The sequence below is a fragment of the Pseudomonas sp. EA_65y_Pfl2_P78 genome (assembly GCF_963970495.1).
GTDB lineage: Bacteria > Pseudomonadota > Gammaproteobacteria > Pseudomonadales > Pseudomonadaceae > Aquipseudomonas > Aquipseudomonas baetica_A.
The window spans coordinates 56,267-113,937 of the sequence record NZ_CAXAON010000011.1; the positions used below are offsets into that span (position 1 = coordinate 56,267).

A 57,671-nucleotide genomic window follows, 5' to 3' on the forward strand; every position below is an offset into this window, starting at 1 on the left:
GGTCCAGCGGCCGTTGAGCACTGTCGCGTCGGCGTTGGTGCTGAAACCGAAAAAGCTGCGCACTGACCACAGACCCAAGACCAGCAGAGTCACCAGGAACAGGGCGATGTAGAAAATGCGTAATGAGCGGGTCATGTCAGATCCCTCAGAACTGGAAGTAAAGGAACGGCGAGAAGCTTTGCGCCGAGAGTTTGAGAATCGAGGCGATGAACAGCAGCAGGATCAAGCCGCGCATCACGTAGCGTGACCAGTCCGCCGTCCAGTAGGCCGCTTGCACCTGGGCTTCAACGCCGACGGTGTAGCCAGGCTCGTGGATGCTCGCCGGGTTTTCGCCGGGGGCAGCCTTGATCATTCCTGGGGTCGCAGCGGCCGGGCCGTCGGTTTCGACGTTGACCGCTGGCTTGGTTTTGACCGGAGGCTGGTTGGTGTACAGATCACGCAGACCGAAGAACGCCAGCGTCACGTAAGCCACCACCAGCGTCGCCACTTGCAGGCCGGTGAGGCTGGCCTGATTGAGTTCCGACAGCGACCAGTCGCCGAAGCTGAACATCGCGCCGTACATGCGCCCGGCAACGTGCAGGTTCTCGGCACGGAAGATCACCCAGCCCATGACCACCAGCAGGAAGGTCAGCGCCCAGCGGATCGGGTTGAGGCTGCGCGGCGAGGTATTCAGGCCCAGCGCTTTTTCAATCGCCAGCCACATGCCGTGCCAGGCGCCCCAAACGATGTAAGTGATGTTCGCGCCGTGCCACAGACCGCCCAAAAGCATGGTCAGGAACAGGTTGCGATAGGTCATCAGCGTGCCTTTGCGGTTACCGCCGAGGGTGATGTAGAGGTAGTCACGCAACCAGGTCGACAGGCTGATGTGCCAGCGGCGCCAGAACTCGGTGATCGACTGGCTGATGTACGGCTGTTTGAAGTTTTCCATGAAGCGGAAACCCATCATCAAACCCAGGCCGATGGCCATGTCGCTGTAACCGGAGAAGTCGAAATACAGCTGCGCGGTGTAGGCCAGCGCGCCGAGCCAGGCATCGCCCGTGGTCGGGTTTTGCAGGGCGAAGCAATGGTCGGCCACCACCGCGAGGGTGTCGGCGATGAAGACCTTCTTGATGAAACCCTGCATGAACCGCGTGCAGCCTTCGGAGAATTTGTCGAGGGTGTGCGTGCGGTTGTTGAACTGGTCGGCCAGGTCACGAAAACGCAACACCGGGCCGGCAATCAGGTGCGGGAAGATCGCCACGAACGCGGCAAAGTCGATCAGGTTGCGCGTGGCCGGGGTGTCGCCGCGATACACGTCGATGATGTAGCTGATCGACTCGAAGATGTAGAACGAGATACCGATCGGCAGCAGTACGTGGGTCAGGATGAACGGCTCAAGACCGACCGAGGTCATCATCGCGTTGATGCTGTCGACGCCGAAGTTGGCGTATTTGAAGTAGCCCAGGATGCACAGATCCACCGCGACGCCGGCCAGCAGCCAGCGCTGGGCCGGTTTGGTACGCACGCCGGCGGCACCGACTTTGAGGCCGATCCAGTAGTTCCACAGCGTCACCGCTGCAAACAGGGCGAGGAAGTCCACGCGCCACCAGGCATAGAACACGTAGCTGGCGATCAGCAGCAGCAGGTTGCGATAGCGTTGCCCGCTCAGGTAGTACAAGCCGAGAAAGATCGGCAAGAACAGAAACAGGAACACGTTGGATGAAAATACCATCCCGATCTCTCCATGTTTGAACCAACAGTCAAGGGCCAAAGCCCCCCCAAACCCCCCGTGAAAATTCAGGGGGCGACATCACTTCACTGTGAGAGCGAGCAAGCCCGCTCCCACAGGGGATTGCATTCCTTCTTACGAACCCTTGTTGCCCTTCTCATGCGCCGGGTCGTAGACCTTGGTCAGGTCGCCACCCAGGCGGAAGGTCTTGAACGGTTGCATCCCGTGCTTCTTCTCCAGCACATCCGCCGAGCAGGTGTAGAGGGTGCAGAACGGTTCGAGCCAAGCGAATTTCATGTCCTCTTTCAGGTCGGTCATGTCCTGTTTTTTGCCGTTCTTCTTCTCGAATTCATCCGGGTTTTTCACCCCGGACAGCACGCGATCAGCCAAGCGTTTCAGTGCGCCATTGTTTTCCTGGCGCAGATCGACACCGTTGACCTGGGCGAAACTGGCGATCATCGCCAGCGGCGGCAGGGCGTAGTTGTGATAGGCGAGGGCGCGTTGCTGGCGCTTGAGTTCGTTCGGCAGGTAGCCGTCGGCGTCGATCTGATTGGCGCCGACCTTGTATTCCTTCACTGCCCAATCGAACAGGTCGCGGCGGTTGGTCGCGACCGACGTCGCCATCACCGACCACGCCGCCCAGTACGAATGGTTGTTGGTTTTTTCCAGCGGCAGATTGTCCCAGTCGCTGATCACCTGATCGGCCATTTTGCTGAACCAGGCTTCGATCACCTGCGCTTGCTGCTGATGCTCCGCCAGTGGATGCGAGTCGGAGAATTTCAGGCGAATGTACGAAGAGGCCATGCTGCCCAGCGCCCATTTGCGCATCGATTTGCCGGTGTGGTTGAAGTCTTTCGACATCAAGGCGTCGGACTTGGCCCACGCGGCCAGCCAGTCCAGCGTGCAATCGAGCTGCTCCGGGCGACCATCACGCATGAACTGCATGACGCGTTTGGCGGTGCCGCGTTCCAGCGTGGTGATGTCTTTGGTGGTGTCGCGGAAGGCTTTTTCCGATTGCACATTGAGCGTCGCGCGGGCCTTGTCCGAGCCTTCGTATTTGCTGCGAAATTGCAGCGGGCCGGTGTACGGCGTCGGCATTGCGTCGCAGCCTTCGCTTTTGTCGCTGGTCTTGAATTTATCCACAGGGGCGAAGTAGCCCTGAGGTGGACGCAGTGGCGCCGCGGCCTGAGTCGCCCCGGCGAACATCGCCAGGGTGAGCAGGGATGGCGCAAGCAGGTGTTTGATCGTTCGATTTCGCATAGCAGACCTCATTGCCCGACCTGAGCGGTGTGTTGCCCAGCGCCCGGGAATACGTTGCGTTTGCAGATTTTCGCTTCGACTTTCTGTGGCGCGGTGCCCGCTTCCGGGCCCTGAACTTCGACTGCCAGCAGGTTTTGCGAGCCCCAGTCTTCGTCGGTGCGCAACTCAAAGGCGAAACGACCGTCGGTGTCGGAGGTTTCCGGTTTCTCGATCTTGATGTCCTCGTGGCGACCGTTCATGTACCAGAGGGTGGCTTGCAGGGTTTTCACCGAGGTGTCGGCGAAACGGATGTCAACCTGATGACTGCTGTTTTGCAGGTTCATGTTCTTGCTGTTGACCAGCAGTTCCTGTTTGCTGCCCGGTTTCAGCGTGGTGCTGGCGCTCATCTGAGCGTCTTTGCCTTCGCAGCCGTTATCGAGCAGCGCCATCATCTGGCGGTAGATGGTTTCCTGATCGAGGCGATACAGCGGCGAGAACTCCCAGATGAGAATTTTCGGCGGGCTCTTCTGGAATTCGTCGCTGCCCAGGTACTGCAACATCGAACCTTCCAGACCACCGCCGGGGAAGGCAACGTTGAGAATGTCGGCACCGATGTCTTCTTGCAGGAAACCGGCGAAGTTGTAGTTCTTGCCGCTGTGGGACGTACCGACCAGGGTGATTTGCGGGTTGCCGGAATCGCCGAACAGATCGCCGTCAGCGGCCTCGCCTTTCGGCTCGGTGGTGAACTGATCCATGTACTGGATCGCGTAACTGGTGCCGCACAGTTGCCCGGCCATGTTATGCAAAGTGCCGGTTTTGCCCATGCGGCCGGACCGCTTGGTCTCGAACTCACGCTTGGGAATGTCGGCGAAGGCCGGGATCTGCTTGACCTTCTCGGCGACGATTTTTGCCGTGCGCTGCGCGCCGTATGGCGTCCAGTGCTGGTCGCCACGGAAATAGAAATCGTGGGCGGGCAGGGTGTCCGGCAGCGATTCGTTGGTCAGCGGCGACAGGTCCGGCACCACGTAGCCCATCTGCGCAAAACGGCCGAGCATGGTCTTGTAGTTGCCCAAAGCCTTCTCGTAATCGAACGCGGCTTTTTCCTGCGGGTTGAGTTTGTTGCGGTTCACCAGGCCCCGGGTCGGTTGATAGACGATCACCAGTTCCACGCCTTTGCTCTTGAACGCATCGTGCAACTGTTGCAGGCGTTTGTAGCCGGCCGGGGTGGTGTTGAATTCGGTGCGCAGGTCTTCCTGAGTCCGGAACAGCCAGTCGCCTTGCGCCTGCACCAGGGTGGTGAAGTTCTGCTGATAACGCGTGGTGTAGTTCTTCGCGTCATGGGCGGCCGGGCACAGGTTGCAGCACGGCTCGGCGGTGAACCTGGGCGGGGTGACACCGGCAGCCTCGTCGGCGCGAGCGCCATTGCTGGCGGCCAGAATGCCCACGGTCAGGGCCGACAGGCTGAGTAATCTGATCAAGTGTGGGTGCATAAAATTATCCTCAGTCCTGCAGTTCGGTCTGGCGTTCGACAGGGTCGATCAGCACGGCTTTCTGCTGGCGCACCAGCAGGTCGAGAATTTCATCCTGGCGCTCGCCGAGGATGCCGTTGAAGCTGATGCCGCTGGATTTGGTCGGCGCCAGCATCGACACGCGATACAGCTCGACACTCAAGGGCGAATCGATCGACAGCGGGCCGCTGCCGTTGGCCGCGAGTTCACCGCCCACCACGATCAGCGAGACCTGGGCGTCGAACGGGTCGAGCTTGATGTCACGGTCGGTGTCGGTCAGGTCTTTGATGTGGCCGTAGACGCCGGTCAGGCCGTTGGCCATGGCGATGTTCTCGTAGAGGCGGATGTTCACGCTGTTACGAATGCGGATGCCGTGGCGCTTGTTGCTGATGACCTTGTTGCCCCACAGCAGGTTGTCGGCGGACTCGTAGAGGGTGATGCCGTCGGTGTGGTTCTTGTAGATCTCGTTGTAGGCCACGATGTTGTTGACGCTGTTACGGTCGATCACCAGGCCCGAGAGGTGGTTGTCGTAGCTTTTGTTGTTGAAGATGAAGCTGTCGTTGACCTCACGGGAAATGATGATCCCGTGCTTCTTCTTCGTGCCGTGAACGGTGTTCTGGGCAATGATCAGGCCGTGCGAGCGGTCATGCGGGTCGATGCCGTAGACGATGTTGTCTTTGTAGGTGTTGCCCTTGACCACGAAGTCGCGGGTCTCGTAGCAGTAGAAGCCGTACCACATGTCCGAGAACTCGGAACCGACGATCCAGCCGGTGGGCTCGGGACGCTTGAGTACCTTGGCCATGTTCGGCGTGTACTGGGAAATGCTCACCCCGTACGACTTACTGTTGGCGTAGCCGAAACTGGCCATTTTGCTGTTGACGATGTAGGTCTCGGTGCCACCCCAGGCGAGCAGGAACGGCCGGAATTCCTTCGGCGAACGGAAGGTCGCCGGGCCGTTGTCCTTCTCGCGCCAGCCCGTGACTTTGGTGTCACGCACAAACAACTGGCCGTCGTTGACCAGGAACGAACCGGCCTCTTGTGACAGGCGCAGCTCCTGGGTCTGGCCGTCGATTTCGAGGATGCCTTTACGGCCAACCACGATCGGCAATTTGGCCAGGTACACGCCCGGTGAGGTTTCGCTGAAGTACTGCTTGGGCAGCTTCTGCGCCAACTCTTTGAGGTTCATGTAGCCGTCGTCGACGAAGATCGCCTGCGGGATGCCGTGCTGACGCACCACCCATTCAGCCATTTTGTTGTCGCCGCCGATGAAGTCCTTCAGGGCGTCTTCCTGCATCATCCGGCGCACGCTGATCTTGCCCGGTTGGCTACGGACGATTTTCGCGGCGGCGGCTTCGGCGGTGTAGCCGGAGAGGTCGGGCAGTGTCGGCCTGGCCAGTTCCAGTTCCTCGGTCGGCGCGCTGCTGACGGTATAGGTCTTGGCTTGCTGCAACTCTTTGGCAACGGTGACAGGCTTGACCGGCGCACCGGTGGCGAAGGCGCCAGCGGAGGCCAGCAGCAGGGCGCCGGCCAACAGGCTGAGCGAGCCTTTCCTTGCGTTATTCATGTCGGGCACTCCCTTCGCGGTTTGCATCAGAAGCGCCAGATCACGTCGATGAACGCGCGGTGCATGTACGAATCAACCTGTTTGCCGTAGGCGTCGCCCGGCTTGAACACGCCACCACGCAAACGCACCAGCGCCGAAGGTTCGTCGATCGACTGGCTCAACGCCGCCGGCAACAGGCCTTGCTTGAAGTACTTGGTGACCACCAGATCCATCTCCTGACCCAGATCCTTGTTGCCGTCTTCAAGTGGCAAAGAGGTGCTGGAAAGGATCGCGCCAGTGACGTCGTCGGTGTTGTTTTGCACGGCGTTGATGCCGTTGCTGCCGACCGGTTTGCTACCGTCGACACGCCAGAACTTGTGGTAGATCAGGCTGGCGTCGTACTCGTCGTTGAGCATCCACGAACCGAACAGGGTGGCGGTCTGCATGTTGTTCATTTCGCCACGGAAGGCTTCGCCGAAACGGTGAACGCGCGAACGCGTACCGGTGTAGTTCGAGCGGTTGCTTTCCAGGCCGTTCTGTTCGTAATCGGCGCTGGCGCGGGCATACGCGGCACCGACCTGCCATTGCTGATCGAGGCGCAGACGCACACCAATGTCTGTGGCCCAGCCATTGACGTCATCGCTGCGTTTGGCTTGCGCCGGGCGTGAGCCATCGGCGTTGAGGGCGTTGATCGTGTCGCGCTCGCCGCTCATGCCGGTGATGCTGCCCCAGTAGTTGACGGTGTTGGTGTTGCGCCAGTTGTAGGCGTCGCTGTCGGCGGTCAGGCCGAGCCAACTGATGTCGCCGTTCTCGGTCTTGTCCAGCGAGTCGCGGGGCACGCCCGGTTCGGCGTAATCGAGCTTGCCGTCGTCGTGGGTGTGGTGACCGCGAATGCCGACCCATTGCCCCGGTGTCCACTGGTAAGCGGCATCGGCGTAGGCGTGCAGGCGATCCTTGTCTTTGGGCGCCAGCTCTTTGAGGTCGGTGCGGTATTCGCTGAAGCGTTCGGCAACACCGGCGTTGGCGCGCAACAGGGTGGTGTCGAAGGTCCAGTTCAGCGCTTCGATGTTGGTGTCGCGCCATTGGCCGTCGTCATTGCGCAGGCGCTGGCGACCGAACTTGAGCATCTCGCCCGGGTAAGGGGTGAGGCCGCTGTAGCCGACCCAGAACTCGCGCATTGCCAAGTAGTTTTTCTTGGTCTTGCGGTCACCGTTGTCGGTGGTCTGCGTACCTTCGCTGTCGGACTGCTGCAGGGTGTCGGTCTCGATGATGTCGGTCGAGGTCACGGCCTGACCCATGGCGTAGGCGCTCCACGCGCCGCTTTCGCCGTAGACCCACGGACGCAGGTCGAGCCCGAGGCCGTTGACGTCGCCGCCACCGGCGGTGCCGAGGTCGCGGTCGTCTTCGGACTGGCCGGTGATTTTCACTTCCAGGCCGAAGTTTTTGCTTTCAGTCATCGCAGCCAGTGTCGGGCAAGACCAGATCAGCGCGAAAGTGAGGCCAATGCCGGCCTTCACGAATGGATTGAGCTTCATAGTTTTTCCTCGCCGTCTTCTTCTTGCAGGGCGTGCAGTTGCAGCGTGTTCGGGTTCAGGGCACCACGACTGGCCTGCTCTTGCTGCAGCAGGCGCTGGGCTTGGGCCAGACGCTCGGGCGGCAATTGCGCCTCGAGGGTGGCGGCCAGTTCATTGGCTTGCGGGGTGTTTTGCGCCTTGGCCAATTGGCTGAACACATAGGCGTTGACCGGGTCGGGCTGGGTGCCTTTGCCTTGGGAGAACAGTTGGGCGATGGCGAAGTCGGCGCTGTTCTGGCCGTTGCGCGCAGCGGTCAGCAAGTGGTCGAGAGCCTTCTGCGGATAGACCTTGCCCAGGTAACCACGGCGATAGATCTGGCCGAGGTAGTAATCGGCGGCGACTTCGCGGCCGACGGCTTTCTGGAAATGTTCCTCGGCGACTTTCGCATCGGGCGGGACCATTTTGCCTTCGTAGTAGAGCTTGCCCAGCAACAGTTCGGCACGCGGCTGGTCGGCGGCGCGGCCGTTATCCAGGTACTGCATCATCTGATCGATGTCGCCCAGTTCCGGGAAGTCGTAGAGCAATTGCGCAAGCGTCACCCACGATGCCGGGTAGCCCGGAGCAATCGGTTCGAGCAACGACTGCGCGGTTTTTTCGTCGGTCGTGCCCAGGGTCGGATCGGCCAGCACACGGGCGACCGAATCGACGCGTTGAGCGGTGACGGTGCCACGGCTGTAACCGGCCTGCATCTGCTTGATCAGCTCGGCCTGTTGTTCAGGCTGGGCACGTTTCTGATAGACCGTGGCCAGTTCGACGTAGCAGATGTCGGTGGTGTTGAGCGCGGCTTTGCATATTCTTTCCACGTCATCCAGATGCTGGTCGTAAGTGCCTTGGGTGCGATAGAGCAGCACTTGGGCCAGACCCGCCTCGGGGTAACCGGATTGGCGCCACTGATCGATCTGTTGCTGAGCGTTGATGTTCGGAAAACTGTGCGGGTATTGCAGGTACAGCATCGCCAGCGGGATCAACGTGTTGCCTTCGCCTTGGGCGGCCGCCTTTTTCAGCAGGCTTTCGGCCTCCTGACGCTCGGCTTCGGTGGAACCGGGTTTGGCTACCAGCAAGCGGCCGAGTCGCGCCTGGGCTCGCGATGAAACACTGGCCGCTGCGCGGTAAGTCGCTTCGGCCTGTTTCATTTGCTCGGGGTCGTGGCTGTCGACCTGAATATCTGCCAGGCCCACTTGCGCTTCGCTGTAACCCAGATCGGCCAGTTGCTGATAGTTCTGCGCAGCGGTGGCGGTGTCGCCACGCTTGAGTGCTTCGTTGGCCAGGCGCTGGTCGGGCAGGCCGGCGCAACCGGCCAGACTGACCGCCAATGCCACTGCACACAGCGGCCCCATGTGGGAGCGGGCTTGCTCGCGAAAGCGGTGTGCCAGCCCACATTGATTTTGAATGTTCAACCGCATTCGCGAGCAAGCCCGCTCCCACAAGGGCTGCGGCGTGTTCAACAAAACAGGAATCGTCACAGGCATGTCCTCGACTTAAAGACCGGCAGCCATGGCTTTGTCGATCAGCCAGTTCAGGTTCGGGCCCCGGTCGCTGTTCACTTCCACCGGGCGGCCGGCGAAGCGGCTGTCGAGCGGCTCGTCAGGCTGGATCTGCACGCGGATGTCGGAGGACAGGTCTGCGCTTTTCAGGCTGGTGCTGCTGACAATCTTGCCGGTGCGGGTCTGGTCTTCGCCGGCGATCTGGAAGCTCACAGGCGTACCCGGACGCACGTCGCCGAACTGGCGATAGGAGAACCGCGCATCAACGGTGGCCTGGGTGTTGCGCGGCACCAGTTGGAAGATCACGTCGCCCTTGCTCGCGTATTGACCGTCGGCCACCAGTTGCTGAGCCACGGTGCAGTCGCACGGCGAAGTCAGGGTGCCGGTCATTTGCTTGCCGAACAGTTCCTCGACCTTGGCCGGGGTCAACTGGTCTTCTTCCAGGTGGCCCTTGAGCACGTCAAGCATGCTGGTGCTGAACGTCGCCAGTGGTGCACCTTTGGCGGCGACGCCGTCGGACTTGACCAGGCTCTGCACGGTGCCGTCACGCGGCATGGTGATGTTCATCCCCGGCACGCTGACCAGGCCAGCCTGCGCGTGGCTGACGAAGTACATGCCGTACACCGATTTGAAAATGAAACCGGCGGCGACCAGGCCGACGACAAAAACACCGGCGCTGAACGTCACGGCCTTCAAACGGCCGAACGGCGTCATGCCGGAGCCGCTGTCCTTGACCTTGCGGGCCTTGGTGAAGTTGTCGCGCTGCAGGGTCGCCAGCACTTCACCCATGCTGACGATGTCGCCAGCCAGGTGCGAGGTGATCAAGTGGCGCAGGGTGGAGATATCCTGCGGCTCAAGGTTCTGAAACTGGCAGCCAACGCGACCGCTCGGGCGGTCGTAAGAGCGAACCTGCAGTTCAACGTCCATGGCCAGGCCGAGGTTGTCGATGACAAATTGCAGGCGGGCCTTGTACACCTCGCCGATAGTCAGCGGCAGTTGCCCGGCGTTGAACGCCAGGCCGCCGGCCGAGAGGTCCAGGACCCGCGTTTCAACGGGCGCCCGGTCAGGGCCGAAGAAACGCAGTTTGGCCGGGATTTTCACGCGGGCGTGCTGACGCTGGGCTTCGGATTCATGCACTACATTGGCGTTGACGGCGGTATTCATAGGGGCGATTTCCTTGTTAATTCAAGAGGGGCGGGTCAGACCATCATCAGCAGCACGGCGACGAAAATGCTGCCGGCGGAGAAGGTCATGGTCCGAGACGACCAGGTGTTGAACCAACGTTGAAAGCTGGCGAGATCACGGGTCAGGGACGTGGGCTGGCGAGTCCAGGACTGTTGGTCGAGGCGGAAGAACACGTAGATCTTCACCAGCGCACCGACGATCTGGTTGTAATAGAGAATCGCCGGATAAGCCGGGCCGATCCGGTGACCGGAGCAGGACAACAGCAAGGTCAGAATCAGGCGGGTGATGCCGATCCACAGCAGGTAAACCAGAATGAATGCGGTGCCGTACTTGAAGCTGGCGATGATCGCCACGGTCAGGCCGAGCAAGGACGTCCACATCGATACGCGCTGATCAAACAGCACCACCGAGGTGAAGGCGCCGAGGCGTTTCACACCCAGACCCAACGCGCGGGAGTTCTGCCGCAGGTTGTTGCCGTACCAGCGGAACATGAGTTTGCGGCTGGCCTTGATGAAGCTCTTTTCCGGCGGATGTTCAACGGTGTTGATCGCCGCGTCAGGCACGTAAAAGGTGTCGTAACCCAGACGCATCAGGCTGAACCAGCTCGACTTGTCGTCGCCGGTCAAAAACTTGAAACGACCCAGGCGCCAGTGCTGCAGCGAGTCGCTCTCCACGTCGGCGATGAATTCCGGGTTGGTCACCACGGTGGCGCGGAACACCGACATGCGCCCGGTCATGGTCAGTACGCGCTTGGACAGGGCCATCGAACACATGTTGATGTGACGCTGGGCGAAGCGCAGCTTGTGCCATTCGCTCATGATGTAGCCGCCGCGCACTTCGCAGAACTCGTTGGTGGTCAGGCCGCCGACGTTGCCGAACAACTGAAACCACGGCACGGTCTTGCGCACGGTGCCTTCGCCGAGCACGGTGTCGCCATCGATCACGGCGACCACGGCGCGGTCGTCCGGCAGGTGACGGGAGATCGCGCGGAAACCGTAGGCCAGGCCATCACGTTTGCCGGTGCCGGGAATGCGCACGAAGTCGAGCTTGACGCGTTCGGGCGGATTCATCCGCGCCCACAACGCTTTCACCAACAGCTCATCGGACATTTCGACGATCGAGCAGACCACAGTGGTCGGCAGTTCGCAGTCGATGGCTTCGCGGATCACCGAGCTGTAGACCTGCGCGGTGGTGAGCGCGTCGATACGGAAACTGGTGACCATCAGAAACACATGCGAGGGGTCCGCTGCTTTACCCAGCTTGCGCACTTTACGGCGCAGGTGCGGATAAACGATGTAGAGAAAAATCATGCCGCGCACAAAGTGCGTTGCACCCATCGAGTAGCGCCAGATACCCACGGCGCCAATCAGGAAAATGAAGTCCTTCGACTCGGAGTCGAATGTGGACGCGGGCAGCATCAAGGCCAGGCCCATCAGCAGACTCAAATAGAAAAGCCAGCCGGCGGATTGCAGAAAAAAATGTTTGAGCTTGGTCATCAACGTCATCCGAAGGTATTGGAGGCTTCGAGCTGCAAGCCTCGAGCTGTAAGCCGCAGCTCGAGGCTTTTCGCTTAGGGCTGCGTTACCAGCAAATGCCTTCGGTGCGCGTACCGGCGTCGGTGGCTTTGGCCATGAAGCCGACCAGATCGATGACCTGTTTGCCGTGCGGTGCTTGCTGGGCCAGCGAACGGAATTTCTCGTCGCGGTTGCCGAGGATGATCACGTCGGAGTTATCGATGACCGAGTCGAAGTCTGCGTTGAGCAGGGACGACACATGCGGAATCTTCGATTCGATGTAGTCCTTGTTCGCGCCGTGAACACGGGCGTACTCGACGTTGCTGTCGTAGATGCTCAGGTCGTAACCCTTGCCGATCAGCATTTCAGCCAGCTCAACCAGCGGGCTTTCGCGCAGGTCGTCGGTGCCGGCCTTGAAGCTCAAACCGAGGAGAGCGACTTTGCGTTTGTCATGGCTTTCAACGATGTCGAAGGCGTTCTGCACTTGCGATTCGTTGCTGCGCATCAGCGAGTTGAGCAGCGGCGCTTCGACGTCCAGGGAGCCGGCGCGGTAGGTCAGGGCACGCACGTCTTTGGGCAGGCACGAGCCGCCGAACGCGAAGCCCGGACGCATGTAGTACTGGGACAGGTTGAGGGTCTTGTCCTGGCAGACCACCTCCATCACTTCACGGCCATCGACGCCGACGGCTTTGGCGATGTTGCCGATCTCGTTGGCGAAGGTCACTTTGGTCGCGTGCCAGACGTTGCAGGTGTACTTGATCATCTCGGCGACGGCGATGTCCTTGCGGATGATTGGCGCGTCGAGTTCTTCATACAGCGCTTGCAGAACGTCGCCCGAAGCCTTGTCGAACTCGCCGATGACGGTCATCGGTGGCAGGTCGTAGTCGGCGATGGCGGTGGATTCACGCAGGAATTCCGGGTTGACCGCGACGCCGAAATCAACGCCGGCCTTCTTGCCGGAGCAGTCTTCCAGGATCGGGATCACCACGTTGGCAACGGTGCCCGGCAGTACGGTGCTGCGAACGACGATGGTGTGGCGGGTGGTTTTTTCTCGCAGGACAAAACCGATCTCGCGGCACACCGCTTCGATGTAGTTCAGTTCCAGATCGCCGTTCTTCTTGCTCGGCGTGCCGACGCAAATCATCGACAGATCGGTGTCACGAATCGCCTCGGCGAAGTTGGTCGTGCCACGCAGACGACCGGTCTGGACACCCTGTGCCAGAAGTTCGCCCAGGCCCGGTTCAACAATCGGCGATTTGCCGGCGTTGATCATGTCGATCTTGTCTTTGGCAACATCGACGCCAACCACGTCATGGCCCCGTGCAGACAGGCAACCGGCACACACTGCGCCAACGTAACCCAAACCAAATATGCTGATGCGCATCGCAATTACCTCTGTATATATCAGGCCGTTAGAGGGCCGGAGTTAATGGTGTTCAGCGTTCATTAGTGCACTCGAAAGTGCGGCATACAGGCGCCACAATGCCGTGTGCAGGCATACTAAGTTTCGAGTGTCTAAATAAGTGCACTCAAGATGTGCGCAACCAGGCCTTGTTGTTATGACGTGCCCTGTTTTGCAGCCAATCTTCATGTTTGAAGATCTTGGTACAGTCGTTTTTACGCGCTTGATCTCAGGTTTAAGCCTTGTGTATCAAGCGGTTGGGTGCTCAGACGAGCACGTTTACAGGGGCGCGGCCATGGCCTTGCAGGGGATGTTAATGGTGCTTATCTCCTGTCCATCAAGTTGCTTTCAGACTAGTTAGTCATCTAGGCAAGTTGCTGTGACAACTTGGTTACATGGCTATCTGCCTGGCGTAAGTTATCTCGTACAAACTCGGCGAGAATCGTTACCGGTGGTATGAGCTATGCATTTGGACATAGTTCCAGCCCGCTCATCGCGAAATCTGAAATTTCTTGAAATATTGTCAAAGATGGCACTAATCTCAATTTGATAGCACTTTCGTTTTCGACCTTTATTAACAGGCGAATAATCACGTTAGATAGTTTTGTGCCACTACCGTGAAAAAATTCAGGTGCCACTACTGAAAAAAATGAAGAGTGTCGAGTGAAACTAATATTAGAAAAGAGGGTGTTGATTTTATGGCGCCATTAAAATGGCGATATCGAGGGAGGGATTTTTGACATCGTGCTCAATGCACGACTCTTTATAGAAAGCGTCGTGCATTGAGCATGCTTTATTCGGGGGCGTGGTCGCGCAAGAACACCAGCGTGTCCGGTTTCGATTGCTCGGTACTGTAGCGATAACCCTGCACATCGAATTGCTTGAGCAGGGCTGGGTCGTTGATTTTTTCCTGGATCACGAAACGGCTCATCAGGCCTCGGGCCTTTTTCGCGTAGAAGCTGATGATCTTGTACTGGCCGTTCTTCTGGTCCTTGAACTCGGTGTTGATGATCCGCGCGTTCAGGGCGCTGCGTTTGACCGCCGAGAAGTACTCGTTGGAGGCCAGGTTGAGCAGCACGTCGTCGCCCTGATCTGCGAGCGCCTGGTTCAGCCATTCGCTGATGCGCGTGCCCCAAAAGGCGTACAGATCCTTGCCACGGGCGTTGGCCAGTTTGGTGCCCATTTCCAGGCGATACGGTTGCATCAGGTCCAGTGGACGCAGCAGGCCATAAAGGCCGGAGAGCATGCGCAGGTGCTTTTGCGCGTAGTCGAACTGGGCTTCGCTGAAGGACTGCGCGTCGAGACCGGTGTACACGTCACCCTTGAACGCGAGCAGGGCTTGCTTGGCGTTTTCCGCGGTGAAGGCGGGCGTCCAGCTGCCGAAACGCGCGGCGTTGAGGCCGCCGATCTTGTCGGAAACGTGCATCAGTTCGCTGATCTGCGCCGGGCTCAGTTCGCGCAACTGCTGGATCAGCTCCTGGGAGTGGTCGAGGTATTGAGGCTGGGTAAAGCGCTGGGTCGCCGGCGGTGTTTCGTAATCGAGGGTCTTGGCGGGGGAAATCACCATCAGCATGAAGTCGTCTCCTTTAATCGTGGGGGCGATTCTAGGGGGTTGGGGCGGATGACTCCAGCTATCAAGTCCATAGGTGATCGACGGCCTGCTGCGTAACCCCGGTGGGAGCGGGCTTGCTTGCGAAGGGGATGGGGGGAGTGCGGGAAGTTGGGCGGGATCAGCTATAGTGCCGCGCGGGTTTTGTTATGGAGACACCTCTTTGCGCATTGTTCTTTTATTCACCGCGTGGCTATTGAGCTTCGGTGCCGTCGCGGCGCCGGGCGATGTGGCGACGCTGGATCGCAGCACTTGGCCTGAGCAACTGACCAGCCCGACCCTGTTCGATGTCGCTTCGCGTGCGGAAATCCTTATGTTCGCTCGCGGTTTGCTCGGCACCGAGTCCATGGGCGAAGCTGCACTGGCTCAGCGCCTGGGGCTGCGTACAGTCAATATCGACGCGATCAACAGCCTGCGCCAGCGTCTCTGGCAGCGCTTGCTGAGCAGCTATAACTACGCCCAGCAAAGCTGCGATCAGGATGCCTCGTTCTGCTTCCTCGTTGAGGACTTGCCGACGTTGCGCGAGCAGGCCGCCAAGTTTGTGGTCAGTGACGACAGTTTTTACACCCAGTGGGCAGAGCCGAGCCGGATCTTCCATTTGCAGTATCTGGACGAGCTGATGCGCAAGGCTGCGCTGTCACCGCAGACCAGCAATGAATTCGATCGTTTTGGCGACTACGAGCGTAATGGCGACGAGATGCACGACCGGCTGTTTCTGCTGACGTTCGACAGCGCTGCCAATGTGCAACCGGACAACACCGACTGGCTCACCGAGTACCTGCGCAAGGCAAACTTGAGCGGTACTTTCTTCATGCTCGGCAAGGATATCCAGGCGCGGCTGGCCGATCGTTCGGTGAGCAGCCTGCAAGCGGCGTTCTCTCAACAGTGCGTAGGCGTGCAGGGTTGGGAGTTCCGCTCCCATAGCTACTGGCAGGACTGGCAGGATTCGGTGCGCCGCAGCGCCGATCTGGTGAGGAACAAGTTGCCGGAAAACTACGTGCCGCTGTTCCGTCCACCGGAAGGTCAGCGCCGCAGCGACGCACAAGGGTTCTTCAATACCCAGGGCCTGCACGTGGCGCTGTGGGACATCGATGCCCAGGACGGTGCGGGCAAGCTCAAGGGCAACCCAAGCGCGCAGCGAGTGCTGACCCTGATGTTGTTGTGGCGGCACGGGGTGATCAATTTCAACATGAAACAGGATGCGGTGAAGACCTCGCTACCGTGGCTGATCACGCAAACCGCGCAAAGCGGCATTGGTTGGGAAGACTGCCAGGACGGGTTTCGCTGAAAAACGGAAAAAGCCCGGAAACATTGGGCTAGAGGTGGTTTTTTTCGAGGAATCGATGCAGGCGGACTTCCGACTCTAACGGTGTCGACAGAGTCCGCCAAGGGCTTTTCGTCACTTTGCAAAATAAACTTAAAAAAACCGTCAAAGTGCTTTTTTATGTCATGGGTTTTGGAGTATTACGAAGACAGACCGCCGAAACCTGCAACACAGGTGGCGTCTTCCAAGACCCATTTTGTGTGCAGTTCATCTGCTCCTCACCGAGAGCTTCGCAGGTGAATTCGGTAGTCACTTCGAGGCGCAGCACCGCCCAGGTATTGCGTCGAATGGCTCCCACAAAGGTGACCGAGTATGGATGATCACGGACGTAGCCCTTCTTCCAACCAGCCAATCCTTTATGTACTCGATACCAACGTATTGATTCACGATCCAAACGCCCTGCTTAACTTTGAAGAACATCACGTCGCCATCCCGATGACCGTGCTGGAAGAGCTCGACAAGCTCAAGAGCGGGCATCACAGCGTGGCCGCCGAATGCCGTCAGGCCATCCGGCTGATCGACAAGACCCTGGGCGATGCGTCCCCTGAAGACGTTGAACTGGGTGTGCCGATCCAGCGCGGCAAGGGCGGGCCGAAGGGCTTGCTGTCAATTTTGATGAGCAAGCACGCCGAGCCGCATCTGATTCTGCCCGAGCACCTGAACGACAACAAAATCATCAACCAGTTGATCGACCTGCACGCGCGCGATCCGAAAAAACCTGTGGTGCTGGTCACCAAAGACATCAACATGCGCCTCAAGGCGCGCGCCTGCGGCATTGCCGCCGAAGACTACAGCACCGACCAACTGGTCGATGACGTCTCCCTGCTGCCCAACGGCTATCACAACATGACCGGCTCTTTCTGGGACCGCGTGAGCAAGGTCGACACCCGCCAGGACCACGGCCGCACCTGGCATCAGGTGCAACTGATCGACAACCTGCCGGCGGTCCACATCAACGAGTTCATCATTGACGAACAGGGCTTTGTCGGCTGGATCAAGGAGATCGAAGAAGACAAGCTGCTGATCCTCGACCTGCATCAGGAACCGCTGCTCCATCAAGAGGCTTGGGGGCTCAAGCCACGGGACATCTATCAGAGTCTGGCGCTGTACGCGCTGCTGGACCCGGACATCCATCTGGTCAACCTGTCCGGGGCTGCCGGTTCGGGTAAAACCATTCTGGCGCTGGCGGCTGCGATCGAGCAGACCATGGTCAGCAAGCGCTATCGCCGCATTATCGCGACCCGCAGCGTACAAGGGCTGGATCAGGAAATCGGCTTCCTGCCCGGCACCGAAGCGGAAAAAATGGAGCCTTGGCTGGGCGCCATCACCGACAACCTCGAAGCCTTGCACATGGATGACGAAAACACCCATGGCAGCGTCGACTACATCCTCAGCAAAGTGCCGCTGCAATTCAAATCGCTTAACTACATTCGCGGTCGCAGCTTCCAGCAAAGCCTGATCCTGATCGACGAATGCCAGAACCTCACGCCGCACCAGATGAAAACCATCATCACCCGGGCTGGCGCCGGCTCCAAAGTGGTGTGCCTGGGCAACCTGGCGCAGATCGACACCCCTTACCTGTCCGCGACCAGCTCCGGGCTGACGTACCTGACCGAACGCTTCAAAGACTTCCCCAACGGAGTGCACATCACCCTGCAAGGGGTGCCTCGCTCGATCCTGGCCGAATACGCCGAATCGCACCTGTAACCCCGCAAACAAAACCGGGCGGCCCAACAGCCGCCCGGTTTTTTATGGGTAAACACAAAACCAAATGTGGGGCTTGCTCGCGAAGGCAGTGTCTCAGGTCATATTACTGGTGACTGACACTGCGCTTTCGCGAGCAAGCCCGCTCCCTCAGTAGATTTGCGGTGTGGCTGTAATCAAACTCGCGGAAATTTGACTCGCAGGTTTACAATCCCCGCTCCTGATCAGGAGTAATCCCGTGCTGACTCATCTCGATTCCCAAGGTCGCGCCAACATGGTCGACGTCACCGAAAAAGCCGTGACGTTCCGTGAAGCGACGGCCCAAGCGCTGGTGCGCATGCTCCCCGAAACCCTGCAAATGATCGTCAGCGGCGGCCATCCCAAGGGTGATGTGTTCGCCGTGGCGCGTATTGCCGGCATTCAGGCAGCGAAGAAGACCAGCGATCTGATTCCCCTTTGCCACCCGCTGATGCTGACCGGCGTCAAAGTCGAGCTCAGCGCTGAGGGCGATGACGCCGTGCGTATCGTTGCCCGATGCAAGCTCTCGGGCCAGACCGGTGTGGAGATGGAAGCGCTGACCGCTGCCAGCGTCGCCGCCCTGACCATCTACGACATGTGTAAAGCCGTGGATCGCGGCATGACCATCGAAAGCGTGCGCTTGCTGGAGAAAGTCGGCGGCAAGAGCGGGCATTTCCAGGCGGAGCAGCCATGAACCTGACCGTAAAGTTTTTTGCCCGATACCGTGAAGCGCTGGGTATGGACTCACTGCAGGTCGAAGGTGATTTCGCCACGGTCGATGACGTGCGTGCGTTGTTGGTCCAGCGTGACGGCGCCGACGTGCTGGGCGAGCAGAACCTCATGTGTGCGCGCAACGAAGACCTCTGCCAGCTCGACGAACCGGTGGCCGAGGGTGACGAAGTGGCGTTCTTTCCCACCGTGACCGGAGGCTGAACCATGGCGATTCGCGTGCAGGCCACGCCGTTCGATCCGGGCGCTGAAGTCAATGCGATGCACGCGGCCAATGTCGGGGTCGGGGCCGTGGTGAGTTTTGTCGGCTACGTGCGCGACTTCAATGATGGGCTGGATGTAGCGGGGATGTTCCTCGAACACTATCCGGGCATGACCGAAAAGGCCCTTGGCAAAATTGCCGTCGAAGCCGAACAGCGCTGGCCGTTGTTGAAGCTGGAGGTGCTGCACCGCATTGGTGCTCTGGAACCGGGTGAACCGATTGTGTTCGTCGGCGCCGCCAGCGCCCACCGTGAAGCCGCGTTCGATGCTTGCGCCTTTGTCATGGACTACCTCAAAACCCGTGCGCCGTTCTGGAAGAAAGAAAACACCAGCGACGGACCACGTTGGGTTGAGGGGCGTGACAGCGATCATGCCGCCGCAGATCGCTGGAAGGTTTAAAACCGGCGTCACCCTCAAGTCAGTCTTCGCGAGCAAGCCCGCTCCCACATTGGAATGCGTTCCTTTGTGGGAGCGGGCTTGCTCGCGAAAAGGCCCTCAGTCTCACCGTATAAACATCCTGAATCACCCGACCACCGGCCGCTACGATCTGCGCACACCCGATTGACGATGTATACATTTAAGTCCAGTATGGAATTATAAGTACAAAAAAGGCATTCCCCTGTTTCAATTCTTTCTTCTGTCTTGCCAAACCAACAACAACCCGCGAGAGAACGAATATGAAGAAGCTCCCCCTCATCACCGGTCTGGCGTTCAGCCTGCTGGCGTGCAGCAACGTATTCGCTGCCGAGAAAACCCTGCGCATCGGCATCGAAGCCGCTTACCCGCCCTTCGCCTCGAAAACCGACAAAGGTGAAATCGTTGGTTTCGACTACGACATCGGTAACGCCCTGTGTGCGCAGATGAAGGCCAAGTGCGTGTGGGTCGAAGGTGAGTTCGACGGTCTGATTCCTTCCCTGAAGGTGAAGAAAATCGACATGGCGCTGTCGTCCATGACCATTAACGAAGATCGCAAAAAATCGGTGGATTTCAGCCACAAGTACTACTTCACGTCATCGCGTCTGGTGATGAAGGAAGGCGCCACGGTCGATGACCAGTACGCCAGCCTCAAGGGCAAAAACGTCGGCGTGCAGCGCGCAACCACCACCGACCGTTACGCGACCGAGGTGTTTGAACCCAAGGGCATCAACGTCAAGCGCTACAGCAACAACGAAGAAATCTACATGGACCTGGCGGCCGGGCGCCTCGATGCGATTTTTGCTGACACCATTCCACTGAATGACTTTCTGTCGATGCCGCGTGGCAAGGGGTATGCGTTTGTCGGGCCTGAGTTGAAGGATCCGAAGTACGTCGGCGAAGGCGCGGGGATTGCGGTGCGCAAGGGCAATAAGGAATTGGTCAGCGAGTTGAACAGCGCGATCGACGGGATTCGCGCCAGTGGCGAATATCAGAAGATTTCCGAGAAGTATTTCAAGTCCGATATCTACGGCGACTGATCATCCGCCTTCGGGAGCAAGCCGCCTCCCACAGTGATTGCGTCGTACATGAAACCTGTGTACGGCTCGGTCACTGTGGGGGCAAGCTTGCTCGCGAAAAGGCCGCTACGGTCTCTGCAAATCTTTAGCCCTTCAATTCCTTCAAATGCTTGTACACCGTCGCCCGCCCCATGTTCAGCACATTGGCCACGTAGTTCGAGGCGCTCTTGCCCTTGAACGCGCCTTCGGCGTGCAGTGCCAGCACCAGTTCTCGCTTGTGATCGCGGGTCAGCAGATTCAGGCTCAGTTGCCGTTCGCGCAGCCAGGCGTGCAGGAAGGTGTTGATGCGCTCCTGCCAGTCATCGCGAAACAATGAGTCTGGTTGCGGGATCAGTTTGCTCGGCGACAGAAACAGGTCCAGCGCGGCCTTGGCGTTCTCGAACAACGAAATATTCAGATTGATGCACAGCACCGCCTGCGGATGGCCTTCGCTGTCACGCAGCACGGTACTCAGGCTGCGAATTTTTTGACCGTCCCAATTCAACTTTTCGTACGGGCCAATATTGCGCTCGCTGACCTCCTCGCTGAGCATGTCCTCCAGTGATGAATCGTCGCCGATTTCCCGTTTCGACAGGTTGTTGGCGATGTAGTCGACTTTCTGCGTGCGCAGGTCGTGCAGCACCACTTCGGCGTGCGGGAAGAACAGGGTGGCGATGGCGTCGGCGATGGCGCGGAAGTTATCCAGTGCCGGATCGAGTTCGTTGGCGGTCATGACAGTGGAGCTCCAGGCAGCGTCAGCGCCCCCGTAAACAGGAGGCGCTGCGAGTTTGCCGGAATCGGTGGAGCGCGTCATCCGGGGTGTTGCTCAGACAGCCGGGCAGGGGAGAGCATGGCGCTGCTCAGACCGAACTGGTGCAGATGCTCAGGCAGTGGCTGACCGCGCACCAGCGCCGCACTGGCCTGACCCATCGCCGGTGAAGTCTGAATGCCGTAACCGCCTTGCGCCGCGACCCAGAACAGCCCCGGTACTTGCTGATCGAAGCCACTGATCAGGTCGCCGTCGGCGACGAAGCTGCGCAGTCCGGCCCAGGTGCGGGTCGGTCGGCGGATGGTCAGGGTGGTCGCTTCTTCGATCTGGTAGATGCCCATGGCAATGTCCAGTTCTTCCGGCTGTACATCGTGGGGTTCGACCGGGTCGGCATTGGCTGGCGAGCCGAGAAACATCCCGGCGTCGGGTTTCATGTAGAAGGATTCGTCGAGGCTGACCAGCATGGGCCAGTGATGAATGTCGACGCCTTCGGGACCGGCAAAGATGAACGCGGCGCGGCGCTTCGGTTGCAGGCCCAGCGGTTTTGCCCCGGCCAGTTCGCCGATCTTGTCGGCCCAGGCACCGGCGGCGTTGATGATCACTGGCGCGCTGAACGTCTGATCCTGGGTTTGCACTTGCCAGAGGCCATCGGCATCGCGGTTCTGACTGAGCACTTCGCAATCGGTGTGCACTTCGCCATTGTTCCGGCGGATACCGCGCAGATAGCCCTGATGCAATGCGTCAGTATCAATGTCGCTGGCGCTCGGATCGTAGATCGCGCCGTGGACTTTTTCTCGGCGCAGGATCGGCAGCCGTGCACACGCTTCGTCGGCGCTGAGCAGTTGCATCTGCGGCACTGTCGCTTTTGCGCTCAGGTACTGGTTGCTCAGTTCGGCGGCGTCACCGGTGAAATCCACGGTCATTTCGCCGCGTGGCGTGAGCAATGGGTGCTCGCAGAAACCGGCGGGCGGGTGGTCGAAGAATGCGCGGCTGGCTTGCGTCAGAGCGCGTACTTGCGGTGTGCCGTAAGCGGCGGTGAACAGCGCCGCGGAGCGTCCGGTGGAGTGATAGGCCGGGTGCGATTCACGTTCCAGCACAATCACTTTGGCATGCGGCGATAGCCAGAAACCGGTGGAGGCGCCGGCAATCCCGCCGCCGATGATGATGAAATCTGCCTGGCTCATGAATGTCTCCAGTAAGGCGCAATATCGGGAAGTTCGACGATTTCCCTGTGGGCGCGGGCTTGCTCGCGAAAGCGGTGTGTCAGACGACACCAACGGTGCCTGATACTCCCTCTTCGCGAGCAAGCCCGCTCCCACAGAGAGGCGAGGTGTCAGTGCTGCAGGTGGTAAACCGCATTGGCCACGGCGATATCTTCCAGACCCAGGCCGATTGAACGGAAAAATACGTGACGTTCGTAACCGGGGCGCTGCACTTTTTCACTCAGCAGATCTGCCAGATCGCCGATGATCGAATCCTTGTCCCAGCCATGCTGTTCAGCGGCAATCAACATCTCACCCGCCGAGTCTGGCGTGGTCAGTCGATAGTCGCAGAACACCTGCATGTCGTTGAGGCTCTGCGGCGGTATTTCATGGGCGCGCGGGGCGTTGGTGCTGATCGAGGTGATCAGCGCCGGTTTGCTCAAGGTTGCCGGGTCGATCACGGGGCCTGCGGACGAGGTGCACAGCATGATCACGTCCGCATCGGCGATGGCGGCTTCACGGTTGTCGGCGATCTTCAGGCTTGGGGCAAGGGCTTTCAACACGGCCTGTGTTTCAGGATCTTCACGCAGGCTCGGCGAGTAAAAGCTGATACTCTGCCAGTCGCGCAACGATTTGACGTCATGCAGATGCGCCTGGGCGACCTTACCGCTGCCGATAATCGCCAGACGCCGCGCATCCAGCGGGGCGAGCGCATCGACGGCGACAGCGGTGGTCGCGGCCGTGCGTGCGGTGGTCAGTTGACCGGCATCGCAAAGCAGCAACGGTTGACCGGTTTTCATCGACATCAGCAGCGTCCACGCCGTGACCAGCGGCCCTTGCTCGTGGACGATGTACGGCGACGTCTTCACGCCGTACACACCGTCCTCGGCCAGCACGCCCAGATAGTTGATGAAGTCTCCGGCGCCCTGCGCGAATTCCACCCGTTGCTGGGCCGGTTGCACCGCATGGCCAGCAGCGAGATCGCGGAACAGCTTGCGCAGAATCTGCGGTACATCGATGCGGGCCAGCAGTTCCTGAGCCTGGGCTTGGTCGATCACGTAAGGCGTACTGGACATATCTGGCTCCGGAGACAAGAGTTAAACTAATTTGTCCATTATGGACTTTTAGTTCTGCCTAGCAAGCGCCTGTTGAAAAAAATCAGGCGAAAAAAAAGCGCAGTCCGTTACCGGCTGCGCTTCTTTTATGGCGTCGCTTACTGTGGACGCTTGCGCTCAACGGCGCGCAACAGATGCGTTGGCGGCGTTTCACAACTGATCTTGCGGCCCAGTTTTTCTTCGATGGACGGCAATTGATAGGAGTCGTCCTCGCCGGCGAAGCTGATCGACACACCATCGGCGCCAGCACGACCGGTACGGCCGATGCGGTGCACGTAGTCGTCCGGCACTTCCGGCAGGGTGAAGTTGATCACATGGCTGATACCGTCGATGTGGATGCCGCGACCGGCAACATCGGTGGCCACCAGCACGCGAATCTTGCCTTCGCGAAAGCCTTCCAGCGTCTTGATGCGTTTGTGCTGCGGCACGTCGCCGGACAGTTGCGCGGCGTTGATGCCATCACGCACCAGGCGTTCTTCGATGCGGCGTACTTCGTCCTTGCGGTTGGCGAACACGATCACGCGTTCCCAGCCGTTATCGTTGACCAGGTTGAAGAGCAGTTTGTACTTGTCGGCGCCGGCCACGGCATAAATGTGCTGTTCGACGTTTTCGTTGGCGACGTTCTGCGACTCGATCTCGACGATGGACGGGTCGGTGGTCCACTGCTTGGCCAGGTTCATCACGTCTTCGGTGAAGGTCGCGGAGAACAGCAGCGTCTGGCGTTCGCTTTTCGGTGGCGTCTGGCGAATGATCTGGCGTACTTGCGGGATGAAGCCCATGTCGAGCATGCGGTCGGCTTCGTCCAGCACCATCACTTCGACCATGTCCAGGTGCACGTCGCCGCGCTGGTTGAAGTCAAGCAGACGGCCCGGTGTGGCGACGAGAATGTCGCAATGGCGCGCTTCGAGGTGTTTGAGTTGCTTGTCGAAATCCATGCCGCCCACAAACGTCATCACGTTCAGACCGGTGTATTTGGTCAGGTCGGCGGCGTCCTTGGCGATCTGCACCACCAGCTCGCGGGTCGGCGCGATGATCAGCGCGCGGGGTTCGCCCATGTAGCGCTCTTTCGGCGGCGGCGTCTGCAACAGCTGAGTGATGATCGAGATCAAAAACGCGGCCGTCTTGCCGGTGCCGGTCTGCGCGCGACCGATGGCGTCTTTGCCTGCGAGGGTGAAGCCCAGCACTTGCGCCTGAATCGGCGTGCAATACGGGAAGCCCAGGTCCTGGATGGCGTGCATCAGTTCCGGGGACAGCTTGAAATCGTGGAAGCGGGTTTTGCCTTCCTGTGGCTCGACGGCGAAGTCTTCGAGTTTCCACGGGATGACCGGTGCCTTGGGCTTGGGCTCGCGACGCGGTTTGGCCGGTTTCGGCGTTTCGCTCATTGCCGGCGTTGCGGCAACGGGTACGGTCGGGGCAGGTTTTGACGCTTGCTTGGCTGCCGCTACAAAAGCATGGCGGTCGGCCGCAGGCGCATCGGCGCGATGACCGGGGGCGCTCGAGGGCGCACTGGGAACTGGCGCGAGCTGCTCAGCCTCGCTTTTACCGAACATTTTCTTGAGTGCTTTGAGCACGGTCATCTCATCAATTGGTTAAGGAATGTACGCCGGCCAGTGTAATGCAAGAATCGGGCGCGGCGTAGTGGGATGATCAAAGGGCAGGGCTTGCGCGCAAAATCAGCGCAGACGTTCGCTCAACCAGACGCCGATGTCGCGAATTTCTTCGGGTAACACTTCGTGCTCCATTGGGTATTCCTGCCATGTCACGGTGACACCATGCTGCTTTAAATACTCAAATGCGCTACGCCCCATCGAGTTCTGCACCACACCGTCGAATTGACCGTGCAGGCAAAGCGCCGGGATGCGCTGCTGGCTGGCGGACAACTCCAGTGCATCGCTGAACGTTGGCGCATACGTCGACAGCGCCAGCACCCCGCCCAATGGGCCCTGCCATTTCAAAAACGCGGTGTGTAAAACCACGGCGCCGCCCTGGGAAAAACCGGCAAGAAAAATTCGCGAGGCGTCTATTCCGCTGGCTCGCTCGCTTTCTATCAACTCGATAATGTCTTCGGCAGAGGCTTCCAGTTCATCGCGGTCGATCGCTCGCGCCGGGCTCATGGCTTTGATGTCGTACCAGCTCGGCATGGCATATCCACCATTAATGGTAACGGGCCGGGTCGGCGCCTGAGGCAGCACGAAACGCGTGCTCAAGAGGCTTTCCTGCAACGCTTCAGCCACCGGCAGGAAGTCATAGCGATCGGCGCCGAGGCCGTGCAGCCAGATCACGCAGGCGTCTGCGGGCTTAACAGGCTGAAGAATCAAGGGCTCGGTCATGGCTGCTCCAATTGTGTGCGGGCGCTCTCATTGAGTGCGCGATTTGCGTGCGCGCCCGGTTTATCTGTTAAGAATATGTCGCAAGGCTGCAAGTTTTGCTATTGACCTGTCGCTCAATCGCTTCAGCGGCCGGTGTGGTACGGGCTTTGCTTTGAGGTAGTCGTGCAATCGATCTCGCGCCTGGCGGTAACACTATCAGTGAACGCCTGATGACGGGATAGCAAAGAATCCGGTGATGGATGTTCGCCAATGGCCGCTTCGGGCTTAGCGAACGTGAAAGGGCTACAGCCCGTTCGGCCGACTGGTGAGAAGTGAGTTGTCCATGATGTGGATTTTCTCCTACTAGACTCATAGCGAAGGTCATACGTCGGTTGACCCCAAAAAAGCCAACACGGGTCAACAACGCCTCAAAAGGGTGCGACAGGACTCAAGCTCCGACACAACAAGAGCAAAACTGGAGGTTTGAATGAAGATGTTGAAATCCACTCTGGCGATCGTGACTGCAGCAACGGTTCTCGGCGTCAGCGGGTTCGCTCAGGCGGGTGCAACGCTGGATGCCGTGCAGAAGAAAGGTTTCGTGCAGTGTGGCGTGAGTGACGGTCTGCCGGGCTTCTCGGTGCCGGACTCTACCGGCAAGATCCTCGGGATCGACGCTGACGTCTGCCGCGCTGTGGCCGCTGCTGTTTTCGGCGACGCGACCAAGGTCAAGTTCAGCCAGTTGAATGCCAAGGAGCGCTTCACCGCGCTGCAATCCGGCGAGATTGACGTTCTGTCGCGCAACACCACCATGACCAGCTCGCGTGATGCCGGCATGGGCTTGAAGTTTCCTGGCTTCATCACTTATTACGACGGTGTCGGCTTCCTGGTTAACAAGAAGCTGGGCGTGAAAAGTGCCAAGGAACTGGACGGTGCGACCATCTGTATTCAAGCCGGTACCACCACCGAATTGAACGTTTCCGATTACTTCCGTGGCAATGGCCTGAAGTACACCCCGATCACTTTCGACACCTCCGATGAAAGCGCCAAATCGCTGGAATCCGGTCGTTGCGACGTGCTGACTTCCGACAAGTCGCAGCTGTATGCACAACGCACCAAGCTGGCCTCGCCGAAGGATTACGTAGTTCTGCCGGAAACCATTTCCAAAGAGCCTCTGGGTCCGGTCGTGCGTAACGGTGACGACGAGTGGCTGGCCATCGTTCGTTGGGTTGGCTATGCAATGCTCAACGCTGAAGAGGCCGGCATCACTTCGAAAAACGTTGAAGCCGAAGCCAAATCCACCAAGAACCCGGACGTTGCCCGTCTGCTGGGCGCTGACGGTGAATACGGCAAAGACCTGAAACTGCCCAAAGACTGGGTCGTGCAAATCGTCAAGCAAGTCGGTAACTACGGCGAGATCTTCGAGAAAAACCTCGGCAAGAGCACTCCGCTGGAAATCGACCGCGGCCTGAATGCCCTGTGGACCAACGGCGGCATTCAATACGCACCACCAGTGCGCTGATGGTTCTATCACCCGGTGGGCCAACCACCGGGTGATGTTCTGTTCCATTCTTTGCGGGGCACTTCATGCAAAATTCAATCGGCGCACCAAAGCAGAGGTTCAGCCTCAGCGATCCACGTGTGCGTGCGTGGCTGTTTCAGATCATCACGGTTATCGCGGTGGTCAGTATGGGTTGGTATCTGTTCGATAACACGCAAACCAACCTTCAACACCGGGGCATTACTTCCGGTTTCAGCTTTCTGGAACGCAGTGCCGGGTTCGGCATCGCACAACACCTGATCGACTACACAGAATCGGACAGCTATGCCCGGGTCTTTGTCATCGGCCTGCTCAACACCTTGCTGGTGACCATCATCGGCGTGATCCTGGCGACAATCCTGGGCTTCATCATCGGTGTGTCGCGGCTGTCCAAGAACTGGATCATCAACAAGCTGGCGACAGTTTACGTTGAGGTTTTCCGTAACATCCCACCGCTGCTGCAAATCCTGTTCTGGTACTTCGCGGTGTTTCTGACCATGCCAGGGCCGCGCAACAGTCATAACTTCGGTGACACCTTCTTTGTCAGCAGTCGCGGCTTGAATATGCCCGCGGCGTTGGCGGCGGACGGGTTCTGGCCGTTTGTGGTCAGCGTCGTCGTGGCCATCGTTGCTGTTGTGCTGATGTGCCGCTGGGCCAACAAGCGCTTTGAAGCAACCGGTGTGCCGTTCCACAAGTTCTGGGCCGGGGTGGCGCTGTTCTTTGTGATTCCTGCGTTGTGTGCACTGATCTTCGGCGCGCCGCTGCGTTGGGAATTCCCCCACCTGCAAGGTTTCAACTTTGTCGATGGCTGGGTGCTTATTCCGGAACTGCTGGCCTTGACCCTGGCCCTGACGGTCTACACGGCGGCCTTTATTGCCGAGATCGTGCGGTCGGGTATCGCCTCTGTCAGCCACGGGCAAACCGAAGCGGCGCACTCTCTGGGTTTGCGAAACGGCCCAACCCTGCGCAAGGTGATTATCCCGCAGGCTTTGCGCGTGATCATTCCACCGCTGACCAGCCAATACCTGAACCTGGCGAAGAACTCCTCGCTGGCGGCCGGTATCGGTTATCCGGAAATGGTTTCGCTGTTCGCCGGCACCGTGCTCAACCAGACCGGTCAGGCGATCGAAGTCATTGCCATCACCATGAGCGTGTACCTGGCGATCAGTATCAGCATTTCCCTGCTGATGAACTGGTACAACAAGCGCATTGCGCTGATCGAGCGGTAAGGAAAAGCGCATGAGTACTCATACTTTCAAACCCGACATGCCTCCACCGAGCAGTAGCATCGGTGTGATTGCATGGATGCGCGCGAACATGTTCTCCAGCTGGCTCAACACCCTGCTGACCCTGTTTGCGTTCTATCTGATCTATCTGGTGGTTCCTCCGATTCTCAGTTGGGCGATTCTCGATGCCAATTGGGTCGGCACCACTCGCGCCGATTGCACCAAGGACGGCGCCTGCTGGGTGTTCATTCAGCAGCGTTTTGGCCAGTTCATGTATGGCTATTACCCGACGGCCTTGCGCTGGCGGGTGGATCTGACCGTATGGCTGGCGGTCATTGGCGCGGCACCGCTGTTCATCTCGCGTTTTCCGCGTAAAGCGGTGTACGGGCTGAGCTTTCTGGTGTTGTACCCGATCATTGCCTACTTTCTGCTGCACGGCGGACTCTTCGGCCTGATCAACGTCCCGACGCCTAAATGGGGTGGTCTGATGCTGACGTTGGTGATCGCCACCGTCGGTATTGCCGGTGCGTTGCCACTGGGGATCATTCTGGCACTGGGCCGTCGTTCGAACATGCCGGCGATTCGTGTGGTCTGCGTGACCTTCATCGAGTTCTGGCGCGGCGTGCCGTTGATCACGGTGCTGTTCATGTCTTCGGTGATGCTGCCGCTGTTCCTGCCTGAAGGCATGAACTTCGACAAGCTGCTGCGGGCGCTGATCGGCGTGATCCTGTTCCAGTCAGCCTATGTCGCTGAAGTGGTGCGCGGCGGTCTGCAAGCGATCCCCAAAGGTCAGTACGAAGCCGCTTCGGCGATGGGCCTCGGTTATTGGCGGGCGATGGGCCTGGTGATCCTGCCCCAAGCCCTGAAAATGGTGATTCCCGGGATCGTCAACACCTTCATCGCGCTGTTCAAGGACACCAGCCTTGTGATCATCATCGGCCTCTTTGACCTGCTCAACAGCGTCAAGCAAGCCGCTGCCGATCCAAAATGGCTGGGCATGGCCACCGAAGGCTACGTGTTCGCCGCCCTGGTGTTCTGGATTTTCTGTTTTGGTATGTCGCGCTATTCCATGCACCTGGAACGCAAGCTCGACACTGGCCACAAGCGTTAGGAGTTGTGTAATGACTGAAGCAAGCAAAAAGCCTGTGAGCCCTGAAGGCATCATTCAGATGCAGGGCGTCAACAAGTGGTACGGCCAGTTCCACGTGCTCAAGGACATCAACCTCAACGTCAAGCAGGGCGAGCGTATCGTCCTGTGCGGCCCGTCGGGTTCCGGCAAGTCGACCACCATTCGTTGCCTCAATCGCCTGGAAGAACACCAGCAGGGCCGCATTGTTGTCGATGGCGTAGAGCTGACCAACGACCTCAAGCAAATCGAAGCGATCCGCCGTGAAGTCGGCATGGTGTTTCAGCACTTCAACCTGTTCCCGCACCTGACCATTTTGCAGAACTGCACCCTGGCGCCGATGTGGGTACGCAAGATGCCCAAGCGCAAGGCCGAAGAAATCGCCATGCATTATCTGGAGCGCGTACGCATTCCGGAACAGGCGCATAAATTTCCGGGGCAATTGTCCGGCGGTCAGCAGCAGCGTGTGGCGATCGCCCGCGCCCTGTGCATGAAGCCGAAAATCATGCTGTTCGACGAACCGACCTCGGCGCTCGATCCAGAGATGGTGAAAGAAGTTCTGGATACCATGATCGGCCTCGCCGAAGACGGCATGACCATGCTCTGCGTGACCCATGAAATGGGCTTCGCCCGTACCGTGGCCAATCGCGTGATCTTCATGGACAAGGGCGAGATCGTAGAGCAGGCTGCGCCGAACGACTTCTTCGATAATCCGCAGAATGAGCGGACGAAGCTGTTCTTGAGTCAGATTTTGCATTGATCGAGTCCAGGCATTGAATTAAACCCGGATTGAGTTCCGGGTTTATTTTGTCCGGGGTCAGGAGGTCAATACAGGTTCGTGTTCTGGGTAACGCGCAGCCATTAGCTGCTTGAGATCGTTACCTTGATTGACTGCCTGTACGTCGGCCAACAAATGCGGGTGGCGATCCAGTAGTTGCATCAAGGTGAGCAGCGGTTGAGGAGGAGCAAGCTCGCCCCGCTCGTAGCGTGAAAATGCATTGTGTCCTCCACCCGATAACAACTTCACCGCGTTCTTTTGGGTGAGATGAAGCTTAAGTCGGATGCGTTTCATCTCGGTGCCAATAAGTCGAAGGGAGTCTTCGAGCAAACGATCCCCGGCATCCACGTAGCGTTCAGCGCTGTCGGTGTCGTTGTCAAAAATGATTTCACCGCAAGCCCTGCACTCCCAACCGGCAAGAGTGTGCACGAGCCGCGAAAACTGTTTGTAATTGACGGTGAGACTGCGATTTCGAAAATGACTCATTCCGTCTTCGGTGCCGCAACTGATGCACGGTCTTTTGCTCATGTGTTTTTCTCCTTGAAGGAGATTCCCGGGGGCCCACCGCCAGAGCAGTAAGTCACTTTGATGTAAATCTCCAAACCACGAAACGAGGTGTGATCGTGCCAGTTGCGATGGTTGGCGTAGGACGTCATGGATTTGTAAAGCATGCGCCGCTCAAGCGAGCAGACGATATGCGTCATTGATTCATATGACATGCCCATTTCCCTGCCAGTCTCCAGCGCGCGTCGGGTGAAGGCTTCTTTGCCGCGTCGCACGACATCCGCCTTAATCACCGCCACGTCGTAATGGGGTGTGTTCTTTTCCATAAGAAAGCAAAACCCTGTCCCTAAAATTACCCTTAAAGGGTAATTTTCACCAATCGAAAATACCGCTTCATGTGTCTCCGATTGACCCTAGGCGGTTGCCGTCCTACATGAGTCTGACTAACATGTCAGAAAATTCATCCCATGATTGGATGAAAGGGCGAATCCTATGTCAGACATTTCTCCACTCATTAAACGATCCCTGGTTGATCAGGCCTTGGATCAGTTGCGTCAGCGCATCAATAGCGGCGTCTGGCAGGTCGGTGAGCGTCTGCCCACCGAACCTGAGCTGTGCGCCGAACTGGGCATCAGTCGTAACACCGTGCGTGAAGCCATGCGCGTTCTGGCGTTTTCCGGGCTGATCGAAATCCGTCAGGGCGACGGCAGTTATTTGCGCGCGGTGGTCGACCCGATGGACACGCTCAAGGCGCTGTCGCGCTGCTCACTGGAGCAGGCCCGGGAAACCCGGCACATCCTTGAGGTCGAGGCCATTGGTCTGGCGGCGTTGCGCCGCAGCGACGAAGACCTCGTCGCATTGCGCGAGGCGCTTGGCACCAGCGGCAGCCATTACCACGGCGATCTCGATACCTACATTGCCTGCGATCTGGTGTTCCATCGTCGGCTGGTGGACGCCGCGCACAACCCGACCCTCAGCGAGCTGTATCGCTATTTTTCCAGCATCGTCGGCGCGCAATTGCGCCAGACCCTGAACATCTCCCCGCGTCGTCAGGAAGTGTTCGATCTGCACATCGAATTGCTCGATGCGGTCGAGCGACGTGACCCGGAGCGGGCCAAAGCCATATCGAGGCAGTTGATCAATGAATCTTGAAAGCGAAATAAACCTGTCCGCTCCCAAGCGAACAGCCGAACTTGAAGAGCTGCTGATCGACGCCGAGGCCGATGACGAGCAGGTGCAACAAAGCCACCCCCTGGTACGTCGGCCGTGGCTGTTGCTGCTGGGCTTGATTCTGGTGGCGCTGAACCTGCGCCCGGCGCTGTCGAGCATGGCACCGTTGCTCAGCGATGTTTCCAAAAGCCTCGGGCTGTCGGCGGCGCAGGCGGGTTTGCTGACCACGCTGCCGGTGCTCTGCCTCGGATTGTTTGCACCGCTGGCACCGATTCTGGCGCGGCGTTTTGGTGCAGAACGGGTGGTGCTGGGGATTCTGCTGACACTGGCTGGCGGGATCATTTTGCGCAGCAACTTTGGCGAGATCGGCTTGTTCGCCGGCAGCGTATTGGGCGGCGCCAGCATCGGCATCATCGGCGTTTTGCTGCCAGGCATCGTCAAACGCGACTTCGCCAAACACGCCGGCACCATGACCGGTGTCTACACCATGGCCTTGTGCCTGGGCGCAGCAATGGCGGCAGGTTCGAGCGTGCCGCTGAGCGAACACTTGGGTCACAACTGGACCATGGGCCTGGGCTTTTGGGTCATTCCGGCGCTGGTCGCCGCGGTCTTCTGGTTGCCGCAAGTCGGGCGCAAACACGGTGCGCATAACGTCGCCTACCGCGTGCGTGGTTTGCTGCGTGACCCGCTGGCCTGGCAGGTGACTTTGTACATGGGCCTGCAATCGTCGCTGGCCTACATCGTTTTCGGCTGGTTGCCCTCGATCCTCATCGGTCGTGGGCTGACACCGACTCAGGCCGGCCTGGTGCTGTCCGGCTCGGTGATCATCCAGCTCGCCAGTTCGCTGGCCGCGCCCTGGCTGGCGACCCGTGGCAAGGATCAGCGTCTGGCCATCGTGGTGGTGATGGCGCTGACCCTCGGCGGTTTGTTCGGTTGCCTGTATGCACCGATCGAAGGCCTGTGGGGCTGGGCGATTCTACTGGGGCTGGGGCAGGGCGGTACGTTCAGTCTGGCGTTGACGTTGATTGTGTTGCGCTCGCGGGATGCTCATGTAGCGGCGAATCTGTCGAGCATGTCCCAGGGCTTCGGCTACACGCTGGCGTCGATGGGGCCGTTCGCGGTCGGTGTGGTGCATGACTGGACCGGCGGCTGGAATGCGTTGGGCTGGATCTTCGGCATCATTGGCTGTGGCGCGATCCTCGCCGGCCTGGGGGCCGGTCGTGCGTTGTACGTTCAGGTCACAAGCGAAAAAATCTGAATGCGCTGATTTCAAATGTGGAACCGAGCAGGCTCGCACATAGGTTTTGTGTGCTGCGGGTATTCGGTTTACGAATGCCGATAGTGTTTGCGCACTTTGCGGATTATCGTACTGGCAATCTGTCCATTTTTTGGAGTTTGCCCATGAGTGAAGCCCACGCCGCGCTGATCACCCGGTTCTACCAGGCCTTTGAGAACCTCGATGCCGACGCCATGGCCGCGTGTTACACCGATGACGTCGTGTTCAGCGATCCGGCCTTCGGCGAACTGCGCGGGCGCGATGCCGGCGACATGTGGCGCATGCTCACCACGCGGGCCAAAGACTTCTCCCTGACCTTCGACAACGTTCGCGCCGATGAGCGCAGCGGTGGCGCGCACTGGGTCGCGACCTACCTGTTCAGCCAGACCGGCAATGTCGTGGTCAACGATATCCAGGCGCGCTTCGTATTTCGCGACGGCAAGATCTGCGAACACCACGACCACTTCGACCTGTGGCGCTGGTCACGTCAGGCGCTGGGCTTCAAAGGCTTGCTGCTGGGCTGGACGCCGCTGGTGCGCAACGCCGTGCGCGCCCAGGCGCTGAAGGGACTGAAGGCATTTCAGGCTGGTCGCTGATAAGATCGCCGCCTGTTTTCTACACGCCTAAATCCCAAAGTGACCAACCTTAGCGAAAAATCTGTCGATGTTGGCGAGCCGGTGAGCAAGTCCTGGTTCGTCTACCTCGTGCGCGCCGCCAATGGTTCGTTGTATTGCGGGATCAGCGATGATCCCGTGCGCCGTTTTGCCAAGCATCAGAGTGGCAAAGGCGCGCGATTCTTCCTCTCCAGCCCGGCCATGGCGCTGGTTTATACCGAGCTGTGCCGCGATAAAAGCGATGCGTTGCGCCAGGAGCGGTTGATCAAAAAGCTCAAAAAAAGCGCCAAGGAATGCCTGGTGGCGTCTTATCAGTCTGACTGATTGCAACAAAAGACGAGTTCGAGCGCATCAAGAGCATCACGCGCAATGACGTGATCGCGGCGTGGCGAATGAACCCAGCGCTGGGGGGATGCCAGAGAATGCGGCGGGGTTTGGTGATATCGAGAAAATAGATCGGGTTTATACAAATAATTAGATACGACCGATTAGCCAGTTGTTTAAGCAGATGAACAGATCGCTGCGACATGACAGGCAAATTTATTGGTCGGATTTATAGTAAATCAATTGTATAAATAGCATTTTAAATCGCAAAATCAATTAAAGACCTGTCAGGTTTGACAGTGGTGTTGATCTTCTTTTAATGACAGGCTAAAGGCTCCAGTCTTACCAATACTAAGACTTTAATTTAACTGGCTAGTGCTTAGGAGCTTCAAAATGTCGAAGACAGCAGAGTTCCCGATCGTGAAAACAATTGATACGGAGGTGTCCGTTAGGGATAAGTTTGCGAAAGAATATGGGTTGTCTACTCCAATAGTTGAGGTTCGTCTCGACTGGGCGCGAAACATGGCCACGGTTGTTTATAATGATATTCAGCTTGGCGCGCGTGGCGTTGAAACTTACAGTGCGTCCTCAATAGAAAAAACGACAACTATTAAAAGATGATTGTATTCTTGTCTTTTGGTGTTGGTTTGTCGGTGGGTGCAGAGTTTGCATTTATCAATTAGCGTGTGCTGCTGTTTTTAAAGGCTTTAGGGGTGAGTTGGCGAGGAGTGGATTTAATGGTGTTAGAATTTAGGTTTGGTCATGTCTGAGTCGGTCTAAATGACGGTGAACTGCAAAGCCTGTGATGAGAAAGGTCGGATTGTTTCTCGAGAAGAGCTTTCATTGGAGTTCGCTCGACTTTACTGTCAATGCGGCTCGACTGCATGAGGGCATACTTTGGTCACTAATCTTACATTTTCACACACACTCAATCCGCCTGCTCAAGCGGTTCATCGCCTACTGTTCGACCGACTACGAGCTTTGCCACGCGAAAAAACAACATGATTTATTTGAGCAACTTAGGTCTTTACCATAGTGGCGAGAGTACACCTCTCGCCACTAATTTCATTTACTCAGTGGGTACTAATTTATCCACAACCGGATTGACTGCCATCTCGCCACCATGACGATTTGCGCTATGCCTTGCAGTGTTTTACGGCGGGGCCCTTCTAACTGGCCGGCAAAATCATTGAGCATCACACTCGCCGATCCCAAGGTTTCGCACGCGTCGACCAACAGGGATTCGGCGTCCGATTGCGGGTTGGCCATGTAGAGACGGTTGGGTTGATAGGGGGGGGCCATGATCCGGGCCTTCGGTGGACCTAAATAATGGTCGAGTGCGCGTTCGGCGGCTTCGTTGAGTTTTCTCGAATCGGGGGATTCGTATGGCGACGTCGGATGGGTGATGGTTGCCGGGTCTATGATCGGTGGGTTTAGCGTTAATTTAAACATCGTGACTAACTTCTGTGAGGCCGCAAGCCCTAAGCCGCTAAGCGAAAGGGTGGCGGCTATGCGCAAGTTAGCGGACCGGTAGTCACCAAAACCCGGCGCACCCGAAGGTGCCATGCGCACACCCACCATCAAGTGCAGGCGAATGCCCGACTGGATAGACATGTGCAACCGTAGTGACTAGCTGAGCCGCTAAGCTCGATCACTGGAAATCAGTGACGGTTCCAAGTTACGCAGCCAGTCCAAGGCGCACAAGCCGGCGGATTCTGGCGTACGCGTAGGCAGCGGCGCAAGAATTTGTGGGCCTTTGCGCGTAACACTGAGTGTCTTTAAACGAGCTCGAAATATTGCGTGTAACTACCGACGAGTTCCATGGCGTTATCTGTCAGGCAATGCCCTGATGCCATGTATCGATGACGCGATCACGTCAGAGCTCTTATCAATCCGACTGATTGGTTCCCATCAGCCAGACCTGTAGGTTGCCAAGCCAATGCACGCTAAGCTGCCTGCTTACTATCTGAGCGGCGGAGCCGAGCATGTCCGAGTTGATTCTGCATCATTACCCGACCTCCCCATTTGCCGAAAAGGCCCGCCTGCTGTTGGGGTTCAAAGGCTTGTCGTGGCGCTCGGTGCATATTTCGCCGGTGATGCCCAAGCCTGACCTGACGGCCCTGACCGGTGGTTACCGTAAAACGCCGGTGCTGCAGATTGGCGCTGACATCTACTGCGACACTTCGCTGATCGCCCGTCGTCTGGAGCAGGAGAAAGCCCTGCCGGCATTTTTCCCTGAAGGTCAGGAAATGATTACCGCCAGTTTCGCTGGATGGGCGGATTCGGTGGTATTCCAACATGCGGTCAGCCTGGTGTTTCAACCTGAATCGGTGGCGGTGTGTTTCGGCAAACTGCCGCCGGAAGCCATCAAGGCCTTTCTGGCAGACCGTGCCGGGTTGTTCAGCGGTGGCAGTGCTACGCGTTTGTCCACCGAACTGGCCAAACACCAATGGCCGACGATCATGGCGCGTCTGGAGCAGCAGTTGCTGCGCGAGCAGGGTGACTATCTGTTTGGTGAGCCATCGATTGCTGACTTCGCCTTGGTGCACCCGATGTGGTTCCTCAAGGCGACGCCTGTCACCGCGCCGCTGGTGGATGAGTATCCGGCGGTGTCAGCATGGGTGGGCCGCGTATTGGGCTTTGGCCATGGCGCCGCGAGCGAGATGACGGCCGAGGAGGCGCTGGAGGTGGCACGTAACTCGACGCCACAAGCGTTGCCAAGTGAGCAATTCGAAGACCCGAACGGCTTCAAGGCCGGGCAGCCAGTGGCAATTGCCGCGACGGATTACGGGGTTGATCCGGTGGTTGGGGAGTTGTTGTTTGCAGGCAGTGAAGAGTTGATCCTTCGTCGCGAAGACCCACGCGCTGGTGTGGTGCATGTGCACTTCCCACGCTTGGGTTTCCGTATCGAAGCGCGCTGATTCACCCCGTCATCTGCAAAACCCGTGGGAGCGCGTTTGCTCCCACATTCATTTCAGGGCAGCGAGGATTTCGTCCGGGTCGAATCCGCGAATCAACGTGCCATTCACGTCGATCAATGGAATCCCGCGCCCACCCAATGCCTCATACGCCTTGCGCGCTTCGGCATCCTTCTCGATATCGAATTCCTTGAACGCAATGCCCTTGCTGTCGAGAAAGCGCTTGGTCTGCTTGCAGTAGCCGCACCAGTCGGTCGCATACAGCACGACATGGGCACTGGCACGGGTCTGCTCGGAAACCATTTGTGACGGATTGAAAACCCGCTCGATCTTGCCCCAGTTCTGATAGACCACCACCACGAGCAGAACCAGCGCGACCTTCTTCAGTACATTGGCGAGCATCAGTTGCGGCGCTTCAGCTGATCGGTGAGCGACGTCGGCAGGCCCTTGATGACCAGGGTGCCGGCCTCTTCGTCGTACTCGATCTTGGAGCCCAGCAAGTGCGCTTCGAAACTGATCGACAGGCCCTCGGCGCGGCCGGTGAAACGGCGGAATTGATTCAAGGTGCGTTTGTCTGCCGGAATCTCCGGCGAGAGGCCGTAATCCTTGTTGCGGATGTGATCGTAGAAGGCCTTCGGACGTTCTTCGTCGATCAACTCCGACAGCTCTTCCAGGCCCATCGGTTCGCCGAGCTTGGCCTGGCTGCTGGCGTAATCCACCAGTGTCTTGGTTTTCTCTCGGGCCGAATCTTCCGGCAGGTCTTCGCTCTCGACGAAGTCGCTGAACGCCTTGAGCAGGGTGCGGGTTTCGCCCGGGCCATCGACGCCCTCCTGGCAGCCAATGAAGTCGCGGAAGTATTCCGAGACCTTCTTGCCGTTTTTGCCTTTGATGAACGAGATGTACTGCTTGGACTGTTTGTTGTTCTGCCACTCGGAGACGTTGATCCGCGCCGCGAGGTGCAGTTGACCGAGGTCGAGGTGGCGCGACGGCGTCACGTCCAGCTCATCGGTCACCGCCACGCCTTCGCTGTGGTGCAGCAGGGCGATGGCCAGGTAGTCGGTCATGCCTTGCTGGTAGTGGGCGAACAGCACGTGGCCGCCGACTGACAGGTTCGACTCTTCCATCAGCTTTTGCAGATGTTCGACCGCGACTTTGCTGAACGCGGTGAAGTCGTGAGCGCCCTCCATGTATTCCTTCAGCCAGCCGCTGAACGGGAATGCACCGGATTCCGGATGGAACAGGCCCCAGGCTTTGCCCTGTTTGGCGTTATAGCTCTCGTTGAGGTCGGCGAGCATGTTCTCGATGGCCGCGGACTCAGCCAGTTCAGAGTCACGGGCGTGCAGAACTGCGGGCGTGCCGTCGGGTTTTTTGTCGATCAGGTGGACGATGCAATGACGGATCGGCATGGGCTTCTCGGCTGTTGGAAGGGAGGAGGGCAGGCTCCCCCGAAAAAGCGCCCAGTGTACCGCAACCACTGGTTTTGGCGCGGGCTGAAGGGCAAAACCGGGGGGCTCGAAGGTGGTTATGCAGTTTTTTGCCGATTTAGAGCAATAAAGCTGACCAAATGGGTAGCTAGAAGCGGATATTTCCCCGCCTCTGTGCTAGTTTTGCCCGGTCTTACGCGAAGTCACTGCGTTAAGCGTGCATTCAGCATTTGTCAGGTCGAACCAAACCCTGATTTCGGTATCTATAACCCCGACTCGTCGTGGTTATCGCCGAGGGTGCCAGATCCAGAAGATCGGGCTCGATGGCTGACACTGCACTCTGCAATCCATATGAATTTGATAGGGAAGGAACACTACATGGCTCTTACTAAAGACCAACTGATCGCCGACATCGCTGAAGCTATCGACGCGCCGAAAACCACCGCGCGTAACGCTCTGGACCAACTGGGCCAAATCGTTGCTGATCAGCTGGAAAACGGCGGCGAAATCACCTTGCCAGGTATTGGCAAGCTGAAAGTGACCGAGCGTCCTGCCCGCACTGGCCGTAACCCTTCGACTGGCGCTGCCATCGAAATCCCTGCCAAGAAAGTGATCAAGCTGGTTGTGGCCAAAGGCCTGACCGACGCTGTGAACAAGTAAGACGCAGCGATAAAAAAACCGTGCACCGGAGCAATCCGGGCACGGTTTTTTTGTGTCCGTTTTTTACTGACACCATAAATCAAATGTGGGAACGGGCTTGCTCGCGAAAGGGCAGTGTCAGTCGACATGTTTATTGACTGATCCACCGCATTCGCGAGCAAGCCCGCTCCCGCAAGTAGAGCTGTGTTAGCGCGTCCAGCGCTCGCGGCGCCAGATCTGCTGCTCGGATTTGGTCTGGAAGGTCCACGCGACGAAGCGGCTCTGTTTCTGCCCTTGGGACATTTCCACCACCTGGCTTTCCAGCGCGCCGGCCTTTTTCAGCGCTGTCTCTATGGCGGGCAGGTTCGAGGCTTTCGAAACAAGGGTGCTGAACCACAGCACTTTGTGCTGGAAGTTCGCGCTCTCGGCGATCAGTTGCGTCACGAAGCGTGCTTCGCCGCCCTCACACCACAACTCCGCCGACTGGCCGCCGAAGTTCAGCACCGGCAATTTGCGTTTCGGATCAGCGCGGCCCAGCGCACGCCATTTGCGCTCGCTGCCCTTGGTCGCTTCATCCATCGAGGCATGGAACGGCGGGTTGCACATGGTCAGGTCAAAGCGCTCACCCGGCTCCAGCAGACCAATCAGGATGTGCTTGCGGTTCTCCTGCTGGCGCAGCTTGATGACCTTGTTCAGGTCGTTGGACTGGACGATAGCCTTGGCAGCCGCCACGGCGGTCGGATCGATTTCAGAACCGAGGAAGTGCCAGCGGTATTCGCTGTTGCCGATCAGCGGATAAACGCAGTTGGCGCCCATGCCGATGTCCAGCACGTTGACGATCGCACCGCGTGGCACCTTGCCGTCGTTCATGCTGGCCAGCAGGTCAGCGAGGAAGTGCACGTAATCGGCACGGCCCGGCACCGGGGGGCAGAGGTAGTCCGCCGGAATGTCCCAATGCTCGATGCCGTAGAACGACTTGAGCAGCGCCCGGTTGAACACGCGCACTGCATCGGGATTGGCGAAGTCGATGCTTTCCTTGCCGTACGGGTTGATGATCACGAACTTCGCCAGTTCCGGCGTGGTTTTGATCAGTGCCGGGAAGTCGTAACGACCCTGATGGCGATTGCGCGGGTGCAGGCTGGCCTTTTCACGCGGCTCAACGGCTTTGGCCGGGGTCGCGGATTCAGGCTTCTTGCGCGCAGGTTTCGGGGGGCGGGGGGCGTTCATGGGTGTGGTCGATTCGGGTATGGCTGAAAGTGGCGGCTATTGTCCCACATCTAAAGACAACACCGTTCAAACTGTGGGAGGGGTATCGTGCTGCAGAAATAAAAAAGGGAGGCCAATGTGGCCTCCCTTTTTCATTGCGATGTGCCGTTACAAACTGGCAATCCGCGCGCGTTGCTCAGCCAACTTGCCCAAAGCCTGTTCCGCTTCCGCCAGTTTGGTGCGTTCCTTGTCGATGACTTCGGCCGGGGCCTTGTCGACGAAACCTGCGTTGGACAGCTTGCCGCCAACCCGCTGGACTTCGCCCTGCAGGCGCAGGATTTCCTTGTCCAGACGCGCCAGTTCAGCAGCCTTGTCGATCAGGCCGGCCATTGGCACCAGCACTTCCATCTCGCCGACCAGCGCGGTGGCGGACAGCGGTGCTTCTTCGCCAGCGGCCAGAACGGTGATCGATTCCAGACGCGCGAGCTTCTTGAGCAGCGCTTCGTTCTCGGTCAAACGGCGCTGGTCTTCGGCGCTGACGTTCTTCAGGTAGATCGGCAGTGGCTTGCCCGGGCCGATGTTCATTTCGCCACGGATGTTACGCGTGCCGAGCATCAGCTCCTTGAGCCACTCGATGTCGCTCTCGGCAGCCGGATCGATGCGCTCTTCGTTGGCCACTGGCCAAGGTTGCAGCATGATCGTCTTGCCCTGAATACCGGCCAGCGGCGCGATGCGCTGCCAGATTTCTTCAGTGATGAACGGCATGAACGGGTGCGCCAGACGCAGCGCCACTTCCAGTACGCGCACCAGCGTGCGACGGGTGCCGCGCTGACGTTCAACCGGAGCGTTTTCGTCCCACAGCACAGGCTTGGACAATTCCAGATACCAGTCGCAGTACTGGTTCCAGATGAACTCGTACAGCGCTTGCGCGGCGAGGTCGAAACGGAACTGATCCAGTTGACGGGTGACTTCGGCTTCGGTGCGTTGCAGTTGCGAGATGATCCAGCGATCCGCCAGCGACAGCTCGTAGGCCTCGCCGTTCTGGCCGCAGTCTTCGCCCTTGTCCAGAACATAACGCGCGGCGTTCCAGATCTTGTTGCAGAAGTTGCGATAGCCTTCGACGCGGCCCATGTCGAACTTGATGTCGCGACCGGTCGAGGCCAGCGAGCAGAAGGTGAAGCGCAGTGCGTCGGTGCCATAGCTGGCGATGCCGTCGGCGAACTCGTCGCGGGTCTGCTTCTCGATCTTCTTCGCCAGTTTTGGCTGCATCAGGCCCGAGGTGCGTTTGTGCACCAGCGTTTCCAGGTCGATGCCATCGATGATGTCCAGCGGGTCAAGGACGTTGCCCTTGGACTTGGACATCTTCTGGCCCTGGCCATCACGCACCAGACCGTGCACATAAACGGTCTTGAACGGCACTTGCGGCGTGCCGTCCTCGTTCTTCATCAAGTGCATGGTCATCATGATCATCCGGGCCACCCAGAAGAAAATGATGTCGAAACCCGTCACCAGTACGTCGGTGGAGTGGAATTTCTTCAGGAATTCGGTCTGCTCAGGCCAGCCCAGCGTGGAGAACGTCCACAGACCGGAACTGAACCAGGTGTCGAGCACGTCGTTGTCCTGTTGCAGCGCCACGTCCGGGCCAAGGTTGTGCTTGGCGCGCACTTCGGCTTCGTCGCGGCCGACGTAGACCTTGCCCGATTCGTCGTACCAGGCTGGAATGCGGTGGCCCCACCACAGCTGACGGCTGATGCACCAGTCCTGGATGTCGCGCATCCAGGAGAAGTACATGTTTTCGTACTGTTTCGGCACGAACTGGATGCGACCGTCTTCAACGGCAGCAATCGCAGGCTCGGCCAAAGGCTTGGTGGAAACGTACCATTGGTCGGTCAGCCACGGCTCGATCACGGTGCCCGAACGGTCGCCTTTGGGCACTTTCAGGTTGTGGTCGTCAACGCTGACCAGCAGGCCGGCGGCGTCGAACGCAGCAACGATTTGTTTGCGCGCTTCGAAACGGTCGAGACCGACGTATTCAGCCGGGATCTTGCCGTCGATGCTTTCGTTCAGCGTGCCGTCGAGGTTGAACACCTGACAGGCCGGCAGTACGGCGGCGTTCTTGTCGAAGATGTTCAGCAGCGGCAGGTTGTGGCGCTTGCCGACTTCGTAGTCGTTGAAATCGTGGGCCGGGGTGATTTTCACGCAACCGGTGCCGAATTCAGGATCGCAGTAATCGTCGGCGATGATCGGGATGCGGCGGCCAACCAGTGGCAGCACGACAAACTGGCCGATCAGGGCTTTGTAGCGCTCATCGTTCGGGTTAACCGCGACGGCGGAGTCGCCGAGCATGGTTTCCGGACGGGTGGTCGCGACGATCAGGAAATCGTTGCCTTCAGCGGTTTTCGCGCCGTCGGCCAGCGGGTACTTGAGGTTCCACAGGAAGCCTTTCTCGTCGTGGTTTTCCACTTCGAGGTCGGAAATCGCCGTGTGCAGCTTGGTGTCCCAGTTGACCAGACGCTTGCCGCGGTAGATCAAGCCGTCCTCGTGCAGGCGCACAAAGGCTTCTTTGACCGCTTCCGAGAGACCGTCGTCCATGGTGAAGCGCTCGCGGCTCCAGTCCACGGATGAGCCGAGGCGGCGGATCTGACGGCTGATGTTGCCACCGGACTGATCCTTCCACTCCCAGACTTTCTCGAGGAATTTTTCGCGGCCCAGGTCATGACGGTTCTGACCGGTGGCTTCCAGTTGACGCTCCACCAGCATCTGCGTGGCGATACCGGCGTGGTCGGTGCCCGGCTGCCACAGGGTGTTGCGACCCTGCATGCGGCGGAAACGGATCAGGGCGTCCATGATCGCGTTGTTGAAACCGTGCCCCATGTGCAGGCTGCCGGTGACGTTCGGCGGCGGGATCATGATGGTGTAGGAATCGCCCGCGCCTTGCGGTGCGAAATAGTTCTCGGACTCCCAGGTGTTGTACCAGGAAGTTTCAATGGCGTGCGGCTGGTAGGTCTTATCCATGCGCGGCGGGACCCTATTGGCATTTATTCAGGAAAAGCCGGGAAGTATAGCGGGGCATGGGGCCGAGGGCGAGCGGGGGGAGGGTGGTGTGCGTTTCAAATGTGACAGGGGGCTTGCTCGCGAATGCGGTGTGTCAGGCGCCCTCATCACTGGCCGATACACCGCATTCGCGAGCAAGCCCGCTCCCACAGGGGATTTGTGGTTATTCGTATTGGCTCAAAAGCCGTTCCATTCGCGCATCGAGGCGACGTTTGATCTCGGTTTCGATGTGGGGAGCGAAGTCGTCGATCACGTCTTGCATGATCAACTGTGCGGCGGCGCGCAGTTCGCTGTCCAGGTGCAGCAGGGCATCCGGGCCTTTGTCGAGGGTCGCCGAAGGTTGCGCGGCAGGTGTCGCAGAGGGAGCCGGTGGCGGTTCGACGGCTGGCGGCTGGGTGCCGGCTGAGTCGAACAACATCGGAATCTGTTCCTGTTCACCGTCGTCGACCGTGTCGGTCAGCAGCGGTGGCTGCAGGTTGTCATCGCCGAGCAACTGGCGGATTGATTCAAGATCGTCCAGCAGGTGTGCGGACTTTTGCTGCGGTTTTGGAGTGTCCATCGCAATGCTCAGAGTCGCTGTAAACGGTGATCTTGCAGAGGATAGCCCTGTTCGCGGTAGAAACGGAAACTCTCCCGCGCAGCCGCCCGTATGGTTGGGTCCTCCACCACCACTTCCGCCACCCGGGCGAATTTGCTGGCGAAAGTCGGGACTTTCAGGTCGAGATTGACCAGCAGGTCCTGATGCTCGCCGCAGTCAGCGCCCAGTCCCAGCACGATCAAACCGTCAGGTTCGCTGTCGGCCGGGCCGTGGGGCACGAAGGTTTCGCCCTTGAACGCCCACAAGCGAGCATCTAGATCGTCACGCTGAGCGGCATCGCTGCAATGCAGGTAGATGCGGTGGCCCATGCGCCAGGCTTTTTCAGTGAGCTTGCAGGCAAAGTCCAGACGAGCCGAAGGATCGGCGCTGGGCAGGATATAAAAGTCGACTTTGGTCATTGCGGTTCCAGAGCGGCAAACGGCGTCACCTGAAAGTGACGCCGCCGCCCGTCAGCGGTTTCAGGCTTTGGCGCGATCGAGCAGGTACTGGGTCAGCAGTGGCACCGGGCGGCCGGTGGCGCCCTTGTCCTTGCCGCCGCTGGTCCACGCGGTGCCGGCGATGTCCAGGTGCGCCCAGTTGAGGTTCTTGGTGAATCGCGACAGGAAGCAAGCTGCCGTGATGGTGCCGGCCTTTGGGCCACCAATGTTGGCGATGTCGGCGAACGGGCTGTCCAGTTGCTCTTGATACTCATCGAACAGCGGCAGTTGCCAGGCACGGTCGTCGGCCGTTTTGCCGGCGCTGAGCAGTTGCTCGATCAGTTCGTCGTTGTTGCCCAGCAGGCCGGAAGTGTGTGCACCCAGTGCCACGACGCAGGCGCCGGTCAGGGTGGCGATGTCGATCACCGCTTGCGGCTTGAAGCGCTCGGAGTAGGTCAGGGCGTCGCACAGCACCAGACGGCCTTCGGCGTCGGTGTTGAGGATTTCCACGGTCTGGCCGCTCATGGTGGTGACGATGTCGCCCGGACGCGAGGCATTGCCGCTCGGCATGTTTTCGGCGCAGGCGAGGATGCACACCAGGTTGATCGGCAGTTTCAACTCGAGCACGGCACGCAGGGTGCCGAAGACGCTGGCAGCACCGCCCATGTCGTACTTCATTTCGTCCATGCCGGCGCCCGGCTTCAGGCTGATACCGCCGGTGTCGAAGGTGATGCCTTTGCCGACCAGTGCGTATGGCTTCTCGGATTTCTTGCCGCCGTTGTATTGCATGACGATCAGGCGCGGCGGTTGGGCGCTGCCCTGGCCGACGGCGTAGAACGAACCCATGCCCAGCGCCTTGATCTTCTTCTCGTCGAGGACTTCGACTTTCAGATCCTTGAACGCTTTGCCCAGATCCTTGGCTTGCTCGCCGAGGAACGTCGGGTGGCAGATGTTCGGCGGCAGGTTGCCCAGATTACGGGTAAAGGCCATGCCGTTCGCGATCGCTGTCGCGTGAGTCACGGCGCGCTGCACTTCGGCCTGGGCAGCCTTGATGGTCAGCAGGGTGATTTTCTTCAGGGCGCGGGGTTCGGCTTTCTGGCTCTTGAACTGGTCGAAGGTGTATTCGCCGTCCAGCAGGGTTTCTGCCAGCAGACGGGTTTTGCCGTAGCTGTCGCGGTTTTTGACAATGATTTCATCCAGCGCCAGTACGGCATCACTGCCGCCCAGGCCCTTCAGCGTGTTGAGGATGCCGGCAACGATTTTGCGCAGCGGGCGGTCGCCCAGTTCTTCATCCTTGCCCACACCGACCAGCAGCACGCGCTCGGCTTTGAGGTTCGGCAGGCTGTGCAGCAGCAGGCTTTGGCCGACTTTGCCGGCCAGATCGCCACGCTTGAGTACCGCGCTGATCGCGCCGCCGCTCAGTTCATCGAGCTGCTTGGCGGCGACGCCGAGCTTGCGGCCTTCACCGACGGCAACCACCAGGGTGGCGGTTTTCAACGTTTCTGGGCTAACGCTTTTTACAACCAGTTCCATGTCCGGATCCCTGAATGAATGATCAACACACAGGCGTTCGACGGTGTTCGCAGTCGCCTGCTTATAGATAGAAGAGGCGCAGGCCAAGGCCTGCGACAAGGGCCGCAGTTTGAACCTCGCTCACCGCGCCTGACAACCCTCGGTTGTACGATCTTCAACCGATTGCACGCGCGGATGAGTGTGCGCAGTGACAGGCGCCCTCAATCACAGGATAATGCCGCATCTTTTTTCGACGGCTCTGCCTTGCGGGCCGGTTGATGTGTTTGCTTGTTTGGCCGCCTTAGCCTGACAACCCTGGAGTGTCTGGTTTGATCGTCTTCCGTTATCTGTCCCGCGAAGTCCTGTTGACCCTCAGCGCTGTGAGTGCTGTGCTGCTGGTCATCATCATGAGCGGTCGCTTCATCAAATACCTCGCTCAGGCCGCTGCCGGCCAGCTCGATCCGGGTTCTCTGTTCCTGATCATGGGCTATCGTCTGCCGGGGTTCATGCAACTGATTCTGCCGCTGGGCCTGTTCCTCGGGATCCTGCTGGCCTACGGTCGCCTGTACCTCGAAAGCGAAATGACCGTGCTCTCGGCCACCGGCATGAGCCAGCAGAAGCTGTTTCGCATCACGCTGTTTCCGGCCACCCTGGTTGCACTGGTCGTGGCATGGCTGAGCCTGGGCCTGGCCCCGCAAGGTGCCAACCAGTTCCAGTTGCTGCTCAACAAGCAGGACGCGCTTACCGAATTCGATACGCTCGAGCCAGGTCGCTTCCAGGCGCTGCGTGACGGCACCCGCGTGACCTACACCGAAACGCTGAGCGATGACCGCGTCAATCTGGGCAGCGTGTTTATCTCGCAGAAGAACCTCGGCGCCGATCAGAAGGATCGCGGGATTTCCGTACTGGTGGCCGAGAAGGGCCGTCAGGAAGTTCGTCCTGACGGCAATCGCTATCTGATTCTCGAAGACGGCTATCGTTATGACGGCAGCCCAGGGCTGGCCGATTACCGCGCCATCCATTACGAAACCTATGGTGTTTTGCTGCCCAAGCCGGACGTCAGCGAAGAAGTCACTGACCGCGATGCGATGCCGACATCGACCTTGCTGGGCAATGACGACATCCGCTCCAAAACCGAACTGCAATGGCGTCTGTCCCTGCCGTTGCTGGTGTTTATCGTGACCCTGATGGCGGTGCCGCTGTCGCGAGTCAACCCGCGTCAAGGGCGTTTCCTCAAGTTGCTGCCGGCGATTCTTCTTTATATGGCTTACCTGACCATCCTGATTGCCGCCCGCGGCGCCCTTGAAAAAGGCAAGATTCCACCCGCCCTCGGCTTGTGGTGGGTGCATGCGATCTTCCTGTTCATCGGTATCGGCCTGCTGTACTGGGAGCCGTTGCGCCTGAAGATGGCCAGCCGTCGCGCCGCTGCACTGGAGGTGGCTCGTGGTTAAACTCGACCGCTATATCGGCAGCAGCGTCTTCATGGCGATCATCGCCGTGCTGGCAATCATTCTCGGTCTGGCGACCCTGTTCGCCTTTATCGATGAGATGGGCGACGTCAGCGATACCTACACCCTGGTTGATGTCCTGGGGTTCGTTTTGCTGACCGCGCCACGCCGGCTCTATGAAATGCTGCCGATGGCAGCGTTGATTGGTTGCCTGATCGGCCTCGGCAGTCTGGCCAGCAGCAGTGAGCTGACCGTGATGCGCGCCGCCGGCGTGTCCATCGGCCGGATCGTCTGGGCGGTGATGAAGCCAATGCTGGTGCTGATGCTGGCCGGCGTGCTGATCGGTGAGTACATAGCCCCTGCCACCGAAAGCATGGCCCAGGCCAACCGCTCGCTGGCTCAGGGCAGTGGCGACGCGCAAAGCGCCAAGCACGGTATGTGGCACCGCCAGGGTGAAGAGTTCATTCACATCAACGCCGTTCAACCCAATGGCCTGTTGTATGGCGTGACGCGCTATCGCTTTGACAAAGAGCGCCATCTTCTGAGTTCGAGCTTCGCCAAAAAGGCCGAGTTCGATAAAGATCACTGGGAGCTCACCGACGTAGCAACCACCGTTTTCCATGACCGCAGCACCGAGGTTGTAAACACGCCCACTGAGCGTTGGGATGTGTCCCTGAGCCCGCAATTGCTGAGCACAGTGGTCATGGCTCCGGAATCGCTGTCAATCACCGGCCTGTGGGGTTACATCCACTATCTGGCGGAGCAGGGCCTGAGCAACGGCCGTTACTGGCTGGCATTTTGGGTCAAGGTGTTGCAGCCATTGGTCACCGCCGCACTGGTATTGATGGCCATTTCCTTCATCTTCGGCCCGCTGCGTTCGGTGACCCTGGGGCAGCGTGTCTTCACTGGCGTGCTGGTCGGCTTCACCTTCCGCATCGTTCAGGATTTGCTCGGCCCATCGAGCCTGGTGTTCGGTTTCTCACCGCTGTTTGCGGTGCTGGTGCCGGCCGGAGTCTGTGCGCTGGCCGGTGTCTGGCTGCTGCGACGAGCGGGTTGATGAACAAGCTTTCATCCGCCGTTTAACCCTGAAAACGCCTCGATCAACCGATCGGGGCGTTTTTGTATGCAATCCGGGTGACAGGTGAACGTGACGCTTGCGCCGTGTATCAGGTACAATTCCCGGCTATTTTTCGGCGGGCCAAGCCTGCAGCCTTTTTGAGTGTTGATCCGTGAGTGATTTGAGTCATATCCGCAATTTCTCCATCATCGCCCACATTGACCATGGCAAGTCGACGCTGGCCGATCGCTTTATCCAGATGTGCGGCGGCCTGGCCGAGCGTGAAATGGAAGCCCAGGTACTGGATTCCATGGATCTGGAGCGTGAACGCGGGATCACCATCAAGGCCCACAGCGTTACCCTCTATTACAAAGCCAAAGATGGCGTCACCTACCAGCTGAACTTCATTGACACCCCTGGCCACGTCGACTTCACCTATGAAGTCAGCCGTTCCCTGGCGGCGTGTGAAGGTGCCTTGCTGGTGGTCGATGCCGGTCAAGGTGTTGAAGCCCAGTCCGTGGCCAACTGCTACACCGCGATCGAGCAGGGCCTTGAGGTCATGCCGGTCCTGAACAAGATCGACCTGCCACAGGCCGAACCGGAACGCGTCAAGGACGAGATCGAGAAGATCATCGGCATCGACGCCGCCGACGCCGTCACCTGCAGCGCCAAGACCGGTCTGGGTGTCGACGAAGTGCTCGAGCGTCTGGTGCACACCATTCCTGCGCCGACCGGCAACATCGAAGATCCGCTGCAGGCGTTGATCATCGATTCCTGGTTCGACAACTATCTGGGCGTTGTCTCCCTGGTTCGCGTGCGCCACGGCCGTGTGAAGAAGGGCGACAAGATTCTGGTGAAATCCACCGGCAAGATCCACCTGGTCGACAGCGTCGGCGTGTTCAATCCGAAACACACCGCCACGGTTGACCTGAAGGCCGGCGAAGTGGGCTTCATCATCGCCAGCATCAAGGACATCCACGGTGCCCCGGTCGGTGACACCCTGACCCTCAGCTCCACCCCGGATGTTCCGGTACTGCCGGGCTTCAAACGCATCCAGCCACAGGTTTACGCCGGTCTGTTCCCGGTCAGCTCCGACGATTTCGAAGATTTCCGCGAAGCGCTGCAGAAGCTGACCCTCAACGACTCGTCGCTGCAATACACCCCGGAAAGCTCCGACGCACTGGGCTTCGGCTTCCGTTGCGGCTTCCTCGGCATGCTGCACATGGAGATCATCCAGGAGCGCCTGGAGCGCGAGTACAACCTGGACCTGATCACCACGGCGCCGACGGTAATCTTCGAACTGGTGCTCAAAACCGGTGAAACGATTTACGTCGACAACCCCTCCAAGCTGCCGGATGTCTCGGCCATCGAAGACATGCGCGAGCCGATCGTGCGTGCCAACATCCTGGTTCCGCAAGAACACCTGGGCAACGTCATCACCCTGTGCATCGAGAAACGCGGTGTACAGGTCGACATGCTGTTCCTCGGTAATCAGGTGCAAGTCACTTATGACCTGCCGATGAACGAAGTGGTCCTGGACTTCTTCGACCGTCTCAAATCCACCAGCCGCGGCTATGCTTCGCTGGACTACCATTTCGATCGTTACCAATCGGCTAATCTGGTGAAACTGGACGTGCTGATCAACGGCGACAAGGTCGATGCTCTGGCGTTGATCGTGCACCGTGACAACTCGCACTACAAAGGTCGCCAGTTGACCGAGAAGATGAAAGAACTGATTCCGCGACAGATGTTCGACGTGGCCATCCAGGCCGCCATTGGCGGTCAGATCGTTGCACGGACAACCGTCAAGGCGCTCAGAAAGAACGTATTGGCCAAATGCTACGGTGGTGACGTCAGCCGTAAGAAGAAACTGCTCGAGAAGCAAAAGGCCGGTAAGAAACGCATGAAGCAGGTCGGCAACGTGGAAATTCCACAAGAAGCCTTCCTTGCCGTGCTCAGGTTGGAATAGTCAGGTCCTATGTCACTAAATTTCCCGCTGTTGCTGGTCATCGCCGTGTTCGTCTGCGGCCTGTTGGCGTTGCTTGATCTGTTGATCCTCGCGCCGCGTCGACGCGCTGCCATTGCCTCTTATCAAGGCAGTGTCGGCGAGCCCGATGTGGTGGTGGTCGAAAAACTGAACAAAGAGCCGCTGCTGGTGGAATACGGCAAGTCGTTCTTCCCGGTGTTGTTCATCGTGCTGGTGCTGCGTTCGTTCCTGGTGGAGCCGTTCCAGATCCCGTCCGGTTCGATGAAACCGACCCTGGATGTCGGTGACTTCATTCTGGTGAACAAGTTTTCTTACGGGATCCGCCTGCCGGTGATCGACAAGAAAATCATCGAAGTCGGTGATCCGCAGCGGGGCGATGTGATGGTGTTTCGCTACCCAAGCGACCCGAGCGTCAACTACATCAAGCGTGTAGTCGGCCTGCCGGGCGACACCGTGCGTTACACCGCTGACAAGCGTCTGTTCGTCAACGGCGAATCGATTGCCGAGCAGTTGGTTGGCTCCGAGCCGGGCACCCTGGGCAGCGCTGAGCTCTACCAGGAAAAACTCGGCGCCGCCGAGCACTTGATCCGCAAGGAAATGAGCCGCTACCGCGCGACCCCGGATCATTCGTGGACCGTGCCGGCCGGGCACTACTTCATGATGGGCGACAACCGCGACAACTCGAACGACAGTCGCTACTGGGATGATCCCAACATTCCCAAGGACATGTTGGGCATGGTTCCCGACCAGAATATCGTCGGCAAGGCCTTTGCAGTCTGGATGAGCTGGCCGGAACCGAAACTCAGCCACCTGCCGAATTTCTCGCGGGTAGGCCTGATCAAGTAATCACACACGGCGCTGTTGACCACAGCGCCGAATGCATTTCTGGAGTCGACACAATCGGCTTCGTAATAGTCAGGATGTAATTTTTGAACACAGCGTTAATTGTCCCAGACCTGAGCCGTACCCCGGCGATGGCGGTGGAATCCAGCTTTGATCTCAGCGTGGGTAAACCGTGAGCGCCTCATTAAGCCGTCTCGAGCGTCAGCTCGGTTACACCTTCAAGGATCAGGAGCTGATGCTCCTGGCCCTCACGCACCGCAGTTTCGCCGGGCGTAACAACGAACGCCTGGAATTCCTCGGTGATGCCATCCTCAACTTCGTGGCGGGCGAGGCGCTGTTCGATCGTTTCCCGCTCGCCCGTGAAGGCCAGTTGTCGCGTTTGCGCGCACGCTTGGTGAAAGGTGAGACGCTGGCCGTGCTGGCTCGCGGTTTCGACCTGGGGGATTATCTGCGTCTGGGGTCCGGCGAGTTGAAAAGTGGCGGTTTCCGTCGCGAATCGATTCTGGCCGATGCCCTCGAAGCCTTGATCGGTGCGATTTACCTCGACGCCGGCATGGACATGGCTCGCGAGCGCGTACTGGCCTGGCTGGCGGGTGAGTTCGAAGGTCTGACCCTGGTCGACACCAACAAGGATCCGAAGACCCGCCTGCAGGAATTCCTGCAATCACGCGGTTGCGACCTGCCTCGTTACGAGGTGGTGGATATCCAGGGCGAGCCGCACTGCCGAACCTTCTTCGTCGAGTGCGAAGTTGTCTTACTGAATGAAAAAAGCCGAGGTCAGGGTGTGAGCCGTCGTATTGCCGAACAGGTAGCGGCCGCCGCAGCACTGATTGCCCTAGGCGTGGAGAATGGCAATGACTGATACAAACGCAACTCGCTGTGGCTACGTTGCCATCGTCGGCCGTCCCAACGTGGGCAAGTCCACGCTGCTGAACCACATTCTTGGTCAGAAGCTGGCGATCACCTCGCGCAAGCCACAAACCACTCGTCACAACATGCTCGGGATCAAGACCGAGGGTGGCGTGCAGGCGATCTACGTCGACACCCCCGGCATGCACAAGGGTGGCGAAAAGGCGCTGAACCGTTACATGAACAAGACCGCTTCGGCGGCGTTGAAAGACGTTGACGTGGTGATCTTCGTGGTCGATCGCACCAAGTGGACCGAAGAAGACCAGATGGTGCTGGAGCGTGTGCAATACGTGACCGGCCCGCTGATCGTCGCACTGAACAAGACCGACCGTATCGAAGACAAAGCCGAGTTGATGCCGCACCTGAGCTGGTTGCAGGAACAGCTGCCGAACGCGCAGATCATCCCGATTTCGGCGCAGCACGGGCATAACCTCGACGCGCTGGAAAAGGTGATTGCCGATCACCTGCCGGAAAACGATCACTTCTTTCCCGAAGACCAGATCACCGACCGCAGCAGCCGTTTCCTCGCCGCCGAACTGGTGCGCGAGAAAATCATGCGCCAGATGGGCGCTGAGCTGCCATACCAGATCACCGTCGAAATCGAAGAGTTCAAGCAGCAGGGCAAGACCCTGCACATCCATGCGCTGATCCTCGTCGAACGTGACGGCCAGAAGAAGATCATCATTGGCGACAAGGGCGAGCGCATCAAGCGCATCGGCACCGAAGCGCGCAAGGACATGGAGTTGCTGTTCGACTCCAAGATCATGCTCAACCTGTGGGTCAAGGTGAAGGGCGGCTGGTCCGACGACGAGCGTGCGCTGCGTTCGCTGGGTTACGGCGACCTGTAATACCGGTTTTCTGATACTCCAGAGAACCCCCTGTGGGAGCGGGCTTGCTCGCGAATGCGCAGTGTCAGTCGACATTCACTTCGACTGATTCACCGCTTTCGCGAGCAAGCCCGCTCCCACAGTAGTTTTGGGTTGTGAGTAAAAAACGCGTTTCTTCATCGAGAATTCCATGTCGCAAACTCCACCTCCTGCCCAACCCGCCTACGTCCTGCATTCGCGCGCCTACCGCGAAACCAGCGCGTTGGTGGATTTCCTCACGCCGCAAGGTCGGCTGCGAGCGGTGCTGCGCAGTGCGCGGGGAAAGGCCGGGACGTTGGCGCGGCCGTTCGTGGCGCTGGAAGTCGAGTTTCGCGGCAAGGGCGAGTTGAAGAATGTCGGGCGCATGGAAAGTGCCGGCACCTGCGCCTGGCTCAATGGCGAGGCGCTGTTCAGCGGTCTTTACCTCAACGAGCTCTTGATCCGCCTGCTGCCTGCCGAAGATCCGCACCCGGCGGTGTTCGATCACTACGCAGCAACCCTGCTGGCTCTGGCCGAAGGCCGGCCGCTGGAACCGTTGTTGCGCTCTTTCGAATGGCGTCTGCTCGATGACCTCGGTTACGGCTTTTCCATGAATACCGATATTCACGGCGAGCCTGTTGCGCCCGATGGTCTCTACCGTCTGCAAGTGGACGCCGGCCTTGAGCGCGTTTACTTGCTGCAACCCGGCCTGTTCAACGGCGTTGAATTACTCGCCATGGCCGAAGCCGACTGGTCGGCTCCCGGCGCACTCTCCGCCGCCAAGCGTTTGATGCGTCAGGCCTTGGCCGTTCACCTCGGCGGTCGCCCTCTGGTCAGTCGCGAGCTGTTTCGCAAGCCCTAGCCCCGTGTATGCTGTGCGCCGAATCTTTCCATTCAGGAGCGCATCCGTGACCACCAGCAATCGCATTCTTCTTGGCGTGAACATCGACCACGTCGCCACCCTGCGTCAGGCCCGTGGCACGCGCTACCCGGATCCGGTCAAGGCTGCGCTGGACGCGGAAGAGGCGGGCGCCGATGGCATCACGGTGCATCTGCGCGAAGACCGTCGGCACATTCAGGAGCGCGACGTACTGTTGCTCAAGGACGTGCTGCAAACCCGCATGAACTTCGAAATGGGCGTCACCGAAGAAATGATGGCGTTTGCCGAACGCATCCGTCCTGCGCACATCTGCCTGGTCCCGGAAACCCGTCAGGAGCTGACCACCGAAGGCGGTCTGGATGTGGCAGGGCAGGAAGAACGCATCAAAGCGGCGGTTGAGCGTCTGTCGAAGATCGGCAGCGAGGTGTCGCTGTTCATCGATGCCGACGAGCGTCAGATTGCGGCCTCCAAGCGCGTCGGTGCGCCGGCCATTGAGCTGCACACCGGGCGTTATGCCGATGCCGAAACCCCGACCGAAGTCGCCGAAGAACTGAAACGAGTGGCGGACGGTGTGGCGTTTGGTCTGGCTCAGGGGTTGATCGTCAATGCCGGTCATGGTCTGCATTACCACAACGTTGAGGCCGTGGCCGCGATCAAGGGCATCAACGAACTGAACATCGGCCATGCGCTGGTGGCGCATGCGTTGTTCGTTGGCTTCAAGTCTGCCGTCTCTGAAATGAAAGCGCTGATTCTGGCGGCTGCAAAAGCTTAAGCCTCATCGCAAAACCAATGTGGGAGCCAGCAGGCTGGCTCCCACATTTGATTGAAGGTATCTGGGCTAGAGCGGGGCTGGCTCTTGAGTCGGCTTGGACTTGTCGATCCCCGGCACATGAAGGTTGCCTTCAGCCACCTGATCACCTTCAAGCTGCGGCTGGGTCACCCAAGTGAGAATGTCGTAGTAGCGACGAATGTTCGCGACAAAATGCACCGGTTCGCCGCCCCGGGCGTAGCCATAGCGGGTCTTGCTGTACCACTGCTTCTGCGCGAGGCGCGGCAGCATTTTCTTCACATCCAGCCACTTGTTCGGGTTCAGGCCTTCTTTGGAGGCCAGTTTGCGGGCGTCGTCCAGGTGGCCGCTGCCGACGTTGTACGCCGCCAGGGCAAACCAGGTGCGATCCGGCTCCTGAATCGAATCGTCGAGCTGATCCTTCATGTTAGCCAGGTACTTCGCGCCGCCCATGATGCTCTGCTTCGGATCGAGTCGGTTGGACACACCCATGGCCTGAGCGGTGTTCTGGGTCAGCATCATCAGCCCCCGCACGCCGGTTTTGGAGGTGACCGTCGGTTGCCACAGTGATTCCTGATAACCGATGGCCGCGAGCAGGCGCCAGTCGACTTTCTCTTTTTTGGCGTAGGTCTTGAAGTGCTGTTCGTATTTGGGCAAGCGTTGCTGCAAGTGCTGGGCGAACGTGGTGGCACCCATGTAACCGAGGACGTCGACATGCCCGTAGTAGCGGTCTTTGAGGCGTTGCAGGGTGCCGTTCTTCTGCACCTTGTCCAGATAGCTGTTGATCTCGTTGAGCAGGCTGTTGTCTTCGCCCGGTGCGACGGCCCAACTCTGGCTGCGCGCATCGCCGAGATCGAAGGCCACGCGGATGTTGGTGAAGTACACCTGGTTCATTGCCACTTCGTTGGAGTCGACCAGGGTCAGGTCGATCTGGCCTTCATCAACCATGCGCAGCAGGTCGACCACTTCAACCGCGTCGGACTCTTCGTATTCGATGGCGGGGTATTTCTGTTTCAGTTCGGCCAGTTGTTCGGCGTGGGTGCTGCCCTTGAGCACCATGATCTTCTTGCCCACCAGGTCACCGGCGTCGGTGGGCCGTGACTGGCCGTTGCGATAGATGATCTGCGGGGTGACTTCGAGGTAGGGGTGGGAAAACCTCACCTGTTTCTTGCGCTGTTCACTGCTGACCAGCCCGGCTGCAGCCAGGACCGGGCCGTTCGGTTTGCCGATCTGGTCGAAGAGGTCGTCGAGGTTGTCGGCGGTCTCGATTTTAAGCTCGACACCCAAATCTTCGGCAAAGCGCTTCACCAGCTCGTATTCGAAGCCGGTTTCACCGCTGCGATCCTGAAAGTAGGTGGCGGGGCTGTTCCGGGTAATCACCCGCAGCACACCATCCTCCTTTACGCGCTCGAGTGTGTTGGGTTTATCAACACAGCCACCGAGCAACAGGAAGAGTCCGGTTGCGATCAGCCATTTGGCGTACCGCGGACGCAAAGCCTTTGGGAAAAACATTTGCGCAGTATACGCAAAGGACCGCGGGCGCCATATCTCGACAGTGCAGGGCTTGTCTGCTAGCGATCACAAAACCGAACGAAACCCCACATAAACGGGCCTGCCGGGCATTTTGTTACAGCAAAAATAAGCCATTGTCGCAGGCTGGGTAAATTTGACTTGCGAATCAGAAACACAGATCGACGTCCGGGTGCAACCGTGCGTAGCGTTTCGGGTGATGTTGAGGGCGGTTTAGGCTAGAATGCACGGCCTCAAAGCACACCCCTTCCCGAGGCTGTCCCGAAGATGTTGATCCTGCGCGGCGCTCCTGCCCTTTCTGCCTTTCGCCACAGCAAACTCCTTGAGCAACTGAGCCAGAAGGTTCCGGCTGTCAGTGGCTTGTATGCTGAATTCGCTCACTTCGCCGAAGTCACCGGCGTCCTGACCGGCGACGAACAGCAGGTGCTTGCGCGCCTTCTGAAGTACGGTCCAAGCGTTCCGGTTCAAGAGCCGACCGGCCGTCTGTTCCTGGTGTTGCCGCGTTTTGGCACCATCTCGCCATGGTCGAGCAAGGCCAGCGACATCGCTCGCAACTGCGGTCTGAGCAAGATCCAGCGCCTGGAGCGCGGCATCGCGTTCTACGTGGCCGGTCAGTTCAGCGACGCCCAAGCCCAGCAGGTTGCCGATGTCCTGCATGACCGCATGACCCAGATCGTTCTGGCCAATCTGGAGCAGGCCGCCGGCCTGTTCAGCCACGCCGAACCGAAACCGCTGACCGCCATCGACATTCTCGGTGGCGGTCGCGCCGCGCTGGAAAAAGCCAACACCGAGCTGGGCCTGGCCCTGGCCGAAGACGAGATCGACTATCTGGTCGACGCCTTCAACGGTTTGCAGCGCAACCCGCACGACATCGAACTGATGATGTTTGCCCAGGCCAACTCCGAGCACTGCCGCCACAAGATCTTCAACGCCAGTTGGGACATTGACGGCCAGAGCCAGGAAAAAAGCCTGTTCGGCATGATCAAGAACACCTATGTGATGCACAGCGAAGGCGTTCTGTCGGCTTATAAGGACAACGCCTCGGTGATCGTCGGCAACGTGGCCGGCCGCTTCTTCCCGAACCCTGAAACCCGTCAGTACGGCGCGGTTCAGGAGCCGGTGCACATCCTGATGAAGGTCGAGACCCACAACCACCCGACCGCGATTGCCCCGTTCCCGGGCGCGTCCACCGGTTCCGGTGGCGAGATTCGCGACGAAGGTGCAACCGGTCGTGGCGCCAAGCCAAAAGCCGGCCTGACCGGTTTCACCGTGTCGAACCTGCAGATTCCGGGCTTCGAACAGCCGTGGGAAGTGCCGTACGGCAAGCCTGAACGCATCGTCACCGCGCTGGACATCATGATCGAAGGCCCGCTCGGCGGCGCCGCGTTCAACAA

Annotated in this window: 52 protein-coding genes and 2 pseudogenes (2 of these 54 running past the window's edge); 27 read left to right on the top strand and 27 right to left on the bottom strand. The window is 59.0% G+C overall.

The features are described from left to right. From AACY02_RS11630 to yaaA, 11 genes are all read right to left on the bottom strand, one after another. A protein-coding gene (locus AACY02_RS11630; protein ID WP_339432064.1) for an alginate O-acetyltransferase crosses the window boundary here: on the bottom strand, positions 1–135 show its 5' portion. The gene continues 1,041 nt to the left of window position 1, outside the view; only the first 135 of its 1,176 coding nucleotides appear in the window; it begins with the start codon at positions 133–135; its stop codon lies beyond the left edge, outside the window. Between the two features lie 10 nt (positions 136–145). Further along, entirely contained in the window at positions 146–1,711 is a 1,566-nt protein-coding gene (locus AACY02_RS11635) for an MBOAT family O-acyltransferase (protein WP_221729956.1), read from the bottom strand. Positions 1,712–1,843: 132 nt separating this feature from the next. Next, entirely contained in the window at positions 1,844–2,968 is a 1,125-nt protein-coding gene (locus AACY02_RS11640) for a mannuronate-specific alginate lyase (RefSeq protein ID WP_339432065.1), read from the bottom strand. An 8-nt stretch (positions 2,969–2,976) separates the two neighbouring features. Continuing rightward, entirely contained in the window at positions 2,977–4,437 is a 1,461-nt protein-coding gene (locus tag AACY02_RS11645) for an alginate O-acetyltransferase (protein WP_339432066.1), read from the bottom strand. Between the two features lie 10 nt (positions 4,438–4,447). Then, on the bottom strand, positions 4,448–6,019 hold the full coding sequence (algG, locus tag AACY02_RS11650) for a mannuronan 5-epimerase AlgG (RefSeq protein ID WP_339432067.1): 1,572 nt from the start codon (positions 6,017–6,019) through the stop codon (positions 4,448–4,450). A gap of 26 nt (positions 6,020–6,045) precedes the next feature. After that, positions 6,046–7,533 (bottom strand): alginate export family protein, encoded by a 1,488-nt coding sequence (locus AACY02_RS11655; protein ID WP_339432068.1) that lies wholly within the window; start codon positions 7,531–7,533, stop codon positions 6,046–6,048. After that, positions 7,530–9,035, bottom strand: a complete 1,506-nt coding sequence (gene algK, locus AACY02_RS11660; protein ID WP_339432069.1) for an alginate biosynthesis TPR repeat lipoprotein AlgK — start codon at positions 9,033–9,035, stop codon at positions 7,530–7,532. Before algK ends, AACY02_RS11655 begins: the two co-directional genes overlap by 4 nt. 15 nt (positions 9,036–9,050) lie before the next feature. Then, positions 9,051–10,220, bottom strand: a complete 1,170-nt coding sequence (locus AACY02_RS11665) for an alginate biosynthesis protein Alg44 (RefSeq protein WP_339432070.1) — start codon at positions 10,218–10,220, stop codon at positions 9,051–9,053. Between the two features lie 35 nt (positions 10,221–10,255). After that, positions 10,256–11,737: a mannuronan synthase gene (gene alg8 / locus AACY02_RS11670; RefSeq protein WP_339432071.1), complete on the bottom strand. Its 1,482-nt coding sequence runs from the start codon at positions 11,735–11,737 to the stop codon at positions 10,256–10,258. Positions 11,738–11,822: 85 nt separating this feature from the next. Then, positions 11,823–13,139, bottom strand: coding sequence for a nucleotide sugar dehydrogenase (locus AACY02_RS11675; RefSeq protein ID WP_339432072.1), 1,317 nt, complete (start codon positions 13,137–13,139; stop codon positions 11,823–11,825). 811 nt (positions 13,140–13,950) lie between these two features. After that, positions 13,951–14,730 carry a peroxide stress protein YaaA gene (gene yaaA / locus AACY02_RS11680; RefSeq protein ID WP_339432073.1) on the bottom strand — a complete coding sequence of 260 codons (780 nt, stop codon included), beginning with the start codon at positions 14,728–14,730 and terminating at the stop codon, positions 13,951–13,953. Between the two features lie 199 nt (positions 14,731–14,929). Between yaaA and AACY02_RS11685 the strand changes: the two genes are divergently transcribed. The 6 genes from AACY02_RS11685 (at position 14,930) to AACY02_RS11710 (ending at position 20,256) form a co-directional block, all read left to right on the top strand. Continuing rightward, complete coding sequence (locus AACY02_RS11685) at positions 14,930–16,054, top strand: polysaccharide deacetylase family protein (RefSeq protein ID WP_339432074.1); 1,125 nt, start codon at positions 14,930–14,932, stop codon at positions 16,052–16,054. A gap of 348 nt (positions 16,055–16,402) precedes the next feature. After that, the gene (locus AACY02_RS11690) at positions 16,403–17,797 is read left to right on the top strand and encodes a PhoH family protein (protein WP_339432075.1); all 1,395 of its coding nucleotides are present in this window, start codon (positions 16,403–16,405) and stop codon (positions 17,795–17,797) included. A gap of 235 nt (positions 17,798–18,032) precedes the next feature. After that, positions 18,033–18,506 (top strand): cyclic pyranopterin monophosphate synthase MoaC, encoded by a 474-nt coding sequence (moaC, locus tag AACY02_RS11695; RefSeq protein WP_221729944.1) that lies wholly within the window; start codon positions 18,033–18,035, stop codon positions 18,504–18,506. Then, positions 18,503–18,745 carry a MoaD/ThiS family protein gene (locus tag AACY02_RS11700; protein WP_339432076.1) on the top strand — a complete coding sequence of 81 codons (243 nt, stop codon included), beginning with the start codon at positions 18,503–18,505 and terminating at the stop codon, positions 18,743–18,745. The genes moaC and AACY02_RS11700 overlap by 4 nt, the downstream gene beginning before the upstream one ends. 3 nt (positions 18,746–18,748) lie before the next feature. After that, a complete protein-coding gene (moaE, locus tag AACY02_RS11705) occupies positions 18,749–19,201 on the top strand; it encodes a molybdopterin synthase catalytic subunit MoaE (RefSeq protein ID WP_339432077.1) in 453 nt (150 codons plus the stop codon). Positions 19,202–19,479: 278 nt separating this feature from the next. Beyond that, positions 19,480–20,256: an ABC transporter substrate-binding protein gene (locus AACY02_RS11710; protein WP_339432078.1), complete on the top strand. Its 777-nt coding sequence runs from the start codon at positions 19,480–19,482 to the stop codon at positions 20,254–20,256. A 124-nt stretch (positions 20,257–20,380) separates the two neighbouring features. On the opposite strand, the gene AACY02_RS11715 is transcribed toward AACY02_RS11710, so the two are convergent. The 5 genes from AACY02_RS11715 to AACY02_RS11735 all read right to left on the bottom strand — a co-directional run bounded on the left by AACY02_RS11715 (position 20,381) and on the right by AACY02_RS11735 (position 25,690). Next, positions 20,381–21,007, bottom strand: a complete 627-nt coding sequence (locus AACY02_RS11715; protein ID WP_339432079.1) for a helix-turn-helix transcriptional regulator — start codon at positions 21,005–21,007, stop codon at positions 20,381–20,383. A 77-nt stretch (positions 21,008–21,084) separates the two neighbouring features. Further along, on the bottom strand, positions 21,085–22,227 hold the full coding sequence (locus AACY02_RS11720) for an NAD(P)/FAD-dependent oxidoreductase (protein WP_339432080.1): 1,143 nt from the start codon (positions 22,225–22,227) through the stop codon (positions 21,085–21,087). 149 nt (positions 22,228–22,376) lie between these two features. Beyond that, positions 22,377–23,321, bottom strand: coding sequence for an ornithine cyclodeaminase family protein (locus AACY02_RS11725; RefSeq protein ID WP_339432081.1), 945 nt, complete (start codon positions 23,319–23,321; stop codon positions 22,377–22,379). Positions 23,322–23,458: 137 nt separating this feature from the next. Beyond that, positions 23,459–24,937 (bottom strand): ATP-dependent RNA helicase RhlB, encoded by a 1,479-nt coding sequence (rhlB, locus tag AACY02_RS11730; RefSeq protein ID WP_339432082.1) that lies wholly within the window; start codon positions 24,935–24,937, stop codon positions 23,459–23,461. A gap of 96 nt (positions 24,938–25,033) precedes the next feature. Continuing rightward, positions 25,034–25,690 carry an alpha/beta hydrolase gene (locus tag AACY02_RS11735; protein WP_339432083.1) on the bottom strand — a complete coding sequence of 219 codons (657 nt, stop codon included), beginning with the start codon at positions 25,688–25,690 and terminating at the stop codon, positions 25,034–25,036. 466 nt (positions 25,691–26,156) lie between these two features. Between AACY02_RS11735 and AACY02_RS11740 the strand changes: the two genes are divergently transcribed. The 4 genes from AACY02_RS11740 to AACY02_RS11755 all read left to right on the top strand — a co-directional run bounded on the left by AACY02_RS11740 (position 26,157) and on the right by AACY02_RS11755 (position 30,318). Further along, on the top strand, positions 26,157–27,188 hold the full coding sequence (locus tag AACY02_RS11740; protein WP_221729935.1) for an amino acid ABC transporter substrate-binding protein: 1,032 nt from the start codon (positions 26,157–26,159) through the stop codon (positions 27,186–27,188). A 65-nt stretch (positions 27,189–27,253) separates the two neighbouring features. Next, positions 27,254–28,435, top strand: coding sequence for an amino acid ABC transporter permease (locus tag AACY02_RS11745; RefSeq protein WP_339432084.1), 1,182 nt, complete (start codon positions 27,254–27,256; stop codon positions 28,433–28,435). Between the two features lie 10 nt (positions 28,436–28,445). Then, the gene (locus AACY02_RS11750; protein ID WP_339432085.1) at positions 28,446–29,543 is read left to right on the top strand and encodes an amino acid ABC transporter permease; all 1,098 of its coding nucleotides are present in this window, start codon (positions 28,446–28,448) and stop codon (positions 29,541–29,543) included. Between the two features lie 10 nt (positions 29,544–29,553). Next, positions 29,554–30,318 (top strand): amino acid ABC transporter ATP-binding protein, encoded by a 765-nt coding sequence (locus AACY02_RS11755; protein WP_221729932.1) that lies wholly within the window; start codon positions 29,554–29,556, stop codon positions 30,316–30,318. 57 nt (positions 30,319–30,375) lie between these two features. Here the strand turns inward: AACY02_RS11755 and AACY02_RS11760 are convergent, their stop codons facing one another. Further along, the gene (locus AACY02_RS11760) at positions 30,376–30,864 is read right to left on the bottom strand and encodes a type II toxin-antitoxin system MqsA family antitoxin (protein WP_339432086.1); all 489 of its coding nucleotides are present in this window, start codon (positions 30,862–30,864) and stop codon (positions 30,376–30,378) included. After that, positions 30,861–31,166, bottom strand: coding sequence for a type II toxin-antitoxin system MqsR family toxin (locus AACY02_RS11765; RefSeq protein WP_339432087.1), 306 nt, complete (start codon positions 31,164–31,166; stop codon positions 30,861–30,863). The genes AACY02_RS11760 and AACY02_RS11765 overlap by 4 nt, the downstream gene beginning before the upstream one ends. A gap of 166 nt (positions 31,167–31,332) precedes the next feature. On the opposite strand from AACY02_RS11765, the gene AACY02_RS11770 reads away from it, so the two are divergent. The 6 genes and pseudogenes from AACY02_RS11770 to AACY02_RS11795 all read left to right on the top strand — a co-directional run bounded on the left by AACY02_RS11770 (position 31,333) and on the right by AACY02_RS11795 (position 34,845). Next, the gene (locus AACY02_RS11770) at positions 31,333–31,992 is read left to right on the top strand and encodes a FadR/GntR family transcriptional regulator (protein WP_339432088.1); all 660 of its coding nucleotides are present in this window, start codon (positions 31,333–31,335) and stop codon (positions 31,990–31,992) included. Further along, the gene (locus AACY02_RS11775; protein ID WP_339432089.1) at positions 31,982–33,268 is read left to right on the top strand and encodes a CynX/NimT family MFS transporter; all 1,287 of its coding nucleotides are present in this window, start codon (positions 31,982–31,984) and stop codon (positions 33,266–33,268) included. Before AACY02_RS11770 ends, AACY02_RS11775 begins: the two co-directional genes overlap by 11 nt. Before the next feature lie 143 nt (positions 33,269–33,411). After that, complete coding sequence (locus tag AACY02_RS11780; protein WP_339432090.1) at positions 33,412–33,882, top strand: nuclear transport factor 2 family protein; 471 nt, start codon at positions 33,412–33,414, stop codon at positions 33,880–33,882. 39 nt (positions 33,883–33,921) lie between these two features. Then, on the top strand, positions 33,922–34,224 hold the full coding sequence (locus tag AACY02_RS11785) for a GIY-YIG nuclease family protein (protein ID WP_339432091.1): 303 nt from the start codon (positions 33,922–33,924) through the stop codon (positions 34,222–34,224). Positions 34,225–34,232: 8 nt separating this feature from the next. Continuing rightward, a pseudogene (locus AACY02_RS11790) lies at positions 34,233–34,459 on the top strand (phage portal protein); the annotation flags it as partial. A 158-nt stretch (positions 34,460–34,617) separates the two neighbouring features. Continuing rightward, positions 34,618–34,845 (top strand): hypothetical protein, encoded by a 228-nt coding sequence (locus AACY02_RS11795; protein WP_339432092.1) that lies wholly within the window; start codon positions 34,618–34,620, stop codon positions 34,843–34,845. Positions 34,846–35,293: 448 nt separating this feature from the next. On the opposite strand, the pseudogene AACY02_RS11805 reads toward AACY02_RS11795, so the two are convergent. Then, a pseudogene (locus AACY02_RS11805) lies at positions 35,294–35,676 on the bottom strand (DUF6124 family protein). Between the two features lie 533 nt (positions 35,677–36,209). Between AACY02_RS11805 and AACY02_RS11810 the strand changes: the two are divergent. Continuing rightward, the gene (locus AACY02_RS11810) at positions 36,210–37,145 is read left to right on the top strand and encodes a glutathione S-transferase family protein (RefSeq protein ID WP_339432093.1); all 936 of its coding nucleotides are present in this window, start codon (positions 36,210–36,212) and stop codon (positions 37,143–37,145) included. 48 nt (positions 37,146–37,193) lie between these two features. Here the strand turns inward: AACY02_RS11810 and AACY02_RS11815 are convergent, their stop codons facing one another. Together AACY02_RS11815 and yejK are read right to left on the bottom strand one after the other, a co-directional pair. Further along, complete coding sequence (locus tag AACY02_RS11815; RefSeq protein WP_339432094.1) at positions 37,194–37,544, bottom strand: glutaredoxin family protein; 351 nt, start codon at positions 37,542–37,544, stop codon at positions 37,194–37,196. Continuing rightward, a complete protein-coding gene (yejK, locus tag AACY02_RS11820; protein WP_339432095.1) occupies positions 37,544–38,548 on the bottom strand; it encodes a nucleoid-associated protein YejK in 1,005 nt (334 codons plus the stop codon). Before yejK ends, AACY02_RS11815 begins: the two co-directional genes overlap by 1 nt. A 396-nt stretch (positions 38,549–38,944) precedes the next feature. Between yejK and AACY02_RS11825 the strand changes: the two genes are divergently transcribed. Beyond that, the gene (locus tag AACY02_RS11825; RefSeq protein WP_003221909.1) at positions 38,945–39,226 is read left to right on the top strand and encodes an HU family DNA-binding protein; all 282 of its coding nucleotides are present in this window, start codon (positions 38,945–38,947) and stop codon (positions 39,224–39,226) included. A gap of 186 nt (positions 39,227–39,412) precedes the next feature. Here the strand turns inward: AACY02_RS11825 and rlmF are convergent, their stop codons facing one another. The 5 genes from rlmF to AACY02_RS11850 form a co-directional block, all read right to left on the bottom strand. Then, positions 39,413–40,432: a 23S rRNA (adenine(1618)-N(6))-methyltransferase RlmF gene (gene rlmF / locus AACY02_RS11830; RefSeq protein WP_339432096.1), complete on the bottom strand. Its 1,020-nt coding sequence runs from the start codon at positions 40,430–40,432 to the stop codon at positions 39,413–39,415. 147 nt (positions 40,433–40,579) lie between these two features. Further along, the gene (locus tag AACY02_RS11835) at positions 40,580–43,426 is read right to left on the bottom strand and encodes a valine--tRNA ligase (protein WP_339432097.1); all 2,847 of its coding nucleotides are present in this window, start codon (positions 43,424–43,426) and stop codon (positions 40,580–40,582) included. Positions 43,427–43,628: 202 nt separating this feature from the next. Further along, positions 43,629–44,024 (bottom strand): DNA polymerase III subunit chi, encoded by a 396-nt coding sequence (locus AACY02_RS11840; RefSeq protein ID WP_339432098.1) that lies wholly within the window; start codon positions 44,022–44,024, stop codon positions 43,629–43,631. A gap of 8 nt (positions 44,025–44,032) precedes the next feature. Then, complete coding sequence (locus tag AACY02_RS11845; protein ID WP_221729919.1) at positions 44,033–44,461, bottom strand: DNA polymerase III subunit chi; 429 nt, start codon at positions 44,459–44,461, stop codon at positions 44,033–44,035. A gap of 60 nt (positions 44,462–44,521) precedes the next feature. After that, on the bottom strand, positions 44,522–46,012 hold the full coding sequence (locus AACY02_RS11850; protein WP_339432099.1) for a leucyl aminopeptidase: 1,491 nt from the start codon (positions 46,010–46,012) through the stop codon (positions 44,522–44,524). A gap of 308 nt (positions 46,013–46,320) precedes the next feature. Here AACY02_RS11850 and lptF point away from each other — a divergent pair, with 308 nt between their 5' ends. From lptF to pdxJ, 8 genes are all read left to right on the top strand, one after another. Then, on the top strand, positions 46,321–47,442 hold the full coding sequence (lptF, locus tag AACY02_RS11855) for an LPS export ABC transporter permease LptF (RefSeq protein ID WP_221729917.1): 1,122 nt from the start codon (positions 46,321–46,323) through the stop codon (positions 47,440–47,442). After that, the gene (gene lptG / locus AACY02_RS11860; protein WP_339432100.1) at positions 47,435–48,496 is read left to right on the top strand and encodes an LPS export ABC transporter permease LptG; all 1,062 of its coding nucleotides are present in this window, start codon (positions 47,435–47,437) and stop codon (positions 48,494–48,496) included. Before lptF ends, lptG begins: the two co-directional genes overlap by 8 nt. A 172-nt stretch (positions 48,497–48,668) precedes the next feature. Beyond that, complete coding sequence (lepA, locus tag AACY02_RS11865) at positions 48,669–50,465, top strand: translation elongation factor 4 (protein ID WP_339432101.1); 1,797 nt, start codon at positions 48,669–48,671, stop codon at positions 50,463–50,465. A gap of 9 nt (positions 50,466–50,474) precedes the next feature. Then, positions 50,475–51,329 carry a signal peptidase I gene (lepB, locus tag AACY02_RS11870; protein ID WP_339432102.1) on the top strand — a complete coding sequence of 285 codons (855 nt, stop codon included), beginning with the start codon at positions 50,475–50,477 and terminating at the stop codon, positions 51,327–51,329. Between the two features lie 169 nt (positions 51,330–51,498). Further along, on the top strand, positions 51,499–52,188 hold the full coding sequence (gene rnc, locus AACY02_RS11875) for a ribonuclease III (RefSeq protein ID WP_221729913.1): 690 nt from the start codon (positions 51,499–51,501) through the stop codon (positions 52,186–52,188). After that, positions 52,181–53,083, top strand: a complete 903-nt coding sequence (gene era, locus AACY02_RS11880; RefSeq protein WP_221729912.1) for a GTPase Era — start codon at positions 52,181–52,183, stop codon at positions 53,081–53,083. Before rnc ends, era begins: the two co-directional genes overlap by 8 nt. Before the next feature lie 169 nt (positions 53,084–53,252). Beyond that, a complete protein-coding gene (gene recO, locus AACY02_RS11885) occupies positions 53,253–53,942 on the top strand; it encodes a DNA repair protein RecO (RefSeq protein WP_339432103.1) in 690 nt (229 codons plus the stop codon). A gap of 46 nt (positions 53,943–53,988) precedes the next feature. Next, positions 53,989–54,732 carry a pyridoxine 5'-phosphate synthase gene (pdxJ, locus tag AACY02_RS11890; protein ID WP_129389552.1) on the top strand — a complete coding sequence of 248 codons (744 nt, stop codon included), beginning with the start codon at positions 53,989–53,991 and terminating at the stop codon, positions 54,730–54,732. Between the two features lie 66 nt (positions 54,733–54,798). On the opposite strand, the gene mltF is transcribed toward pdxJ, so the two are convergent. Next, on the bottom strand, positions 54,799–56,259 hold the full coding sequence (mltF, locus tag AACY02_RS11895) for a membrane-bound lytic murein transglycosylase MltF (RefSeq protein WP_339432104.1): 1,461 nt from the start codon (positions 56,257–56,259) through the stop codon (positions 54,799–54,801). A 285-nt stretch (positions 56,260–56,544) separates the two neighbouring features. On the opposite strand from mltF, the gene purL reads away from it, so the two are divergent. Beyond that, positions 56,545–57,671, top strand: the beginning of a protein-coding gene (gene purL / locus AACY02_RS11900) for a phosphoribosylformylglycinamidine synthase (RefSeq protein ID WP_339432105.1). 2,770 nt of this gene lie beyond the right edge of the window; only the first 1,127 of its 3,897 coding nucleotides appear in the window; it begins with the start codon at positions 56,545–56,547; the stop codon falls past the right edge of the window.

Coding starts and splice junctions, on each gene's coding strand:
- AACY02_RS11635 (WP_221729956.1), bottom strand. CDS start 1,711: ATGGTATTTTCATCCAACGTGTTCCTGTTTCTGTTCTTGCCGATCTTT.
- AACY02_RS11640 (WP_339432065.1), bottom strand. CDS start 2,968: ATGCGAAATCGAACGATCAAACACCTGCTTGCGCCATCCCTGCTCACC.
- AACY02_RS11645 (WP_339432066.1), bottom strand. CDS start 4,437: ATGCACCCACACTTGATCAGATTACTCAGCCTGTCGGCCCTGACCGTG.
- algG (WP_339432067.1), bottom strand. CDS start 6,019: ATGAATAACGCAAGGAAAGGCTCGCTCAGCCTGTTGGCCGGCGCCCTG.
- AACY02_RS11655 (WP_339432068.1), bottom strand. CDS start 7,533: ATGAAGCTCAATCCATTCGTGAAGGCCGGCATTGGCCTCACTTTCGCG.
- AACY02_RS11665 (WP_339432070.1), bottom strand. CDS start 10,220: ATGAATACCGCCGTCAACGCCAATGTAGTGCATGAATCCGAAGCCCAG.
- alg8 (WP_339432071.1), bottom strand. CDS start 11,737: ATGACCAAGCTCAAACATTTTTTTCTGCAATCCGCCGGCTGGCTTTTC.
- AACY02_RS11675 (WP_339432072.1), bottom strand. CDS start 13,139: ATGCGCATCAGCATATTTGGTTTGGGTTACGTTGGCGCAGTGTGTGCC.
- yaaA (WP_339432073.1), bottom strand. CDS start 14,730: ATGCTGATGGTGATTTCCCCCGCCAAGACCCTCGATTACGAAACACCG.
- AACY02_RS11690 (WP_339432075.1), top strand. CDS start 16,403: ATGGATGATCACGGACGTAGCCCTTCTTCCAACCAGCCAATCCTTTAT.
- AACY02_RS11700 (WP_339432076.1), top strand. CDS start 18,503: ATGAACCTGACCGTAAAGTTTTTTGCCCGATACCGTGAAGCGCTGGGT.
- moaE (WP_339432077.1), top strand. CDS start 18,749: ATGGCGATTCGCGTGCAGGCCACGCCGTTCGATCCGGGCGCTGAAGTC.
- AACY02_RS11710 (WP_339432078.1), top strand. CDS start 19,480: ATGAAGAAGCTCCCCCTCATCACCGGTCTGGCGTTCAGCCTGCTGGCG.
- AACY02_RS11715 (WP_339432079.1), bottom strand. CDS start 21,007: ATGACCGCCAACGAACTCGATCCGGCACTGGATAACTTCCGCGCCATC.
- AACY02_RS11720 (WP_339432080.1), bottom strand. CDS start 22,227: ATGAGCCAGGCAGATTTCATCATCATCGGCGGCGGGATTGCCGGCGCC.
- AACY02_RS11725 (WP_339432081.1), bottom strand. CDS start 23,321: ATGTCCAGTACGCCTTACGTGATCGACCAAGCCCAGGCTCAGGAACTG.
- rhlB (WP_339432082.1), bottom strand. CDS start 24,937: ATGACCGTGCTCAAAGCACTCAAGAAAATGTTCGGTAAAAGCGAGGCT.
- AACY02_RS11735 (WP_339432083.1), bottom strand. CDS start 25,690: ATGACCGAGCCCTTGATTCTTCAGCCTGTTAAGCCCGCAGACGCCTGC.
- AACY02_RS11740 (WP_221729935.1), top strand. CDS start 26,157: ATGAAGATGTTGAAATCCACTCTGGCGATCGTGACTGCAGCAACGGTT.
- AACY02_RS11745 (WP_339432084.1), top strand. CDS start 27,254: ATGCAAAATTCAATCGGCGCACCAAAGCAGAGGTTCAGCCTCAGCGAT.
- AACY02_RS11750 (WP_339432085.1), top strand. CDS start 28,446: ATGAGTACTCATACTTTCAAACCCGACATGCCTCCACCGAGCAGTAGC.
- AACY02_RS11755 (WP_221729932.1), top strand. CDS start 29,554: ATGACTGAAGCAAGCAAAAAGCCTGTGAGCCCTGAAGGCATCATTCAG.
- AACY02_RS11760 (WP_339432086.1), bottom strand. CDS start 30,864: ATGAGCAAAAGACCGTGCATCAGTTGCGGCACCGAAGACGGAATGAGT.
- AACY02_RS11765 (WP_339432087.1), bottom strand. CDS start 31,166: ATGGAAAAGAACACACCCCATTACGACGTGGCGGTGATTAAGGCGGAT.
- AACY02_RS11770 (WP_339432088.1), top strand. CDS start 31,333: ATGTCAGACATTTCTCCACTCATTAAACGATCCCTGGTTGATCAGGCC.
- AACY02_RS11775 (WP_339432089.1), top strand. CDS start 31,982: ATGAATCTTGAAAGCGAAATAAACCTGTCCGCTCCCAAGCGAACAGCC.
- AACY02_RS11780 (WP_339432090.1), top strand. CDS start 33,412: ATGAGTGAAGCCCACGCCGCGCTGATCACCCGGTTCTACCAGGCCTTT.
- AACY02_RS11795 (WP_339432092.1), top strand. CDS start 34,618: ATGTCGAAGACAGCAGAGTTCCCGATCGTGAAAACAATTGATACGGAG.
- AACY02_RS11810 (WP_339432093.1), top strand. CDS start 36,210: ATGTCCGAGTTGATTCTGCATCATTACCCGACCTCCCCATTTGCCGAA.
- AACY02_RS11815 (WP_339432094.1), bottom strand. CDS start 37,544: ATGCTCGCCAATGTACTGAAGAAGGTCGCGCTGGTTCTGCTCGTGGTG.
- yejK (WP_339432095.1), bottom strand. CDS start 38,548: ATGCCGATCCGTCATTGCATCGTCCACCTGATCGACAAAAAACCCGAC.
- AACY02_RS11825 (WP_003221909.1), top strand. CDS start 38,945: ATGGCTCTTACTAAAGACCAACTGATCGCCGACATCGCTGAAGCTATC.
- rlmF (WP_339432096.1), bottom strand. CDS start 40,432: ATGAACGCCCCCCGCCCCCCGAAACCTGCGCGCAAGAAGCCTGAATCC.
- AACY02_RS11835 (WP_339432097.1), bottom strand. CDS start 43,426: ATGGATAAGACCTACCAGCCGCACGCCATTGAAACTTCCTGGTACAAC.
- AACY02_RS11840 (WP_339432098.1), bottom strand. CDS start 44,024: ATGGACACTCCAAAACCGCAGCAAAAGTCCGCACACCTGCTGGACGAT.
- AACY02_RS11845 (WP_221729919.1), bottom strand. CDS start 44,461: ATGACCAAAGTCGACTTTTATATCCTGCCCAGCGCCGATCCTTCGGCT.
- AACY02_RS11850 (WP_339432099.1), bottom strand. CDS start 46,012: ATGGAACTGGTTGTAAAAAGCGTTAGCCCAGAAACGTTGAAAACCGCC.
- lepB (WP_339432102.1), top strand. CDS start 50,475: ATGTCACTAAATTTCCCGCTGTTGCTGGTCATCGCCGTGTTCGTCTGC.
- era (WP_221729912.1), top strand. CDS start 52,181: ATGACTGATACAAACGCAACTCGCTGTGGCTACGTTGCCATCGTCGGC.
- recO (WP_339432103.1), top strand. CDS start 53,253: ATGTCGCAAACTCCACCTCCTGCCCAACCCGCCTACGTCCTGCATTCG.
- mltF (WP_339432104.1), bottom strand. CDS start 56,259: ATGTTTTTCCCAAAGGCTTTGCGTCCGCGGTACGCCAAATGGCTGATC.